Here is a 55,368-nt window from a genome sequence, read left to right as displayed (position 1 = left end):
CCACTTTCTGCGCTTGGGTCGACCGCGTCATAAGACATAAACATATTACCGTTTACGACGCATATCAAGCACTGGTCCGCAGCGCCAACCTTCAATCACACGCTCAAACTGGAAGTTACCTTTTGCGTTCGGGGCGTGATGAGCCCGCTTATGTCGAACTCGGTGTCGGGCATGTGCCGGCGCTCGGGCCGGCGGTAGTAGACGATGCGATCGGCGTCGGCGTGGCCCAGGATGCCGAAATCGGGCGTGCGGAAGGTCTGCATGCGCCAGTTCGACGTCTTGGTGACCTCGCGCGCCGCCTGGATCTCGTCATTCAGCAGCACCAGCACGCCGCGCCCGCGGCTGTCGGGGCTGGCCGCGGTGCGCACGCCGTTCACCAGGTTGATCGCGGCGTCGGTCGACAGGCCCGAGGCCGGCCGCTGCGCGCCGATGACGACCACCGGCACCGGCACCTTCAGCACCAGGTTCAGGACCCAGGCGGTCTCCTCCAAAGTCGCCGTGCCGTGGCCGATGACGATGCCGGACAGGTCCGGGTGCTCGGCCGCCACGCGATGGCACAGCGCCGCCAGCTCGCGCCATTCGGCGAAGTAGATCTCGGGGCTCGGCACGTTGCGGAAATCGACCGGGATGATCTCGGCAATCTCCTCGACGACGGGGAAACGCGCGACGATCTCGCTGGCATGCATGCGCTTGTCGTGGACCCCGTAATCCTGCAGCTCGAGCGGATGGATGCCGAGGGACGAAATGGTGCCGCCGGTTCCGATGAAGGCAACCTTGGGCCGGACTGTGCTGCTCACGCGACTCTCTCCCCTGCTTTTCGAACACAGACTGGAATTGCCTCGGCAACGCAAGATCGATGCCGTTGTATCTTGCCGCGCCGCCTCGGACGGCGCAGCTGCCAGAGTCTATTGTCGCTCCGACGAGATCCTCGGCAACGACAGCATGCGAAGCAGGTTCTGCGCATCCCGCGTAAGCGGCACGGGATCCTGCAGATCGTGCGGGTGCAGCTCGTCCTCCAGGACGGATCGCGCGGCTCGGGCTGGCCTTCGACGATGAGCAGACGCGCGAGGGCGTTCACGGCTTCGAGGCGCCACAGCTCGTCGGCGCCATGACCGCCGCCGCGCAGGATGTTCATGAAGATCTTCCTGGCTGCGAGCGTATCGCCGCTCGATGCCAGCAGATCGCCCTTGATCTTGAGAAGATGGGGTCTGCACCAAAGTGCTCGCCAGCCCGATGATCATCTCGTGCATGGCCAGATCTGACGTGCGCTCCTCCGCCATGACGGCCCGCGCGCCGGCGACGGTGAACCGCCGGCGAACCGGGCCAGCCGTTGCAGCAATCGCGGCTCGGAGTCGGCCAGCAACCGGTAGCGATGCGATCGCCTGGGTCAGCTGACGAGGCGCTTCGGGTCGAACGCCGGCAGGCGGGCCGGCGCAAACGGCGCCACGTCGACCTGCTGCGCCGCGCCGTCGAGGATCAGCTCGCTCATCGCCTCGCCGGTTGCCGGCGCATTGAGCATGCCCCACACGCTGTGGCCGGTCGCGACGTAGGCGCCTGGAAGGCCCGGCACGCCGCCGATCAGCGGCCGGCCATCCTCCGTGACCGGCCGGAAGCAGGCCTGCCGCGCCAGGATCGGCGCTGACGCGAGGGCCGGCGAAAGGCTCCGGCCTATCGCCTCGAGGCGGCCGTGTGCGCCATCGTCCGGCGCCACCGCGCCAGGATCGATCGGCAGCGGAGCGGTGCTCGAGATCGCGCAGATCCAGGCCGTGCCGTCGGCGCGTGCAAACAGCTCGGGCGTCAGGACCTCGCCATTCGAGTCCCGGTACTCGAGGAACAGCGCCTCGGCGGGGATGGCGGAACCGGTGTCGAAGATGAGGCTGTGGCCCTTGTAACCGTACACAGCGGGCAGCGGCAGCCAGCGCGTGGCCAGGATCGACCACGGTCCCATCGCGATGACGACGGCGTCGCCTTCGACGATTTCGCCGCTATCGAGGGTGACGCCGGCAACGGCGCCCGCGGGGCTGCGCACCAGCGAGGCCACCGTGCCGGCGCGCAGCGCGGCGCCCTGCGCCTCGGCGGCGCGCATCATGCCTGTGGTGTAGGCGTGCGGCTCGACCAGCGCCGTGGTCTGCGGCGAGCCGAGCCTGCCCGTGAGCGTCACGCCGGCCGACAGCCAGGGCCGCCCGCCCGTCCCGCGCGCGGCGTCGTCCGCGCGGGCGTAGCCGCCGTAGGTCGTGAGGCGGCGATAACCCCAAGGGTTGCCGAGCTCCTCGGCGAGCGCGGCGTGCAGCGCGAAGCTGCGGCGCGCCAGCCGATCGAGTGCCGTGCCGCGGCACCAGTCGAGAGCCAGGAAGCCGCCCGACTTGCCGGACGCAGACCCGGCGACCTCGTGACGCTCGATGACGATCGGTTGCGCGCCGCGCCGGCTCAGGAAGAAGGCGATCGCCGTGCCGATGGCGCCGCCGCCGCAGATGATGACTCGTCGCGCAGGGCTCATGCCCGTCACTGTGTCAGGCCCGGCGCCGCCATGCCAGCCAGCCCGGGGTCAGCGTCCGTGTTGCGCGGGCGCCGTCGCAAAGCCTAGCATCGGGCAGGAGAGACGCGATGTTCAGCTGGCTTGTTCGCCTGATCCTGGTCGTGGCGAGTGTGATTGCCCAATGGTTCGTCGCGACCGATTCACCGCACTTCGGCATCGTGCAGGGCGTCGTCGGCATCCTGCTGATCGCTCTGGTCGTGTTCGTGCTGGCATTTTGGCCGGCGCGGTGGTCGCACCGGCTCAATCGTGTCGGCCGCAAGCCGTCGGGCTGACGGCGGCAAGGATGCGTCATTCCCGGCATTGAGTGGAAGGCGGCCATCCCGCATGCTCCTGCTGGAAGAGTTCGGAAGGAGACTGGCATGCGGCGGCGTTCGTTTGCGCTTGGACTTTCAAGTCTGGCCCTGGTGTCGATGCCGGGGGCGCTGCAGGCTCAGGGGGTCGAATGGGAAGACATCGTCAGCAGCGAGGGCCAGTTCCGCCTGCAGATGCCCAAAGGATTCAAAGTCACCTCGGGCATGCAGACGGCCGGGATGACGACGCAATATCGAATTGCGTTTCCAAGCGGATTTGGCCTCGAGTTCGCCGTGATCGACCTCAAGAACGAGAGTCCGCTCGATCCGTCGCTCCAGGAAGACCATCTGCTGCGCGCCATCGATGCCGCGAAAGAGCGCTGGCCGGGATCGACCTATCTCCAGCGCGAGGACGTATGGCTGGGCACGGCGCGCGGCCTGGCAGCCATCCTGTCCGTGCAGAAGAACACCGGAGTCCTGATCATCCGGGCCTATGCCACGGTGCCGCGGCTCTATGTGCAGATCGTGCTGGCACGCAACGATGAACAGGACAACCCGGTGATCGATCGCTTCCTGAATTCGCTGCGCATCGAGGGCTGAGTGCCCGGCAACCCAACTCGAAGGCCCGAGGAAATGACATGCAGAGCTTGAAGGATTGCCACGTCGTGGTCACCGGCGGCACCGGCGCGCTGGGCGTCGCCGTGGTGAACGCGCTGGTCGAGGCGGGCGCCCATTGCCACGTGCCGGCGATCGAGCAGTCCGTGCCGGCCGACCGCTTTCCGGCCGGCAAGGTCTCGGTCAGCGCCAACATCGATCTCTCGGACGAGGCGTCCGTCTCGGCTTTCTATGACAAGCTGCCGCCGATCAAGGCCGCGGTGAATATCGCCGGCGGCTTCGCCTGGGCGCCGATCGCCGACAGTCCGGCCAAGGTCCTGCAGCAGCAGATCTCGATGAACCTGATCTCCTGTGCATCGAGCTGCCGCGCGGCAGTGGCGAATTTCCGCAAGGCCGGGCAGGGCGGGCATCTCGTCAACATCTCGGCCCGGCCCGCGCTCAATCCGCGCCAGGGCGCCAACATGACCGCCTACACCGCGTCCAAGGCGGCCGTCGCCGCCTTCACCGTGGCGCTCGCCGAGGAACTCAAGGGCGAGAACATCTCGGTCATCGCGCTCGCGCCCTCGACCATCGACACGCCGACCAACCGCAGGGACATGCCCAAGGCCGATCACAGCCTGTGGGTGAAGCCCGCGGCCATCGCCGAGCTGATCGTGGCGCAAATCGGGCTCGCCGACCCGATCAACTCCGGCGCGCTGATCCCGGTCTACGGCCGGGCATAGGCCTCGTCGCTGGGGGCGCGCCACTCCAGTGGCGCGTCATTCCCGGGCGCGACGAAGACCGCGCCGCTGGAGTCGCGCGCCCAGCATGAGACCCGACCCCTTCGTTCTGCCGTGAATTGGGCAGGCAAAGAATGTTTCGCCGCCCTGTCAAACCAGCCGGGGTGCTCCGTCAGGAGGGCATGCGGCGGCCGCGTGGTGCGGCGGCCGTGCCTGTTACGGAGACATCCATGGTCAAGCGGTATCGTAAGGCGGTTTCCGCCCTTTTCGCGTTCGGTCTGGCCGGGGCGCTGGTCGGTCCGTGGACCGGCCCGTGGGTCGGAACAGCGGCGGCGTCCGACCGGGTCTGCTATTTCGGCGAATGCCGCGGCGAGAGCCAGACCGGGTCCAAGCCGCGTATGGTTTCCCAGCGCGGCAGCTGGAGCGCCATGATCCTCGGCAAGGCGGCGATGATCGTCGACGAGTTCGCCAATGGCGCCCGGTTCGCCATCCTGGCCTATCCCGAAGGCAAGATTGCCTTGCTGCTCAGCCACCCCGAGTGGCGCCTGAAGGCCGGGCAACGGGCCGCGATGTCGGTCCGCATCGATGGCGAGACCTTCAAAGGCACGGCGGTGGCCAACGACAAGGGCGTGCTGGAAGTCGAGGACGCCAGCAAGGACCTGCTGAAGGCGCTGTATCGCGGCCGCAAGGGCCGGATCGAGGTCGGCGACTACAGCTTCGACATGACCAACCTTGCCGATGCCGCAGCGGTCATCGACGACGCGGCCGCCCATCTGAAGGCCTCGCGGTAAGCCGGAATGCTCGAAACGGGGCGCGCCGAAAGGCGCGCTCCGCTTTTTCCGGGGCGCGCCTGTCAATCCGGCGGCCGCGCCGCGTCATCCCTGTATCGAATACCCGTGTGATGGAGAGACCACCATGAAGATGTTGAATCGCCGGTCGCTGCTCGGTGCCGGCCTTGTCGCCGCCACCCTGCCGGTCGCCCTCGCCGCCGGCGCCTCGGCCCATCCGGCCGGATCGATCAGCGCCTGCCCGCTCTGCCAGCCAAATCGGCCAGTCCTCGGCGTGAATGGCGGAGCTGCCAACGGCAACTACGTCAAGATCGCGACCAGCTCGGGCGATGCCGAGACCGACCGCTTCCTGGGCAGCGCGCTCAGCCGCCTGTCGGGCACCTTCAAGGTCAGCCCCGGTTTCGCCTTCTTCGACGACAGCAAGGGCGAGAACGCGGTCGCCATCCGCGAGACGCTGCTCGGCAACGGTCCGGGTACGGTGCTGATGGGCATGAAGCTGTTCGGCAAGCTGATGGCGCGCACCAGCGACGGCGGCATCACCGTGATCGCCGTGTGCGCCCACGAGTTCGGCCACATCTACCAGATGTATGCCGGCTACGAGGAGCCCCTCAACCGGCTCGACTCGCGGACCAACCGGCCGCACGAGCTGCATGCCGACTTCCTGGCCGGCTACTACCTCGCGCTGCGCAAGGCGGAGCATCGCCAGCTCGACCTCCGGGAGGTCGGCGGCATCCTCCACGCGCTGGGGGACACCGCCTTCAACTCGCGCCAGCACCACGGCACGCCCGACGAGCGCGTCGGCGCCCTGGCCGCCGGCTTCAAGTTCGGCTCGCAGGGCGGCGCCGACATCGCCGCCGCCGCCAAGGCCGGCTTCGAGCTGATCAGGCGCAATTCGTAAGACTTTCCACATCCGCCCAGATCGGGCGGTGGTCGGAGGAGGAGAACGGGCCGCTGCCGCAGTCGTGCACGCGGCCGCTCCTCACCGTGATCCAGTCGAGCTTGGCGCGGAACACCGCCGGGACCCGGAAGGTCCAGGCGGCGACGGGGAAGGGATCGGCGAAGCCGGTCGGGGGCAGCAGTGCGCGCTTCCACCACGCCGCCTCGCTTGTGCCCTTGGGCCGGCCGAGCGCGGTGGCGTCGGTGTCCGGCGTCACCAGCCGCGCCACGGTCGAGTCGAAGGTATTGAAGTCACCCGCCACCACCACGGCAGCATCGCTGCTGCCGCGCCGCGCATCGATCGCCTCGACGGTCGACCGGAACTGCCGGAAGCGTCCGCGCGTGCCGCCGAGCTTGTCCTCGAAATGCACCGACGCGACGACGAACCGGGCGCCGGCGACGTCGAATTCGGCGGCGAGCGCGAAGCGGCGGCCGATGCGCCGCTCGCGCTTGACTCGGGCGCGCACGCGCGGCGGCAGCTTTCTGTCCTCGGCACCGTGCTCCCAGTCGAGCTCTGCCGGCGGCTCGATGCGAAAGCATGCCCGCGGCTCGAGCCGGCAGAGCAGCGCATTTCCCGTGGCGCCGCCGCCCGCCAGGCGTCGCGGGCGGCCGGGGGCCGGCACTTCCAGGAACTCGATGCCGTAAAGCCCCAGCATGCCGCTGCGCTCGACCAGAACCTGCAGCACGTCGCGCCCGCCGCTGCGCCGATTGCCCCAATCGACCTCCTGCAGGCAGGCGATGTCCGGCTGCAGGTCATGGATCGTGTCGGCGATCCGTTCCGGCGCGAGGCCGCGTCCGATGTTCCAGGACAGGATGCGCACAGGACGGCCAGGCGCGATGCCGGCGAGCGGCCGGCGCGGCCGCTTGGCATAGATACGGCCGAGTTGCAGGGCCCGCTGAAACGCCGTCAGTGCATGATCAGCCGTCATGGTCGGCTCGATCAGGCGGCCTGCGGCTGTGCGCGATGCTCTGCTGGTACGCGCACCAGGCCGGCTTTCGCACGCTCTCGAATCCACGTCGGGCAATGATCGTGCGTCTTCTCGCCGGCGCGGGCCAGCAGCTCCCGCCAAGCGGCCTCGGCCGCGTCGTCCGCCCCCAGATCCTGGAGCGCCTGGGCGCGATTGAGCAGGACCCAGAAGTTTCGCGGGTCCGCCGCCCGCGCCGGCTCGAGCCCGTCAGCGAGAGCCTCGCGGAACTTGCCCGTCGCGCGCAGCGCTGCGCCCTTGGCCCCCAGCGCATGGACATGCGCCGGCGCGATTGCGAGGGCTGCGTCCGCTGCCTGCAACGCGGCAGCATGGTCTTTCCACGTCCAATGAAGCAGCGCCAGCAGCGCCTGGGTATCGGCCTGCAGCGCCTCCGCCTGCCGGCTTCCCAGCATGTCGGTCGCGCGCCGGAACAGCCGCGTCACGCCGGCGCCGCGCGCCACGGTGGCCAGTACGTCCTCTTCCAGCTCGAGCCACAGGCAATAGGCGTCGAGCGCCTCGCGAGTCTCGCCGAGCTCGTCGAACAGCTCGCCGCGCGGCCAGTAGATCGAGGGATCGCCCGCGGCGTAGCGGCCGGCCAGCCGTGAATCGGCGCGCGCGCGCTCGCGCAACCGGTCGTCCCGCGTCGCCGTCCATTGCCGGGCGAGCGACAGGGCGCGCTGCTCGTAGCCGCGGGCATAATGCGGCTCGAGCGCGATGGCGGTGTTGAAGGCCAGCTCGGCCGCGGCATGGTTGCCGGCCTCCTGCAGCGTCCGGCCGAGCACCCAGTGCGGCCAGAAGTTGCGCGACTCGAGCGCGATCGCCATGCGCAGCAGGCGTTCGGCCGTGGTCAGCGGCGCTTTGGCGTCAAGCTGCGGGAAGTTGCCCTGCAACAGCGAGATGGCCGCGGCAAAGCTGCCGTCGTTGCGCCGCTTGGCGACGAAGTAGTTGAACAGGGCGATGTAAAAATAGTCGGCGGCGTTGATCGGCTCTGCGAACCTCGCCGGCGCGGTGAAGGCCAGCACCGTCGCCACGTCGATGCGCGCGCCCGGCAGGAGGGATGAAAACATCTCGACGATGCGTTCCACCAGCAGGCTGGTGCGCGAGCGTTCGCTGTCCGGACCGCCGATCGCCTCCTCGACGCGGCGCACTGCGCGCAGCGCTGCGCGACAGCGCTCGAAGGCCAGCACGAGCTCCTTGTTTTCCGCCGGCTGGGTGATCTGCAGCGAGTCGGCGATGCGCTGCAGATGCGAGGTGATGAGCGAGCGCGGCGCCAGCCTGAACAGCAGGCGCACTAGCCAGGCCGGCACCGGGCGCCGCCCCCCGCCTGTGCGCAAGGAGCGCAGGTTGCGGATCACCGGCACGAGCTGCAGGCCGCTGTTGAGCAGCAGCAGACGGTAGATCTCGCGCCTGAGCTCGTCGGCCTGTTCGGCGCTGAGATCCTGCACCGGCAGCCTGCCCCACCCCTGGCTGTCGCCGAGCACGTCGAGCGCGGCGAGCGCGCCCTCGCAGGCGAGCCGCGCCTGCTCGAAATCCTCCTGCCCGGCTTTCGGAAACACCGTCCGGGCGTGGCTGTCGTAGGCCGCCAGCGTGCGAAGGCGCGTCTGCTGCGCCGCGTTCTGGGCAAGGCGGTCGCGCAGGTCGGCATCCATCTGGTCGGCCAGGTAGTCGACGACGCGATCGAGCTCGATCGCGGCCTCGCCGTAGGCACTGTCGCCGATCAGGCTGGCGATCTTCTGCTCGTCACGCGCCAGCCGCGCCTTCACGCTCTCGACCAGGCTGCGGTGATGGGCCAGCGACTCCTTGATGTAGTCGCGGGCGCGCGCGGAAAGTGCGACGCGGCTGTCGGCCATCAACTGCTCGGCGTCGACCAGGTGAGTCGCGCTCAGGATGAGGAAGTCGTCGTCCTTCTCCTGCTCGCGCCACCGCAGCGCGTCGTGCTCGAGATCGTCCTTGAGCAGGAGCTTGGCGCTGTGCGTCTCGAACAGGCTGCGGGCGCGCCGCCAGTGGTTGAGAAGCGCTTCGTGTGCCACCCGCGCCGTGCGGCGTTGCGTCTGCGGGCTGGCGTCGAGCACGATCAGGCGCGCCTGGTCGAGCGCCTGGATCACCCGCTCGCGTGCCGGCGTGAGAAATCCCTCGTCGAGCAGCAGCTCGGCGCCGACGACGATTTCGGTCTCGCGGCCGCGCCGCGCCAGATTGAAGATCACGTCGTCGACCGCCCGCTCGGTCTCGGGATCGGCGCCCAGCGCGCCGATCGTGCGGTCGGCCCAGGTGCCGATGGCGTTCTCCAGCCCGCCGGCGCTTTCGTACTGCTGGTAGCTGATCGTGCCGGGCCGCCGCTCCTTGTCGTCGTACAAGAGCTTCAGGGTGAATTGCAGCAGCGGCAGGCAATCCTGCTGGCGCTTGGCCGCATCGGTCAGGACGTCGACTAGCGGCAGGTTGTCCTTGTCGTGGCCGACGAAGCTCAGGCCGGCGAGCTCAGCCGGCCGGCGGATGATCTCGGCGAGCGCGCCGGGCCGCGGCCGTTCGAGACGATAGAGCCGTTCGTTGCGCGCTAGGTCGGACAGCACCGGGCTGTCCTCGAGCAGGGCCATGAGATCGGAGCGCAAGGTCGCGACCACCCAGACCAGCCGTGAGCGCGCCAGCCGCGACAGCGTCTCGGCGAACGCCTCGCGCTCGCCGGCCGCCTGGCCGGTCTGCTGCTCGCGCGTCCACAGCAGCAGCTCCTCGAGCTGGTCGACCAGCAGCGCCACCCGCAGGCGCCCGCCCGCTTCGGCGCTCGCCAGGGCAGCGGCAATCGCCACCGTCGCCTCGGCGGGATTGGCCAGCAGGCGGGCTGCCAGCTCGGCCGGCTGCGCCGCGAGCTCGGGCACCGCCGACGCCAGCGCCTCGGCGAGCGCGGCGATCGGCGTGCGCATGCCCCGGCTCGGCACGACCACGGCGCTGCGCCAGCGGTCGTTGGCGCTCGCCATCTGCTCGAGGTCGCCGAGCAGGCCGGCGCGCGCCAGCGAGGATTTGCCGACGCCGCTGCTGCCGTGAATCAGCAGGAAGCTGCAGCCGTAGAGATCCTGTCGCCGCAGCACCTGCAGCGCTTCCTCGCGCGCCTTGCCACGGCCCCAGAAGATCTTGCGATGGCGGACGTCGAAGACTTCGAGGCCACGGAACGGCGAACCTTCCCAGGCGTCGTCGGGATCGGCGCCGCTGGGCTTGATGTTGAGGTCGAGGGTGCGCAGCAGGTCCTCGACCTGCCTTACGGCCAGGACCTCGGCGCCGAGCCGGCGCAACTGCTCCTGCTCGGCGCGGGCATCGGCTGCGTTGGCCTCCGGCATGGCGACGACAACGCGCTTGCCGCTGGCGACGACGGCGTTCAGCCGTTCGTCGCGGAGCAGCAGGCGGAGCTTGTCCTCGACATAGCCCACCTCGCCCGCCGCCATCTCGAAATCGACGGTGCCGGTGGCGAACAGCCAGGTGTCGGCGTCGTCGGACTCGCGGCCAGCGAGCCGCTCGGCGCGGTGCAGCGCGTGCGCTGCCAGCACCGCGAGCTGCCAGCTGTCGCCGGTGTCGATCTCCTGCGAGAGATCGATGCGGAACGGGCCGGTGTCGCCCGACGGAAGGATGCGGGTGACGCGCTTGCGCACGAACTCGTCGTAGCTGGCCGAGATCGCCGGCAGCGGCGCGAGGCCGCGCCAGGTGAAGACCCGCGACTTGCGCAAGCCGAGCGGCGCGATCCGTTCGATGGCGATCGCCCCTGACGTGGTGGCGATCGACACGCGAACCTGCGTGGTCACGGGCGGCTACCTCTGGAAGTCGCCGGACGTCGTGAGGTCGCGCAGCAGGTCGACGAGGTCGGCGTCCCCGGCCAGGGCGAGATCCTTGATCAGCACGATCTCGCCGTCGTCGGGTGGCGGCAGGTCGAGCCGCTCGATGCGCGAGTCGCGCGCCCGCTCGACGAACAGGACCCGGCTGACGATGGACGGATCGTCGAAGCTGAAGACGACATAGACCTGCTCGTCGATGCCGACCGGATTGATGCGCAAGGTGCCGCCGGCGAACGGCCGCTCGAAATCCGGCCCCTGCTCGGTCGCCGCCGCGATCAGCGCCGGCATCTCGGCGAAGCGCGGGCCGCTCGCCTGGCCGGCGGCGGCCGGCAGCGTCACCGCGTTGCGCCGCTTGAGGTCGCGGAACAGCGCGCGCAGGGCGGGATCGATGAAGAGCTGGCGCTGCTGGTCGTGCGTCAGCCGCTTGCCCTGCTCGACGAAGGCGATCACGTCCTGCTCGCTCAAGAGCGCGGGCGTCGCCGCGTCCTCGGCGTCGATTTCCTGGCGCACCCGGGCAAGCCGCCGCTGCAGCTCCGCCACGCGCGCGTCGAGCTCGGCGGCAGGCAGACCTGCCGGGTCGCTCATCTCGTCCAGCACCTCCAGGAGGAGGTCGCCGAAGCGCCGTTGTTCGCCTGCCATATCAGACTCCCTGACCAAGAACCCTATCATGCTTCGCTGCCGGGGGCGCGCCATCCAAGGCGGAGTAATCTCTGCCGACAGTGGCGCGCCATCTGGATGTTCGACAAAGAGCGCGCGACTGGAGTCGCGCGGCCCCAGCGATGAATGCTTCCCCTCAAAGCCTCGCCAATCGCGGCTCGACCAGCTTCGGCGTAGGCCGCGGCAGCCAGCGCGCCAGCGCCAGTGGCGCCGGCGCGCGGTCGAGCACCGTGCCCAGCTCCTGCATCAGTTCGATGGCGGGGCCGGACAGGGCGATGTCGGCAAGCGCGTCGACCCGTCCGTCGGGACGCGAGACGAAGCGCGCCCTGATGCAGACGACCAGGCGCAGGTCGATCCTTTCCTTCCAGCACGAGCGCTGCTCCTGAACCTCCAGCCAGCGCCCGTACGGCGCCGGCAGGTTGGAGACCATCGGCGAATCGACCGCCTCGAAGCAGGCCATGTGCGACGGTGCCGTCGAGGCCAGCGGCCGCAGGCCGCAGCCGGCGAGTCCGGCGCCGAGATGGTGCAGCAGATCGTCGGCCGGCATGTCGCCGAACGAGCCGCTCCAGGCGGGGATCTGCCATTGCGCCCGCGGCGCCGTGGCGGCGGCGGTGAAGGCGCGGATGAAATCCACCGCCTGCCGCCAGGCGACGACGTCGGCATAGAGGCCAAGCGCCGGCACGGCGGGGTGGACGACCTTTCGCCGGTTCGACCGGACGTCGTTGTCGACGGATGGTCCGTTGCGTTGCGCTCGAGCGTAGTGCGGCAAGGCGCCGCCCGCGATCAGCCCGGCGAAAGAAAGGCGAACGATGTCACGCAGGCGCATGGTCGCCTCCCCGCGCCAGGCTGGCGCGGACGCGCTCGCCGGCGCGGCCGAACAGGGCCAGTGCCGCCGGCACCTCGGCACGGCGGGCGAGGCCATGGCAGCAGGCAGGATCGACGGCATGCGAGAGGTATGCAGTCCCGCCGAGCAGCAGCGTTGCCGCCAGGTGTTCACCAAGTCTCATGGTTCGGTGCTCCGTTGTGTTCCTGGGAGCTTGACGTTCGGGGGCGGACAAATTGACAGGGCGGTCGGCGCGCGACTGGCGCGCCCGGCGCAGGCCGTAGAGCAGCGCGGCGAGGACCGGCAGCGGCGCGGCGCAGGCGAAGCCCAGCACCGCGAGCGACAGGCTCGCGTCGGCCGATGCCGGCGCGAGCTCGATGTCGGTCGCCCGGGCCGAGTCGAGCTGCGACATGAGGACGAGGAAGGCGAGAAGCAGGAGCCCGGGCAGGCGCTTGTCGGCCCAATGGCCGAGCCCATTCCATGAACGATGCATCGTGATGCCCCTTGGCATGAGGTGAGGAGACGGGGCGCTGGGCCCCTGTCGTCCTGACGATGCAGGGCGGGAAAATTGACAGGCGACCGGCCGTCATGCTCCGATTCGGCGCAACGCGAGCGGTCGAGGAGGATTAGGGATGAGTCGGTCCGACCGGACCCTGGACGCGGCGCTCGCGAAGCTGGCCGAAAAGGGCGCGTTCGAGCGGGTGGTGTCCCTGTACAGCCGGCGTTACCGGCTCCCGCCGGCCGAAGTCGCCGATGCCGTGCAGACCGCCTTCGAGAAGACGCTCAGGACCTATGCCGGCAAGACGGTCAACACGCCGGAAGCCTTGCTGCACCAAGTGATCCGCAACGAGCTGATCACCGTCCTGCGCCGCAGCAACGTCCTGAAGATGGTCGAGCTCGACGCGGATTTTGTGGCGATGGAGAGTGGCAGCGTCAGCCGCCGCACGACCGACGACAGAAACGACGGCGACAGTCTCCAGCGGGACGAGCCCGACCATACCGACGATGCCGAGAGCGGCGGCGGGTCGGCTGGCGGCCGGCGCTATGCCGGCGGCAGCCGTCCGATGGACAACCACATCGAGAACGCGATGGTCGACAACCTCGATGCGCGCGAGCTGGTGCGTGCGCTGCTGAAGGAATTCGACGACAAGTACCGGCACGTCGTCGTGCTGCTGCTGGCCGAATGGGAGCCCAATGAGCTGCGCGAGAGGTTCGGCCAGAACGCCTACCGCATGCGGGCGTGGGCGCGCGTGAAGGTGTGCCGCGTCCTCGCCAGGTTCGCCGCCGCCGGCAACGACCAGGCCGAGCGGCTGCATGCCCGCGGCGGCTGCCTTCGCATCCTGCAATCGATCCAGGGCGCGGGTTCCGCCGCGCCGGCCTAGCTCGAATCATCCTCTTCCGGACCGCGCGCGTCTCGCCCCCTCTTTCGTCTGCGCGAGCGCGACGCGTGCGGTCCGGAAGAGGATGAAGACCGGCACGTCCACGAAGGGCGGTCTTTAGGTTGGTCGACGTACGGCTGCCGCGGCGAGCCCTGTCAAAATCGGGTCGTTGGTTCGTCCCCAGGGCAGGTCTCTAACGAAAGGAGCCTGTCATGGACGCATCGAGTTGCGTCGCTGCCTCTTCTGCTTCGACGATGCGCAAGCTCGCAGCCCAGCGGATCGCCGTGCTGATCGACGACGATAACGTCTCGATCACCGCGACCAACAATTTCGGCCGCCGGGTCGACTATGCAAAGCTGCTCGACGTCATCAACGACCGCGAGCTGGTGCGCGCCATCCTCTATCGGCCGGAATCCTCCGCCGCGCAATACCAGTTTCCGCCCAAGCTGCAGCACTTCCTCGAACGGCGGCTCGGTGTCGAGGTCAAGACGCCGCCCAAGAATGTCGATTGCTGGCTGACGGTCGATGCCATCGCGCTGGCGGGAAAAGTCGACGTCATCGCCCTGGTCGGCGGCGACGGCGACTACGAGCCGCTGCTGCATTACCTCAAGGCGCGCGGCTGCAAGGTCGAGGTGTGGAGCTGGCCGGTCTGCACGGCCCGCCGCCTGCGCGAGGCGGCCGACCGCTTCATCCCGCTGAACACCGACGTGCTGCTGACGGTCCCGACGTCTCCTGCGGCCACGCCAGCGGTGCCGATGCCGGCCGCCGAGCCGGCGGATGCGGGTGCCTGATCTGATCCCTGTTGTCCTCGGTCCGATGCTTGCGGTGCAAGCAGGAGTACGTCCACCGGCAGGAACAGGGAAAAACCCCAATCCTGCCCTTCCGGCAAAAATCTTCCGTCCCGCCTGTCAATCTCCGGGACCCCGACCGTCCGAGGGGTATGCGGCGCCGCACGGTGCGGCTGCCGCCCTCTGACGGAGAAATCCATGGTCAAGCTGTCTCGCGTCGCGATTTCCGCCCTGGTCGCCTTCGGTCTGGCCGGAGCGCTGGCCGGAATGACCGCCCCAGCCTCGGCCGCGCCGGGCCAGGTCTGCTACTTCGGTGAATGCCGCACGTCGACGCGTCCGAGCGCCCAGGCGACCCCGGCCCCGGCTCCGACTCCGGCCTCGACCCAGTCCAAGCTGATCGCCAAGCGCGGCAGCTGGAGCGCGGTGCTGGTCGGCGAGGGGGCGATGATCATCGACGAATTCGCCAATGGCTCGAAGTTCGCCATCGTGACCTACCCGGAAGGCAAGTTCGGCCTGATGCTGATGCACCCCGACTGGCGGCTGAAGGCCGGTCAACGGGCCGAGATGTCGGTGAAGATCGATGGCGAGACCTACAAGGGCACCGCGGTCGCCAACGACAAGGGTATCCTGGAGGTCGACGGCTGCAGCAAGGACATGCTGAAGGCGCTCTACCGCGGCCGCCAGGGCCGGATCGAGGTGGGCGACTACAGCTTCACCATGACCAACCTGGCCGACGCGAAATCGGTGATCGACGCAGTGCTGGAGCACCTGAAGATGGCCTCGCGATAGGCAATCGCGCGAAGGAGCGCCCGGAGTTCCGGGCGCGCCCTCGCCATTCAACGCCGTCGCCGCCAGCGCTCGACAGCGATCGGCAGCAGCGCCAGCACGGCAAGGCCGAGCAGCGGCAACAGGAAGCGCGGCTCGTACAGCAGGTTCGAATCGGGAATCTGGCCGCGCCGCGCCAGATCCATCAGCAGGTCGCCGAGGCTCGCGTAGATGAGCGCGCTCGGCACGATCCCGATCAAGGTGCCGAGCATCAATGTCCCGAGCCGCAGGCGCGCCAAGGCGGCGGCGACGTTGACGACCGTGAAGGGGATCAGCGGCACGAGGCGCAGGAACACGAGGTAGCTCAGCGCATTGCTGCGAAAGCCTTGGGCGATCCGCGCGGCGCGCGGCCCGGCGCGCTCGGCAAGTCCGTCCAGCCCGGCACGTGCGACGAGAAAGACGCCGGAGGCGCCGAGCGTCGTGCCGACCAGTGCGCAGGCAAGACCAAGCCAGCGGCCGAACAGCAGGCCGCCCATGATCGCGCAGAACCACGCCGGAAAGACCAGCAGCATGAGGAGTGCCGCGTTGACCGCGATGAACATGAGCGGCGCTGCCAGGCCCCAATCATCCGCGGTCTGGCGCAGCCACCGCGCATTCTCGGCCAGCGTGCCGAGCGAGACGTAGCGCATGCCGCCGAACGCCAGGAAGGCCACTGCCGCCATGACCGCGAGCAGCAGCGGCAAGCGGGCCGCGGCGCGCGTCAGCGCGTGGCGCATCGGAGAAAGGCGTGGTCGGGCATTCTCCGCGGAAGACTACAGAGTTGGCGGCACCTGGCCTATCGTCCGGTCCGTACAGGAGGAGACAATGGCCGGACTTCTTGAAGGACACATCGCCGCGGTGACCGGCGGCGGATCGGGCATCGGGCAAGGCATCTGCCAAGCCTACGCGAGGGAAGGGGCGCGCGTCGTCGTGCTCGACGTCAACCTCGGTGGCGCGGACGAGACAGTGGGACTGATCAAGGAGGCCGGCGGCAAGGCATCGGCCGTGCGCCTCGACGTGACCGACCGCCAGGCATGCCGCGATGTCGCCGCGACCATCGCCAGGGACGGCAACATCTCCATCCTGGTCAACAATGCCGGCATCAACCGGCGCAATCCGATCACCGGCGATGCCGCCGCAGTGGCCAAGGACTGGCAGGACATCCTGTCGATCAATCTCGACGGCGTGTTCAACGTCACCCACGCTTTCCTCGACCAGCTGCGTGCGACCAGGGGGCGGATCGTCAATATCGGCTCGATCCAGTCCTTCGTGCATGTGAGCTGGCCGAACTCGGCTGCCTACACGACCTCCAAGCATGGCGTGCTGGGCTTTACGCGGGCGCTGGCCGCCGAACTGGGCAAGGACGGCGTGCGCGTCAACGCCATCGGGCCGGGATTGATCGAGACCAGGATCAATGCCGAGGCGCGGGCCAAGAATCCCGACATGGTCGCCAACGTCATGCGCCATACGCCGCTCAATCGCGCCGGCAAGCCCGAGGACATCGCCGGGCCCGCCGTCTTCCTCGCCTCCGACATGTCCTCTTATGTCACCGGCTGCATCATCATGGCCGACGGCGGCTTCCGCACGGTGTGAGCCCTCGGATTCTCTGTCGTCCTCGGAGGAGACATGGCGGTCGACTGGGCTGACTACGAGGCGTTCGCCTGGTCGAACGCCAAGCAAGACCCCATGGACGGGCAGGAGCGGGCCAAGCTTGCGGCCCGGGCCGCCGACCTTCTCGAGCTCGATGCGGCGGATCGCGAGGCCGTCTGGGGTCATGCCTCGCCGCCGGGGCGCTACGCCGCTACCGTGATCCGCGTGGCACCGCAGGTCAGCCATCGCTTCAGGCCGGCAGCCGATCGCGCGCGTATCGACGAGGTCGGTCTCAAGCTGTTCAAGCTGACGCCGGATGCGGCCCGGGCGGCACGCCGGGCTTGCCGGTTCCATAACCGCGAGCTCGGCCGGCTGCCGGGGCTGCCCAACCCGCGCGTGCAGCGCTCGATCTCGGCCGGCCTGCAGCCGGACGGCTGCGGCCCTTCGCGCGGGTACGTCGTGCAGGAGTGGGTGCGCGGCGCCAGCCTGGAGGATTGTCTGCGGGTCACGTGGACGCACAGTCCCGTCGATGGCGCGCTGGTGCGCGGGCTGCTCGCGCAGCTGTTCGGCGACATCGTCGTTCCGCTGTGGCAGGCGGGAACAGTGTGGTGGGACTTCCGGGACGCCAATTTCTGCTACGATGCGCAGGACGGCCTCTTGCGCGTGATCGACGTCGATTCGCTTGGCGCCTATGCCGACGAGATCCTGCGCACGCCGCAACGCTGGCAGGCGCGCGACAAGGGACGCGCAACGGCGCTGGCGCGCCTGCGGCGGATGTCGGTCCGCCTGCTGGGCGCACGGCAGGTCGTCGCGGCGAGCAAGATCGAGCGCGGGCTGCAGGCGGCGTGGCGAGAGTTCGAGCCGGCGTTGCGGCGGCTTGGACATGCCGAAGGCGCAGGCGACGCGGCGCGCGTCGCGCTCGGTCGCTTCATCGACACTCTCGAACGCATGGGTCTTCTGGGTAACCCATGATCGATATGGGCCGTGGCAGCGTGCCGCCTCACCGGGTGAGCATCTCCGACCTGAGCGCCATCCACAACCGGCCGAGCGTGTTCTCGCCTTTCCAGGCGCCGTCGATCCGGGCGGCACCCCAGAACAGGCCGGAGCCGCGCGGACGCTTGCTGCAGTCTTCCACGATCAACGCGTCGCCGGTCTCGAGCAGCTGCCGCCGCAGCGGCGGATGGAAGCGGAGCTTGAGCGCCAGCACCAGGCGCATGTTGTCGATGTCCTGTGGACCGAGCGGGGCGACGACTCGCGCCGCGGCATGCCGCTTGGCCCGCATCTTGGCCGCCATGGGCGACTTCTCGGCACGAATCTGCTCGCGGATCGCCGGATCCTCGAAGCGCAGTGCCTGGAACAGGGCCTCGGTGGTGCGATATGTCAGGTCTTCGTGAGCCACCGGATAGGACGCCATGTTGCCGAGCCAGCCGTACGGCAGGTCGACCTTGGTGAAGGAGATGGTCTTCGCAGGTTGCACGCTCGTCATCGCCAGCTCTCCTTTGCCGTTGCGATCTGCCGTAGCGCAGGATCATGCCGGGACGAGGGCGGGACGGTGACCCTCGTCGCGCCAGGCCCGGCGCGGGCGCGACGCGCGGCCGGGGCATAAGGCGACGCATTCCGGCCCGGCACCACGAGCGGCCGTGGAGGAGCGGGATGGCAGGGCGCCCAGCTTCGAGCAAATCTTCGACCAGCCTGTCAAAATCCCGGCACTGGGCCGTCAGGGGGATATGCGGCGCCGCGCGGTGCGGCCGCCGTCCCTGATGGAGAAGTCCATGTTCAAGCGCTCTCGCATGGCGGTTTCCGCCTTTCTGGCCCTGGGTCTTGCCGGCGCGCTGGCCGGTTCGCTGGCGGCCCCCGCTTCGGCGGCGCCGGGTCAGGTCTGCTACTTCGGCGAATGCCGCGCCTCGACCGGCCAGAACGTTCAGCCGGCCCCGGCACCAGCCTCGACCAAGTCCCGCGTCGTCGCCCGGAGCGGCAGCTGGAGCGTCACCCTGGTCGGCGACGGCGCGATGATCGTCGACGAATTCGCCAACGGCTCGAAGTTCGCCATCCTGACCTACCCGGAAGGCAAGCTGGGCCTGCTGTTGACCCATCCCGACTGGCGCCTGAAGCAGGGCCAGCGCGCCGAGATGTCGATCCGCATCGACGGCGAGGTCTTCAAGGGGACGGCGGTGGCCGACGAGCACGGCATGCTGGAGGTCGACGGCGCCAGCAAGGATCTCCTGAAGGCGCTCTACAACGGCCGCCAGGGCCGCATCGAGGTGGGCGGCTACAGCTTCGACATGACCAATCTGGCCGATGCGGCGGCGGTGATCGACAAGGCGGTGGCCCATCTGCAGGCCGCCTCGCGGTAAGACGATCCATCGAAGCCGGACGCGCCCGCAGGCCGGGCGCGTCCACAGGCGTCCGGCTCACTTGCCGGGCGTCGAGTTGCTGCTGCGCAGGGAGAGGATGTAGGCGATGATGTCCTCGCGCTGCTCGGATGACAGCCGGAACATCGGCATGCCGGCATGCGGTGTCGTCAGGGCGACGGTCAGCGCGGCCGTCGTCATGCCCGGTGTCGCGGCGAGCTGCGGAAAGGTCGGCGCGCGCGGGTTGGGCGACAGGAGCTGTTGCGGCTGGATCGCATGGCACTCGAAGCACACTTGGCGCGCCAGGGAGAGGCCGTGGCGTGGGTCGCCGGCGTCCTGTGCGTGAAGCGGCGCGACCATGGCGGCCGTCAGCAGGAAAGTCGCCAGGCTGGCTGGAGTCTTCATCGTTTGTCCTCGCCCCGACGATCAGCAGCCGGCCGGCTGGTCTTTGTCGGCCCAGTCCCGCCAATGAGAGGGATCGATGTCGACCCGCTTGCCGGTGTCACTGATCCAGCCTGACCGCGACCGCCGGCAGCGGAAGGCGAGGGCATGCACCTCTCCCTCGATCACGCTCAGCTGCAGATCGCGACCCCACGGCGCACTCTGAATCGGTTGCCAGTTGCACATGCCAGCTCTTGTAGCGGCCGTCGTCCCGCTCTGGGTTGACGCAGATCAAGGGCGCGGGATGTGCCGGGCGGCGAAGGCGGCATTCGGTCCCGGCGGCGTCTGGGTGTCGGCGGCGCCGACGGTGATGTAGGCGGGGATCGCCATGCGGCGGAGACCGGTCTCGTTCATGCCGAAGGCCTTGATGATGCCCGGCGCCATTGCGAAGGCGGCCTTGACCCGCAGGTCGCGCACCTGGAGCGCCGGCGCCGGGTCGACCGGCAGGTCGCGCCGCAGGTGCTCGGGCACCATGCGATTGTTGCGCCAGCCTTCCTGGAAAGCGCGGTAGCCCGCGATACTAGAGTGGATCATCGGATGCGCCGATGCCGCCTTGCAACCCTCGCTGGCGCCGCGCTTTCGTCGGACGCGCGAGCGCGTCCGAAAACGCTGCTGAAGCGGCGCAAGCGGATCAGTGATCATTGCCGGGACGCGCCACTTCAGGCGGAGCAACCGCGGGAACGGGCGCTCCCGGCCATGAGTCTCAGAACACCTTGTTCTTGTCCGGCCGGTGCCTGTTGCGCAGCTTGAAGCCCGAGCGCTCGGCCTTGCGCGGGTTGCGCACCCAGACCTCGCGGTTGGGATGCAGGCCGCCGCCGCGGGTCGCCGGGACCGCCGTGGCGCGCGCGCGATGGAGCAGGCGGGTGTCGGCGGCACCACAATTGGGATGGATGCCGCCATTGTCGGCCACCGCCTTGTCCCATGCCGCCTTGCGCCCGGCGGCGACCGCCGGATCTTTGAGCGCCGTGCAGGTGAGCTCGTCGGTGTTGAGGTCGGCCACGATCTCGTCGCCCTCCTCGATCAGAGCGATCGGCCCGCCGAGCGCGGCCTCGGGCCCGACATGGCCGATCACCAGGCCGACCGAGCCGCCCGAGAAGCGTGCATCCGTCATCAGCCCGACGACGATGCCGCGCTCCCGGCACAGCGCGGTGATGCGCGAGGTCGGGTCGAGCATCTCGGGCATGCCCGGCGCGCCGCTCGGGCCTTCGTAGCGCACGATGATCATGTCGTGGTTCTGGAAACGCTCGGGCGTCTTGTCGAGCGCCTGCAGCAGGCTCTGCTCGCCCTCGAACAGGCGCGCCTTGCCCCGGAACACGTTGTTCTCAAGGCCGCCCTCGACGCCGGCGAGCTTCAGGATCGCCGAGAAGTCGGGGGACAGGTTGCCGCCCAGCACGCGCAGGCCGCCGGTCGGCTTGTAGGGTTTCTCGACCGGATAGACCACCTTGCCGTCGGCCGGCCTGGCGCCCAGCCGCTGGACCTGGGCCGCGAGCGTCTCGCCGGTGCAGGTCAGCACGTCGCCGTTCAGCAGCCCGGCATCGAGCAGCTCGCGCACGATCACCGGCACGCCGCCGATATTGTCGATGTCGACCATCGAGTACTTGCCGTAGGGCCGGGCGTCGGTCAGCACGGGGACGACATGCTGCGAGAGGTAGTTGAACTCCTCCGGCGTCATGATCTCCTTCCAGAAATCGCCGTAGCCCGCGGCGCGCGCGATCTCCGGCGCGTGCAGGGTCACGTTGGTCGAGCCGCCGATCGCCATGGCGACGATCACCGCGTTGCGGATCGAATCGCGCACCACGATGTCGCGCGGCTTCAGGTCCTTGTCGATCAGGTTGGCGAGCAGGCCGACCAGCTCGCTGGCGAACTCGTTGACGCGGCGCGGATCGTCGGACGGCGGCGCCACCATGTGCAGGGGCTCCATGCCGACCACGCCGATGAAGGTCTGCATGGTGTTGTAGGTGAACATGCCGCCGCAGCTGCCGATGCCGGGGCAGGCGTGGCAGGCGATGTGATGGCGGTACTCGGCGTCGGGGTGGCCGGCAACCTGGTAGGCGCTGACCAGGTCGATCGCCTCGCCGGTCCTGGGGTCCTGACCCGGATGGATCGGGCCGTCCGACATGATGATCGCGGGCCGATTGTGCTCCAGCAGCGCGGCCAAGGTGCCGACCGGCGGCTTGTCGCAGGCGACGACGGCGATCGTGCCCGCCAGTCCGCTGCCGTTGAGATGCTCGCACAGCGAGTCGTTGGTGATCTCGCGGCCGATCAGCGAATAGCGCATCTCGCGCGTGCCGTTGCGGATGCCGTCGGAGATGGCGATTGTGTATTCGGGCTGCACCAGCCGCATCTGGAGCTGGTTCGAGCCCTTGCCGATGCGGTTGCGGAGCTCGGCATGGATCGCATCGACCTTGGCCATGACGCCGAGATAGCACTGGCTGTCGCCCTTGGTGCCGACGACGCCGACCGACGGCTCGTGGATCAGGTCCGGGTCCGTGCCCAGCGCGCGCGCCACCCCGAGGGTCTGGGAGGAGCGGCCGGGATGCCGGTCGATGAGCACGTTGGTCGGTTTCATTGCGCTTGCCTTCAGGGTGGTTGGGTGCGGTCTCGATTTGGCCGGAAAATGCCCACCCGCCGAGGGATTGGCAACCTCGGGAACAGCCGCAGCGGAATCGACGCGGTCAACGCACCGGCGAGCGTCCGCACCCAGCCCGGCCGCCCCGACGACGATCGGCTGGGCAGCGTTACTGTTCTTGGATACAATCTCGGGAACGTCTGATCAGTCTCGACGTTGAGTCAGCAGCCAGCCGCGGCTTCGGCTACCGCCTGTGGGCCTGATGGGGGATGATCATGCTTCTTTTGAACCGTCGAACCGTCCTGTTGGCCGTTCCGGCCGCAACCTTGGCCCATGTGTCGGCGGCCCTTGCGGTCGACGCCCTGCCGGATGCGCGCTTCGTGGGCTTCTGCCAAGCGGTGAACGAGTTTGACATTGCGTCCGGCCAGCTGGCGCTCGCCCGCTCCGCCAACGAAAATACCCGAGGCTACGCGACCCGGTCGATTGCCGAGGCGACGGACGCCGGGCAAAGGCTCGTCAAGTCGCGGCAGGAAGCCGGCGTCTCGTACGCACCCGACGGCGCCATGGGCTCCAAGACCGCCAACCTGCTGCAGCAGCTCAACGCCCTGCAAGGCCCGGCTTTTGATACGGCCTATGCCAACGCGCAGCTGTCGGTGCAGACCGATTCCGAAGCGCAGCTCGGTGCCTACTCGCAGAACGGCAAGAGCGGGCCGTTACGGCGCTACGCGCAGGAGTCGCTTCCCAAGTCGCAGCGTCAGCTCGAGAACGCCAAGCGCCTTGCCGGCGGCCGCTGACGGCCGCGAAGGAAACTCATCGCCGGCAGCGCGCCACTCCAGGTTTGTGAGTTTATTGCCAGCGACAAGCTACGGCGCGTGCCCGACAGAAAAGGTCCCTCGCTGCGCTCGGGCCCTTTCTTCCCCCCGAAGCCCTCGAGAATGGCTTTTCGCCTGCGCAACCACCTGCAAAGGCCTCGTCCGGGCGGCGCTCCATGGCCAAGAACGACCGGTCCTTGATAGGCTGTGCCATGAGTTCCGAGTCGTATGACGTTGCCGTGGTCGGCGGCGGCAGCGCTGGCGTTGCCGCCGCGGTGGCCGCGGCGCGCGTTGGCGCGCGCACGGTGCTGCTGGAAAAGGCCGGATGCCTGGGCGGTGCCTCGACGCTGCGCAATGTCCTGACCTATTGCGGCCTCTACACGTTGGCTGACGCGCCGCGCCAGGCGGTGGCCGGCGTCGCCGAAGAAGTGCTGCAGGGGTTGCGCAGGCTGGGCGCGGTCACCGGGCCGCAACGTCATCGCGGCGTCTTTGTCGTGTTCGATCCGGAGGCGGTGAAGCGCGTGCTCGACCGGTTGTGCGCCGAGGCCGGCGTCGACGTGCTTCTGCATGCGTTCGTGAGCGATGCGACGCGGTTGGAGGAGCGGATCTCCGGTGTCGCCTGGCGCGACCATGGCGGCGAGCACCGGATCCGTGCCGGCGCGTTCGTCGATGCGAGCGGCGAGGGCGATCTCGCGGCGCTTGTTGGCGCGGCGACCCGCTACGGCAACGACGGCGCCGTCAACCTCGGGACTCTCGCCACGCGTTTCGGCGGCATTCCGCGCGACGCCGTCGTATCGGCTGATCAGGTGAGCGCAGCCATACGGGCGGCCCGCGCCGCCGGACGCGGCCCGTTCAGCAAGGAGCGCAGCGTGATGACCCGATTGCCGATTTCCGGCGACGTCGTCTGTTACCTGGCCTCGGAGGACTATGATCCACGCGACGCGCGAAGCCACAGCATGGCCGAGAGGCGCGGGCGCGAGCAGGCTTGGGCCTATCTCGAGGTCATTCGTGGCCTGCCCGGATGCGAGAAGGCATATCTCGCCGCGACGGGACCTGAGTTCGGCACGCGCGAAACCCGCCACATCGAGGCCGTCTATCAACTCACGTGGCAGGATGTGGTCGAAGGGCGGCTAATGGCCGACAGCATCGGCCTCGGCGCCTGGGGCGTTGAATGGCACGATCGCAAGACGTTCGAGAGCAGCTTCGTCTATCCGCCGGGCAAGGCGGCCTACGAGATCCCTTTGCGCTGCCTGATGAGCCAGGACACCGCCAATCTTTTCGCCGCGGGTCGCGTTGCCGACGCGGACCGCATGGCCGGCGCCAGCCTGCGGGTGATGGGCACGGCGTTCGCCACCGGCCAGGCCGCCGGCATCGCGGCGGCGAGCGTCGCGGACCGCGGAAGCGTCGACGTCGAGGGCGTGCGTCGCACGCTGCGTGCGCAGGGCGCGCTGATCGAGGCGAGCCAGCTCGCCGCGACAGCGTAGGGGCGGCGGTCCAGGAAGAGCATGAAACTCATCGCTGGAAGCGCGCCTCGCTACGGCAGATACGGCATCGCCGGCGGGCCGAGCTGCTCGCGCAGGATCGGCTGGGCATCCTCGACGAAGTCGCACAGGAGCGCACGCGTCTCGCGCGGGTCGATGATGTCCTGGCCGGTTGCCTCGGCGGTGCGGAAGGGCGAGGCGAGGGCTTGCAGGCGGGCCTCGATCTCGCGCAGCTTGGCCGCGGGGTCGGGGGCGGTATCGATCTCGCGGCGGTAGGCGGCTGCGGCGCCGCCGGCGATGTGCATCGATCCCCAGCTTGCCGACGGCCAGCAGTAGCGGCGGAACATGCCGTGCGGCCGGTGCTGGCACTGGCCGGCGACGCCGAACAGCCGGCCGACGACGATGGTGCACCACGGCATGCGGCTCAGGTTCACCATCGTCATCAGGCGGGCGCCGGCGCGCTCGATGCCCTGCTTCTCCGAGTCGAGGCCGACCAGGAAGCCGGGCTCGTCGGCGAACGAGATCAGCGGCAGATGGAAGGTGTCGCAGAGCTGCATCAGCCGCATCACCTTGGAGCCGCCGGCGACGTCGGTCGCACCGCCGCCGCGCATCGGATCGTTGGCCATGATGCCGACGGGGAAACCATCGAGGCGTGCCAGCCCGGTCACGCGCGCGCGGCCATAGAACGGTGCGATCTCGAAGAACGAACCCTTGTCGACGACGAGGTCGATCAGCTTGCGCACGGCGTAGGGCTTGCGCCGGTCGCGCGGCACCAGCGACAGCAGCGCCTCCTCGGCGCGCGCCGGCGGATCGGCTGCCTCGCTGCGCGGCGCCATCTCGTGCACGCTTCTCGGCATGTAGGACAGCCAGCGCCGGATCTGGGCGAAGGCATCGGCCTCGCTGTCGGCGAGATTGTCGACGCAGCCGCTCACCCGCACGTGGATCTGGTCGCCGCCCAGCTCCTCCTTGGTGATGTCGTAGCCCAGCGCCGCCTTCACCACCGGCGGACCGCCCGGGAAGATCTGGCTGATGCCCTGCACCATGATCGAGAAGTGCGACAGCGGTGCCTCGACGGCCGGCAATCCCGCCACCGAGCCCAGCACCGCCGAGACCGCCGGCACGGTCTGCAGCAGGCGCACGTCGTGCTGACCCCAGCTGTTGCCGTCGGGCAGATAGGTGCGCCCGATGGTCTCGAAGCCGCGCACGCTGCCCCCCGCCGCATCCAGCAGCCGCACATAGGGCAGCCGCCAGGCGATGGCGCGCTCGACCGCGGTCGGCTCCTGGCCGATCGCACCCCGAAACTCGGAAGAGGCCGAGCCGCCACGCACCGTGAAATCGCCGGCATTGACCACGACCTTGCGCCCGTCGACGCGCACCATGCCTTCGACCGAGCCCTTGGGCGTGAAGGCGGCAAGGCGGTTGCCGTCGTAAGTGGCGCTGCCGACCAGCCCTCGGAACTCCCGGAACGAGCCGGGATCAGCCAGCGCCTCGATGCGCTCGCGCACCGTCAGCTTGCCGCGCTGGCGCTGGCGGGCGATGCCCTCGGGGCCGCCCAGGGCCAGCGCCATCTCCCGGCGACGGCGCAGCTCTTCGACTTCTTCCTTCCAGCTCATGGCTCGATCCTCGTGTGCAGCGTGTGCCCTTGGAGATGAAAGATCCCTCGCTGCGCTTCGGGATGACAAGGTGCGTTTTTCGCCAGCAAGGCCGTCATCCCGAGATCGCCCCACGGCCGCAGGTGCGGCAGGGTCGAACAGCCACGCAATGATTTGCCCTCAGCGTGCCCCGTCATGCGGAGTGGAGGGTTCATGACCTGTGCGGACCGCGGGCTGCGCCCCTGGATCCGCCGATCCTGCGCCCGCGATGGAACGGCTGCGCTGCGGGCAAAGCACGGCGCAACGGCGTATGATTTCCTCGACCTGCCCTGAACAATCGAGTGATACGAGAATGACAGCGAGCGCCCAGCACATCATCGTCATTGGAGCCGGCATCGGCGGCCTGGCAGCGGCCCTGGCGCTGCAGCAACGCGGCTTCAGGGTGTCGGTCTACGAGCGCGGCGCGGAGATCCGCGAGTTCGGTGCTGGCGTGGTCATCGCGCCCAACGCCCGCCGCGCCCTGCGCGATCTCGGGGTCGACGAGGCCTTGGAGCGGCTCTCCGCGTCGGCGCCGCTCATTCACACCTGCATCTACAACACCGGCGAGATCATCCGGACCGACCGCAACGAGGCCATTTCCGCACGCCAAGGGATGGGCGTGCTCCAGGTCCATCGCGGCGACCTGCATGGCCTGCTGCTGCAGGCGGTCCAGGCCAACGATGCGGGTGCGGTGCATGCGGAGCACACCTTCGTGTCGGTCGACCAGGACATGGCGGGGGTTACGGTTTGCTTCTCCAATGGCGCGAGCCGGCGCGCCGACGCGGTGATCGGCGCCGACGGCAACAGCTCGGCCGTCCGCACCTTCCTGTTTCCCGGGGAGACCCCGAAATTCACCGGTCAGGTCGCCTTCCGTGCCCTCGTTCCCGATGAGTTGTGTCCGCCGGTCGTCCGCGAGCGCGGGTCGGCGATGTATCAGGGACCGCGGCGCTACCTGCTGCACTATCCGCTGCGCGGAGGCCGGATCATGAACCTGATCGGCTGCGGGCAGGCGCTGTCGTGGGAGGAGGAGGGTTGGGCAATCCCGGCGACCAACGATGAGTTCCTGCACCACTATTCAGACTATGCGCCCGAGCTCCTGGAATTGATCCGCAACGTACCGCCGGGCGAGCTTTTCAAGTGGGGTCTGCGCGATCGCGAGCCGCTTGCGACCTGGACGCAGGGCCGGGTCGCCATGCTGGGGGACGCCGCGCATCCCATGCTGCCGTTCCTCGGCCAGGGCGCCTGCATGGCGCTCGAGGACGCGCTTGTGCTGGGGCGCGCTTTCGCTGCCGCGCGGACGGTCGACGAGGCGCTGGCGCGCTACGAGGCGGCGCGCCGCACCCGCGGCACAAACGTGCAGCTGTGGACGCGCGAGGAGGGCATCACCTTGCAGGATCCATCGCGCAAACGACGCACGGCGCTCGATCGCGGCCTGTTTGACTACGATCCGGCGACCGTGCCGGTGTGAGCGCCTGCAGCGGGAAATAAGGGCTTCAGACTTCGATACTGGCCGTGTCGCCAATTTCGGCGCCGCCATGGTGCTGGCGCTGGTCCTGCTCGCGCTGACCGGCAGCCTGATCATCGTGCAATGGCGGCTGCTGCGCGGCCGCGCCTACACCACGGTGTCGGGTCGCGGCTTCAAGGCTGCCTGGTGGTGCGCCTGCTGGCGCGGCGCGCGTTGCGGTCGCGGGCAGGGTCGGTGGACTGCATAGGTCCAATTGGTCGTTCGCCAGCGACTGGAAGCTCAGAAGGGGAGATGACGGACTGCCCTGAATTCGATCGCCGGGGGCCCGACGATGGGCTATGTAGCGCGCTCGCGCCCTCTTGGTTAGTTGGGCTTTTGAGTCGGTGGCATCGTCGACGGCGACATGACGGCCTGCTGCGCCAACCCTTGCAGAAAGCCGTTGAGCTGCCCGGTGAGCGTCGGCAGGGCGGAGATTGGCAGAACCAGCCGGCAAGCCGTATGCTTCTGGGCGGTCTGCGGACCACCGGGGACCGGCGGGTCAAGCCGCTTTACGACAAACTCGATCCGAACAACCGGCCCGTCTGCCCAAATCTTCTCGATGAAGTCGACGAAGGTTTCCGTGATCTCGGGATGATCCACATATGTCAAAGATGCCACCAACGGTCGGCCTATCGGCTGAGAAGTCATAGTAGATGTCCTTGGTCATAGTGACTGCCTGCATATCGGTCTGGCGCGGGCCATTCTCCCGGCGTTGCGTCACTACCAAACGCCAAGAAACAAGACATTGCATTTTCGGCACCACAACAATGCCGACATGAGGAGCCGCCGTTCCAGTGGCAGCCTGGCGGCCGTTTGTAGCGTTTGGTTTCGCAGCCCAATCGGGAAACACTTCGTTACAAAAACGACCTAAGCGAGAGGGCGCGCAGAAATGCTCAAGTCGAGGCGGGCACAAAGGCCGTTCGGCTGATTGCTGAGCAGAGTAAGCTGGCCGTCGTGGCTTCTCGCAACATCGTCCGCGATTGCCAGTCCGAGACCGAATCCACCGCCATCCATCCGGGCGGGGTCCATCCTGTAGAACGGCCGGATCACAGCTTGTCTCTCGTGCGCCGGGATGCCCGGCCCGTCGTCGACGACCTCGATTCGCGCCATGTTCGAGGCGGGCTTACTGACGTGGACGCTGATCCTCGTGCCATACTTCGTGGCGTTCTGAACGAGGTTCGATACCGCGCGCGAAACCGCCAGAGGACGGACCCAGCCGGCAACCCGTTCTGCAGCCGCGAACTCCACACTGAACCCGGCATCCGTGAACTCATCGCAGATGGTGCCGACCAGCGATGCGAGATCAGTCCGCTCGAAATTCTCGGGCACGCTGCTCTGGCGAAGGCTTGTAACGGCATCAGCGATGGAGTTCTCCATCACGTCCATGTCGCGCCGCATGCGGCTGCGGAGCTCGGCGTCATCGATGTCCTCCGTCCGCAGACGCAGTCTCGTGAGCGGCGTCCGCAGGTCGTGACTGATTGCCATCATCATCCGGGTTCGATCGCCGACCAGCCTTAGTATGCGCTCTCTCATCCTGTTGAAGGCGCCGGTTGCTCTGCGGATCTCGGCAGGCCCTTCCTCGGGAAGCGGCGCGTCTGCGCCATCCAGGCCGAATCTCTCCACCGCGGCAGCAAACCTCGTGAGGGGCGCGACGATGCGAAGACCAGCCCACAACGAGAGTGCGATGCTCAAGGCGACGAATATCAGCAGCGGAGGAAGCATCGGGAAAACCAAGGGTGGGGGTGCCGGCTGGGCCAGGCGTACGACGAACTCCTGACCATCCCCCATTTGCGCCCCAAGTCTCAATCGCCCGGAAGAGTCTTCGACCGCGACCGCAATCCGAATGCGCCCGCCCAACGCCGCGGTCAGAGCTTCGGAAATCTTGGGCAGCGCGCGGCCGTGGGTGCCTTCCGAGGTCGGCACCAGACGACCGAAGTCTATTTGAATCACCTGGTCTCTCAGGTTTTCCACCACCAACGCTCTCGATGCCGGCGCCAGGGCATCCAGCGTTCGAAGCAGCGGTGCCACGCGATTGGCGGTCATCTGCACCCTGAGATCGGTGCCGGTGCCCGATTGCAGTATCAGAAACAACAGCGCAACCAATCCGGAGGATGTGACGCCGGTAAGGAAAACCAGGATCGTTATCTGCGTCCGGATGCGTGTTCCCAATCCGGCTTTGGCCAGCTGCATTGCGCGCCTAATCCGCGGTTACGTCCGGGGTGAAGATATAGCCGCCGCTTCGCACGGTCTTTATGAGCTCGGGGTCGCGCGGACTGCTTTCGATCTTACGGCGAATGCGGCTGACCAGGATGTCGACGCTGCGATCGAGCGGCGTGCCGCTGCGTCCTTGCGATAGGTCGAGCAGTTGATCCCTGGTCAAGGTGCGTTGCGAGTGCCTGCAGAAAGCGAGCAGGAGGTCGAATTCGGCGCTCGTCAGAACGACGCGACTGCCTTCCGGATTGTGCAAGTTCCGGGTCACCGCATTGATGTGCCAGCCGCCGAACCGCATCGACGTCGGCTGTCCGGCCGTTTGGCTCGACGTATTGGAGCGGCGCAGCACGGCCCTGATCCGGGCGAGAAGCTCGTTCGGCTCGAACGGCTTCGGCACGTAGTCATCCGCCCCCATCTCCAGGCCAACCACTCGGGCTACGGGATCGCCGCTCGCCGTCAGCATGATGATGGGCAGCGAGGAGACCGCCCGCACCCGCCGGCAAATGCTCAGTCCGTCTTCATCGGGAAGCATCAGGTCGAGGACGATCATGTCGATCTTCGATGCCCGCATCAGCCGATCCATGCCCTTGGCGTCGCCGGCGGTCGAAACCCTGAGGCCGCGCCTCTCGAGAAAGCGTGCAACCATCGTGCGGATCTCACGATCGTCCTCGACGATCAACACATGGGGGGAACGAGCCATGGTCGCAGTCTATGCCGCCGGCCGCGATGGCAGCACAAGAAAGCAGGAATCTCCTGAAGGCGCACCGACCCGATTGTATTGCAACTGGACGCCGGGGGATGTCGTCAACGGGGATTGCAATCGGGCGCGAGGAGGAACGCGATTTTTCCACTATCTACCGCGGACGATGCGCCAAGGTGTGCCGACGCGCCACCTTCGTCCGTCGAAGTGTTGTTGCCGCTGATTTCCAACCAGCCAATAGATAAATCCGGAAACAAAACAGGCGGCACGTCCACTTTGTTTTCGCCGCAGGGAAGGGGATCATGGCCCGCGAGCCCCGAGCGAATGGATATCACGTCAACGATGATTCGGATTCAGCTGGACGATTCGTGTCGGTGCTCGCTCGGATTGGAGAGCCGGGTTGTGCCCTCGCGCAGGATGGACGGCGGCTTGTCGAACTCGTCCCGTCCTGACGTCGCGGCATGTGCTGGAGGTGCCGCAAGGTGTTCATGAGGAACCTGCCGGTGCTGTCCACCATTCCCCGCTCCGGGACTTGGTTCCTTCGCTATTCGATCGCATTCCTCTGCCATCTCGATCGGGGTGGTCGTATCGAAGACCGTCTGACGGGACGCGTCGTCGGCTCCGTTTTGGGACCAGCGTTCGATTTCGAGCGTTTCCGCGGCGGCCCGCTGTTCCGTGTCCGTGGCACTCTTCCCGCGGATAACCTGTTCATCGGCCACACCGTGTGTCCCGGGTTCGCCGCGCTGGGGCGCAACCTCGCCTGGTGGTCCCAGGGCCAGTTCCACGTTCCCGGCTATGACTATTTCCATGAGGGCATGAACTATCGCTGCACCCCGGTCGACCTCGCGCCGCGCCGCGACACGCCAGTGCACGTCGCTGCGATGGAGCGCGCCGCCGGCCGCGGCCGCGGCGGCCGCATCGCGTTGGTCTACCGCAATCCGATCGACCAGGCAGCGTCGTACTACCGCTACAGCAAGGAGCACCGCGACCCGGTCTACAGCATGGTCGAAGGCCGCCCGCTCTTTGGATTGCCGTTTCGCGACTACCTGTTCAGGTTCGGCCTGCCTTCATATGCGCGCCAGTTCATCTCCTTTCAGGAAATGGCGGCGCGTCATCCTGCGCATAGTCCAAGCCGAGCCGCGCAACGGAGAGATTACGCGGCCAGCGTGTCCTTGCAGATCGCGCCGCCCTTCATGATGAGCTTCAGGTTCTTCTGCGGATCGAGCAGCAGGCGGAGGTCGGCCAGCGGATCGCCCTCGATCACCAGCAGGTCTGCGTGGCTTCCCGCGGCGATGGTGCCCAACTGGCCCTTTTCCATCAGCAGGTCGGCATTGATCACCGTCGCCGAGCGCAGGATCTCGGCGGGTGAATCGAGCTCCAGGCGCAGCTCCAGCTCGCGCAGCTGGGATTTCTGCGCCTCGGGTCCCCACAAATCGGTGCCCAGCCCGATCGGCACGCCGTGCTTGCGCGCCCAGCGATAGACCTGCTTGCCGCGCGTGATCGTGTTCTCGAGATTGTGCACGATGGCATCCGGCAGGCGGGTCTCGGCCGCGCTCTCCACTCTCTGCACCAGGGAGATGAAGGTCGGCACGTAGAAGGCGCCGTGCGCGGCCATCATGGCGACCGTCTCCTCGTTCACGAAGTTGGCGTGCTCGATCGAGCGCACGCCGGCCTCGAGGCAGCGCCGCACGCCCTCGTCGGTGTAGACGTGCGCCATCACGTAGGTGCCGCGCGCCTCGGCCTCCTCGACCACCGCCCGCAGCTCCTCGTTGGAGTATTCGTAGCGCGTGGCATGGCCCTCGGCCGGGAACACCACGCCGCCTGAGGCGAACAGCTTGATCTGGGTCGCGCCCTTGCGTAGCTCCTCGCGCGCCGCCCGGCGCACGGCGTCGACGCCATCGGCGATCGTCGACATGCTGGAGAACGGCCCGACATGGCCGCACGGATCGATCTCCTCGTCGGGTTTGCGGAAGTCGGCGCCGCCGCCGGTCTGGGTCAGCGCCTTGCCGGAGTAATAGAGGCGCGGCCCGATGATGTGTCCTGCGGCCAGCAGGTGGGCGGTGGCGTGGTCCGCTCCGCCAGCTTCGCGGATGGTCGTGTAGCCGTCCATCAGGCAGTTGCGCAGGTAGTGCGCCGAGGCGATGGCGATCTCGGCCTGCGGATAGGCGATGTTCTTCGGGGTGAGCGACAGCCCGGTGATGTGCGCATGCGCATCGATCAGCCCCGGCATCAGCGTTCGTCCGCCGAGATCGACGACCCGTGCATCAGTCGCCGCGATCGCGCCATGCGAGACCGCGGTGATCCGGCCATCCTCGACCAGAACGTCGTAGCCCGGTTGCAGGTCGGCAAGGCCGTCGAGCAGGACGCGGCCATTGGTGAACAGGACTCGGATCATGCGGTTCATTTCCGGTGCTCGGTGTGCTGCACAAAAGGCGGTACGATGCTAGGAGCATAGGGCCGGGATCGGCCGGCAAGCCAGCGCGCTTCGACGAGGATCGGCGCACAATCTTCGAGCCCATCGGTCACGATAAATCCGCATGTCCGACAGCGCCCTGCCAGACCTTCAGAAGGCCTTCGCGCTCCATCGCAAGGGCGACTTCGCCGGAGCGGAGCGGCTTTACCTCTCGGTCCTGAAGGCGACGCCCGACCAGTTCGATGCCCTGCACCTGCTCGGCGTCCTGCAGGCCCAGACAGGGCGCCTGGAGCGTGCCGCCGAGCTGCTGGTCGCAGCGGTCCGTGCGCGGCCGAACGAGGCCGCCGCCCAGTTCAATCTTGGCAGCGCTCTGCGCCGGCTCGGGCGCGCGGCCGAGGCGCTCGCCTGCTTCGACACGGCGATCGCGCTCGATGCCCGCTACGCCGATGCCCACTTCGGACGGGCCAACGCGCTCGCCGAGCTCGGCCGGCCGGCCGATGCCCTGGCCGGCTACGATCGCGTGCTCGTCCTCGCACCCGGGCACGCCGACGCGCTGACCCGCCGGGCAACGGCACTGCAGGCGCTCGGCCGCCCGCAAGAGGCATTGGCGGGCGTGGACCGCGTCCTGGCGCTGAAGGGCAACCGCGCCGACCTGCTCCGCCTGCGCGGCATGCTGCTCGCCTCCCTGCAACGCCCGCACGAGGCATTGCAAAGCTACGACGGCGCGGTGGCGCTCGCGCCGCGCGACGCCGAGTCGCTCAGCAACCGCGGCAACCTGCTGCGCGATCTCGGCCGCCTCGACGAGGCCCTGGCGAGCCACGACCAGGCCATTGCGGTGCGTCCGGATCGCCCCGAGCTCCTGAGCAATCGCGGCGCGACCTTGGCGGCGCTCCGGCGCTTCGAGGAGGCGCTCGCAGATTACGACCGCGCCCTGTCGATCCGGCCCGGCTTCGCCGCGGCGCACAGCAATCGTGGCGCCGCCCTGCGCGAGCTGCAGCGCCTCGACGAGGCGCTGGCGAGCTACGACCGCGCGATCGCGCTGGCGCCCAGCCTCGCCGCCGCGCACGACAATCGCGGCGTCGTCCTGCGGCATCTCGATCGGCTCGACGACTCGCTCGCCAGCCACGACTCGGCGGTTGCGCTCGAGCCGGACATCGCCGAGGCCTGGAGCAATCGCGGCGTGACGCTGCAGGAGCTGGAACGGTTCGACGAGGCGCTGGCGAGCTACGATCGCGCGCTCGCGCTCGGCGGCGATGTCCTCGACGGCGACGATCGCGAGGCGGCCTGGAACAAGGCGCAGCTCCTGCTGTTGCGCGGCGACCTCGCGCGCGGCTGGCCGCTGTACGAGTCGCGCCGGCGCAAGCCGGAGTTTCCGTCGGTCGGCGACCGGGCCGTGCCGCTGTGGCGCCCCGGCATGCCGCTGGGGGGCAAATCGATCCTCGTTCACTGGGAGCAGGGGCTGGGCGACACGATCCAATTCTGCCGCTACCTCCCCTTGCTGCGCGCGCAGGCGGGTCGGGTGCTGTTCGCGCCGCAGCGGCCGCTGATGGGCCTGTTGCAGAGCCTCGGGGCGGACATCGAGATCGTCGATCCCGACGATCCGCCTCGGGCCTGCGACGTGCGCCTTCCATTGCTCAGTTTGCCGCTGGCCTTGGAAACGACGACGATCCCGGCACGCGTGCCTTATCTTCACGTCGCGCCGGAGCGGATCGACCGCTGGCGCCAGCGGCTCGCCGGTGACGGCCTGCGCGTTGGCGTGTGCTGGCAGGGTAACAGGAGCGCGATCGATCGCGGGCGCTCCTTCCCGCTGTCCGAGCTGGAGGGGCTGTCGCAGGTGCCCGGCGTGCGCCTGATCAGCGTGCAGAAAGGCGAGGGCGCGACCCAGCTCGCGGATCTGCCGAGCGGCCTGCGGATCGAGACGCTGGGCGAGGATTTCGACGCCGGCCCCGACGCTTTCCTCGACAGCGCCGCCGTCCTGACGCTGTGCGATCTGGTCGTCACCTCCGATACCGCGATGGCGCACCTGGCGGGCGCGCTCGGCATCGAGACCTGGGTGGCCCTAAAGGCGGTGCCCGACTGGCGCTGGCAGCTCGAGCGGCGCGACAGCCCCTGGTATCCGACGCTTCGCCTGTTCCGGCAAAGGTCGCGCGGCGTCTGGGGCTCGGTGTTCGGCGAGATGGCGGCCGAGCTCGGCCGCCTCGTCAGCCCGGCGCGCCCGCACCTCGCCACGCCCAGGGTCCCCATCTCGTGGGGCGAGGTGATCGACAAGATCACCATCCTGGAGATCAAGGTCGAGCGCCTGAAGGAGGCGCGCTCGCGGTCGAACGCGGCGCACGAGCTCGAGCTGCTCGCGACGATCGCCGCGCCGCGGCTCGCCCAGTCGTTCGATCTCGCCGCTCACAAGACGGCGTTGCGCGCGGTCAACCAGGCTCTGTGGGATGTCGAGGACGCGCTGCGGCGCCTGGAAGCGGCCGGGCGATTCGACGACCAGTTCGTCGCGCTCGCCCGCTCGGTCTACCGCCAGAATGATCGGCGGGCGGCGATCAAGCGCCGGATCAACGAGCTCCTGGCATCCGAGATCGTCGAAGAGAAGAGCTACGAGCCGTATTGACGCCTGCGTCCAATTGACCAGCGTCGGGTTCCGGGACTCCACAGAGATATTGTGGTAATTCGTGACAAAAGTGACAGAGGCGTCAATTTTTGAGCTGAAATGCAGCCGTGCGACGCCGAGGAGGAGGATTCGTGACCACGCAAAGGCTCTATCAGCTGCCGGTCGACATCACGCAGTGGCATTTCGACGGCGCCACCGAGGTGCTGTTCAACTGGGAATACGATGACGGCTCGGCCGACCTCTTGAACCTCTACGAGAAGGGCAAGCAGCAGCAGTGGGACGCCTCGAGCCGCCTCGATTGGAAGCAGGAGCTGTTCGAGGGCAACCCGATGGGCATGGCCGACGAGACCATCCCGATCTACGGCTCGCCGGTGTGGGCGAAGCTCACCGAAAAGGAGAAGAACTGGCTGCGCTTCAACCTGCAGTGCCACACGATCTGCCAGTTCATGCACGGCGAGCAGGGCGCGCTGATCGCCACCGCCAAGATCGTCAGCACCGTCCCGGACATGAACGCCAAGTTCTACGCCGCCACCCAGGTGATGGACGAGGCGCGCCACGTCGAGGCCTACAAGCGGCTGATCCACGAGAAGTTCAAGGCCGCCTATCCGATCACCAAATCGCTGCAGAACCTGCTCGAGCAGACGCTCGGCGACCGGCGCTGGGACATGACCTATCTCGGCATGCAGGTGATGATCGAAGGGCTGGCGCTGGCCGCCTTCCAGCGCATCCGCGACAGCGCCAGGAACAACCTCGCCGCGTCGATCAATGCCTACGTCATGCAGGACGAGGCGCGCCACGTCACGTTCGGCCGCATGGCGCTGCGCGAATACTATCCGCAGCTGTCGGACCACGAGCGCGCCGAGCGCGAGGAGTTCGCCGTCGAGGCGCTCTATTACATGCGCGACCGCTTCAACCAGGCGGAGGTCTGGGAACGCTCCGGGCTGCCCGTCGACGAGCTCGTCAAGTACGCCTACGAATCGGGTGCCATGCAGGCCTTCCGCACGCGCCTGTTCACCCGCATCGTTCCGATCCTGAAGGAAATCGGCCTGTTCGGGCCCAAGGTGCAGAAGGCGCTGGGCGACATGGGCGTCATGGAATATGCCAAGATCGACGTCGAGAAGCTGATCGGCAACGACATGAAGGTGGCCGACGATTTCGACGCCAGGAACTTCGTCGAGAAGGCCATCGCGCCGGTAGCGGCCTAGACCCGGGCATGGTGCGGCGGCGACAGACGAGAGTCCGTCCTCGCCATGACGCTCTCCCGCTCTATGCGGAGCCAGCCGCGGCCCTCGACAGCATGTCGTCGAGCAGGGCGCGCGAGCGGCTGCGATCGAAGAAGCGCTGCATCATCTGCTTGTTGCGCGTCGCCGAGGTCAGATAGAAGCGCTCGTACAGGAAGCCCCGGCCGGCGAGCGACGAGCCGACGAAATCCCAGGCCAGGCGGAACACGGCCGCCCGCTCGTCGGCCGGCACGCCGTCGGCGCCGCCCAGCATCTCGTCGATCAGCGGACGCAGCCCGGCATCGTCGAGCTGCGCGCGGCTGGGCGTGGTGAGCAGGTTGTGGCTGCCGATCAGGGTGATGATCTCCGCCACCCGCGGCATCCACACCGGGAGCATCGCTCGCATCGGCTCGAGCGTCGCGCCGTTGGGGAACCAGATGCCGTCGGCGCGCTCGGCGGCCTGCTCGAGCGACAGCTCCAGGGCGTTCGCAGTCATGCGCACGTAGCAGGCCAGCTCGCCCAGCATCTCGGTCGTCGTCGGCGAATGGTCGCCGATCAGCTCGGCCATGCGCGTGGCCAGCCCATAGGCGAACTCGAGCTTGGTGAGGGCGCGGATGGTCGACTGCGTGACCATGCTGATGGCGTAGCCGGTCTCCCGCATCGAGTTGTAGATCTCGACATCGCCGTCGATGAAGATCCGATCGCGCGGCACCAGCACGTCGTCGAAGATGCAGAACGCATCCTGCTCGTCGAAGCGCGACGACAGGGGCTTGTCGAACGGGTCGGCCCCGGGCGACGACGCCGAATCGCGACACAGGAACTTCAGGCCGGGCGTGTCGAGGGGAATGGCGAAAGCCAGCGCATATTCGGTCGCGCCCGGCGGGATGGGCTGTCCCGGATACACCGTCTGCTCGTCGGCGTACGGTGCCAGGGTGGCGAGCACGCGCGCACCGCGGACGATGATGCCGTCGGCCGTCTCGCCGACCTTCCGGATCGTGACCTTGTTGCCGAGGATGCGGCTGTCGGTCCGCTTGTCGGTGGTCGGCTGGATGATGGTGTGGGTGAGCGAGATGTCGGCCTCGGCCAGATGGCGCTGGAACCGCACCAGGTTCTCGGCGCCCTGCGCATTGCGTCCGTCGGCGCCGGCCCACACGCGGGGCGCCGAGGCGAAGGCGGCGAACTTCATGTTCATGTAGTCGGGCGTGCGGCCCATGATGCCCATGGAGCCTTCCGACAGCCGCACCAGGCCGGCGTGACGCTGGCGCAGCTCGCTTCCGGAGCGCGGCATCATGTGGCTGACGTTGGTCGGCTGGCCGCTCGCGGGATCGCTGTAGAGGCAGTCGGCGGCATGGGCGTGCTGGCGGTCGAACATCGCCGCCAGGCTCGAGGCGCCGCCGCGGAGCTTGGGATGGCTGGTGACGTCCTCGATCCGCTCGCCGTCGACCCAGATCTCCCGCCTGGTCCTGCGCAGCCCCTCGAGAAACTGCGCTCCCGTGCGTGCGCCCATGCCGGTCCCTCCGCGTCGCTTGATTTGTGTAGTGATCGTTACATAATGGTATGATCACTACAGGAAGATCGGCAAGACCAAAGTGACGAAAGGGGCGACCGGGCAACGGAAACCGGCCGGCTGGCGCGCCGCCCGCGCGGCGGCGGACCCCGCGGTGCGCCGGCCGAGGCGGCGCGGCGCCGAATCGCGGCGGCGGATCCTCGAGGCGACCTTCGAGCTGGCGCACGAGCTCGGCTATCAGGGCACGTCGATCTCGAAGGTGGTCGAGCGCTCGGGCTTGCCGGCAAGCTCCGTCTACTGGCACTTCGCCGACAAGGACGCGCTGTTCGCCGCGATGATCCGCCACAGCTTCGCGCAGTGGGCGGCCAGCCTGCCGCGATGGTCGGCGCCGGGCGGCACCGTCTCGCGCCGCGACGAGCTGGCCCGGCGCATCCGCTCGGCGATCGCCAGCATCGCCACCAGCCCCGAATTCTGGCGTCTCGGGCTGGTGCTGTCCCTGCAGCGCCAGCCGGCTGAGCTGCAGGCGCGCCGGCTGTTCAAGCAGATCCGCCGGCGCGTGATCGCCAACATGGCCGAGTTCTGGCGGCAGGTGCTGCCCGGCCGGCCCGGGCGCCGCACCGTCGGCCTGCCCGAGAGGCTGGCCCGCATCACCATGGCGACCGCGGACGGCCTGTTCGTAGCCGCCCAGATCGACAGCCGGCACGACCACGAGCGCCTGGCCGACCTGCTTGCCGACATGCTGGAGTCGGTGGCCGTCCGGTTCTCCTGACTCCCATTGAGCCGGTGCGCCGGGTTGGCTAGAAGCGGCGAGGCCCCTGCCACCTCGTTTCAACCGGTACCGTTCCTTGGCTCAAAGTCCTGTTCCCCAGCGTGCCGCGTTCGGCCGCGTCTCGGTCTTCTTCGGCGACAAGAACGGCAAGTATCCCGACGGCAACCAGGTGATGGTCGAGGGCGCCGACACCCGCGTCGCCTTCGATACGCCGATCGTCGCCAACCATATCGGGCCGGCGTTCGACGCGACCGAGCTCGTGATCCTGGGACACGTGCACGAGGATCACATGGCGGGCCTGCACCGCCTGCCGAAGGCGGCCGTGCACGTGCACCGGCGCGACGTCGCGGCGGCGCAAAGCTGGGCAGGGCTGGCCGCCTCCTACGGCAGCAGCGAGGCGCGCCTGCCGGAGATGCTCCTCAAGTTTCAGCGAGACTTCTTCTACGCGCCGCGTCCCGACGCGGTTGCCTATCGCGACGACATGGTCTGGGAGCTGGGCGGCACGCGCGTCAGAGCCATCCACATGCCGGGCCATACGGCGGGTCATTGCGTGCTGCTGGTCGAGCCCGAAGGGGTTGCCTTCATCGGCGACATCGATCTCAGCGGCTTCGGCCCGTATTATGGCGACGCCACCTCGGACCTCGGCGAGTTCCGCCGCACGCTGCAGCGCCTGCCCGGGATCCCGGCGCGGGTGTGGGTCACCTCGCACCATCGCGGCGTCTATACCGACCGCGCGCGCTTCCTGCACGATCTCGCGGCATTCGCCGGCAAGATCGACGAGCGCGAGCGGCGCCTGCTGGATTGGCTCGCGGCCGCGACGCAGACACTGGAGCAGCTGGTGGCGCGCCGGCTGCTCTATCCGCCGCACGTCCAGGAGCTTTGGATCGACGACGCCGAGCGGCGCACGATCGCCCAGCATCTCGATGAGCTGATCGCCGATGGCCGCGTGCAGGTCGACGCCGAGGGCTTCTACCGCTTGCGGTAGACGACGATCCTGAGAAGAAAACGCGAAGCAGCGTTCGGCTTCGATCGTCGGATAGCAAGTCGCGGGCGCCTCGAAAGAACCACTATTTCACGGCGCCTCGCAACCCTCCGATCGCGGCGCGTTGAGGGGGCGGGGAACGTTCGCCCCATCCAACGGGAGTTATCGATGACGAGGTTTGTTGCGATCGCGGCGCTCGCCGCCGTCGGCTTTGCCGCGCCGGCATGGGCGGCCAGCGATGCCGAGTGCCAGGATATGTGGAAGAAAGCCGATGCCAACGCCGACGGCGTTCTCTCCGATGCGGAATCCGCCCGCTACGTGGCGCTGATGCGCATCGGCAACAAGGTCTATGCGACGGAAGGCAAGATCACGCAGGCCGAGTTCATGGATGCCTGCAAGGCCGATGTCTATGCACCGCGCAAGGCCGAGGCAGGGGCGCCGCTCAAGGGCGCCAACAGCTTCACCGAGGGGCAGGCCAAGGATCGCGCCGTTGCGCAGGGCCTCGCCAACGTGTCGAGCCTGAGGAAGGACGACGATGGCATCTGGCGCGGCACAGCCCAGCAGGAAGGCAAGTCGGTCCAGGTCGCCGTCGACTACAAGGGCAACGTCGTCACGACGGCGCAGCAATAGGGCGCAGCAGCAGAGAAGGAGGCACGCATGAAGACCGTCAGCCGAGTTTACGACAGCTATGCCCAGGCCAACGCAGCCGTCAACGCCCTCGAGAGGGCCGGCATCCCCGCCAGGGACATCAGCCTCGTCGCCAACAAGTATGTCAGCGCCAAGTACGCCGACGTCGACGACGTCTCCGATGCGGCCAAGGGCGCCGGCGTGGGCGGCGCGGTCGGCGGCGCGGCCGGCCTGCTGGCCGGATTGGGCCTGATTGCCATTCCGGGGCTTGGACCGGTCGTGGCCGCGGGTTGGCTGGCCGCCACCGCCGTCGGTGCGGCGGCGGGAGCGGCAACCGGCGGGGTCGCCGGCGCGCTGATCGATGCCGGGGAGGATCGCCTCCACGCCGACGTTTATTCTGAGGCGGTACGGCGAGGCGGCACCCTGGTGACGGCGCGTGTGCCCGACGCCGAGGTCAGCCGGGCCGAGGCCATCCTGGCAGGCTACAAGCCGGTCGATCCCGTCCTGCGCGACGCCGAGTATCGCAAGGAAGGATGGAGGAGCTTCGACCCCAAGGCGCCGCCCTATCGGCCGTCCCAGGCCGAGGTCGATCGCATGCGCGCGAACTGGCCGAGCTGACCGAGGCAAGCGCCGGGGAAGTTCAAGCCCCACCGCCCCCGGCGTCCGCGGTCGCCATGAAGATGCCCGTCCCGGGCTATTCCGCCGCCCGCGGCAACGCCGTCGCCTCGTCGACGCCGGCGAATCTTCGCAGCGCCTCGGCCATCTTGTCCCGCCCGCTGACCGCGGTCGCGATCACGTCGACCATGGTGAAGGACGAGTGGAAATGGCCGCGCGCCTGGAGCTGCTCGACCGGCACGCCGGCCGCCGTCATCGCCTCGGCGTAGGCAATGCCCTCGTCGCGCAGCGGGTCGAGCTCCGCGGTCACGACCAAAGCCGGCGGCAGGCCTTCGAGCCTGCCCCGGAGGGGCGACGCGCGCGGATCGCTGCGCTCGGCTGGCGCGCAATAGAGATCCCAGAACCAGTGCATCAGCCCGCGCGTCAGGAAATAGCCCGATGCGTTCTCGCTGTAGGACGGCCTGTCGACCGTCGCGCCGTCGGTGACCGGGCAGACCAGCAGCTGGCCCGCGATCGCTGGCCCGCCGCGGTCGCGCGCCAGCTGGCAGGTCACGGCCGCGATGTTGCCGCCGGCGCTCCAGCCGGCGACCAGCAGCGGGCCCGGCCGGCCGCCCAGCTCGGATGCATGCTCGGCTACCCAGCGGAGCGCGGCGTAGCCGTCCTCGGCGGCTGCGGGGAAGCGATGCTCCGGCGCGTGGCGGTAATCGGCGCTCAGCACGGCCATGCCGCTGCGCCGGCAGAGATCGCGGCAGAACGGATCGTCCGACGCCGCATCGCCCAGCACCCAGCCGCCACCATGGAAGTAGACCACGATCGGATGCGGTCCCGATGTCGGCGGCCGGTAGAGCCGCCACGCCAGCGCGCCGCCGTCGGCACCCGGCAGCGTGCCGTCCAGAACCTCGCCGACCGGCCGGCCGGCCGGCCGCGTCGCGTTGAACTGGGCGACGAAGGCACGCGCGCCCGCCGCGCCCATCGATTCGATCGGCGGCAGCTCGAGATCGGCCAGCATGCTCAGCACCAGGCGCACGTCGGGCTGCAGGCGCACGATCTCGCCGTCGTTGCACTGTACCGTGCTGCTCGGCCCGCTCAGCCGGAAACCGAGCATGCCGCGCGTCACCACGTCGTCGCAGATCGTACGGTAGGGACCGACGCCGCCGGTATAGGGCATCACGCCCTGCGCCTTGCCCGGCACGTTGGCGCCCGTGTACCAGGTGTTGGCCAGGCGATGCAGCGACAGCGCCGTGCAGTCGGCGAGATGGCGCTGCCAGCCGGCTTGCGCCGTCTCGGTCGCCTCGATGGTGGTGAAGCCCGCCGTGCGCATGTCGATCAGGCGGTCGACCACCCAGTCGACATGCTGCTCGATCGACACCGACATGTTCGACAGCACCGACGGGCTGCCCGGCCCGGTGATCAGGAACAGGTTGGGGAAGCCTGCCACGGTGAGGCCGAGATAGGTCTGCGGTCCCTGCGCCCACACGGCGTCGATCGACCGGCCGTCGCGGCCGGTGATCGGATGCACCGCCAGGATGGCGCCGGTCATGGCGTCGAAGCCGGTCGCGAACACGATCGCGTCGACGTCGATGGCACGCCGCGTCGTCTTGATGCCGGATGGCGTGATCGCCTCGATCGGTTCCTGCCGCAGGTTGACCAGGCCGACGTTCGGCCGGTTGTAGGTCGCGTAGTAGTTGGTCTCCAGGCACGGCCGCTTGGAGCCGAACGGATGGTCGCGCGGCGTCAGCGCCTCCGCCGTCGCCGGATCCTTCACGACCGAATGGATGTAGCCGCGCAGTAAATCGGCGGCGAGCGCGTTGCCCTCGAGGTCGCCGCCCTGGTCGGCCCACAGCTGCGACAGCATGACCACGAGATCGCCGGCCGCCAGCGCCTCCTCGAAGCGCCGCCGCCGCTCGTCCTCGCCGAGCTGCCAGCTGAACTCGGTGGCGCGCGGCAGCGGCACGCCCGACAGCGACTGCCGCGCCTGCTGCCGGTAGGCCGCGAGATCCTGCACCAGGGGCGCCACGCGATGCGCCGGCTGCGGCCCGTTGTGCGCCGGGAAGGCGAAGTTCGGCGTGCGCTGGAACACCGTGAGATGCGCCGCCTGCTCGGCGATCAGCGGGATCGCCTGGATGCCCGACGAGCCGGTGCCGATCACCGCGACGCGCTTGCCGGCGAAGTCGACGCCGTCGTGCGGCCAGCGCCCGGTGACGTAGACCTCGCCCGTGAAGTCGCCGACGCCGTCGATCTCGGGCGGCTTGGGCTCGGAGAGGCAGCCGCTCGCCATGATGTAGCAGCGGCATGACACCGACGGACCCGCGCCGGTCGCGAGCAACCAGCGCCCGGTCGCCTCGTTCCAGCGCGCCGCGGTGACCCGCGTGCCGAAGCGGATGTCGCGCCTGAGATCGTAGCGATCGGCGACGAAGCCGAGATAGCGCAGGATCTCGGGCTGGGTGGCGTATTTCTCCGACCACTGCCACGCCGCCTCGAGCGCCGGATCGAAGGTGAAGCTGTAGTCGGTCGTCTGGATGTCGCAGCGCGCGCCGGGATAGCGGTTCCAGTACCAGGTGCCGCCGACATCGTCGCCCGCCTCCAGCCCCTGCGCCGTGAAGCCGGCCTGGCGCAGGCGGTGCAGCAGGTAGAGGCCGGCGAAGCCTGCGCCGACCACGGCGATGTCGACATGCTGCACGCCGTGGATGCCGGCGGTGGCGGCCGCGTCCGAAGGCTTGGTCTGCGGCATGGGGTTCCTCACCTATCTCTCCCGCGTGTATTCGGTGACTCCCACGGCGATGAGGTTGGGCTTCGCGTCGGAATAGAACGTCTCGAACTTGTCGGCGCCCGACATCACGCCGTCGAGCATGCCGTTCTGGCGCTGCACGATGCGGAAGCGCTTGCCGTCCGAGCTGAACGCTCCGATCAGGGGCTCGGTCATGACCGACGACGAGATGTGGCCCCAGAATCGATTGCCCTCCTGGCCCTCGACCGTGATCGTGAACTTCATCTCGCTCAACCGAACGTCGCCGCCGACCGCCCTCGCCGCCGGGTTGTCCTTGTGATGGGGCGCCGGGCCGAGGACGATGCTCCTGCTCGTGCCGGTCCAGGCACCCTTCATATTCGGGAAGGTCTGTGCCCAGGCGGCGCTGGCGCCTCCGCACAGGACGGTCAGAGCGAGCGCAATCGGGATCAAGCCATGTCGACGGGTCATGAGCAGCCTCTTGAGCCGGAGAGATCCGCAATGCCGAAGGAACGCCTGGCGCCAAGGAGTCAAGCTTGGCCTGCCGACGCTCGCGATGCAACAGCCCGCGCCGAGCTCGTTGGCCGGCGCCGCCACCGCTGGCTCACGCGTTCGGCCACGGAAAGAGATCGCCTCGAGGAAGCGACAGGCCAGATCGGCGCGCGACCGGGCGGGCGCGCGAGAGGAGCGACACTCTGTCAGGTCACTGCTGTTTACCGCGCGCCCGCGCTGTGCGACGCTTACGCTCCCATCAACATCGAAAGGAGGTGATCCCGTGAATCTGACCAATGCGACACTGGCGACCTATGCAGCCGCCGCCAACGGGATCGTTCCTGCCTTGGCCCAGGTCTGCTCGTAATACGGGTCGACAGCAGTCGGCACAAAGCCGCCTACGGGCGGCTTTGTTGTGTCTGGGCCTCGTTGTGTCCGGGATAGCGCCGCCTGCGGGCGGCTTTGTCGTGTCTGGATCAGGGAATTGGCCGGTAAAGCCGCCGGCCCGCGCCGAACGCGATGTCCTTGCGCCTGTTTGAGCCCTATGGATGGATGATGTTTGCCTCTTTCTTCCCGAGCCCGAAGCTCTTCTTCCCGGCGGCCCTGGTCTGGACCGCGCTCAGCATGGCCCTGTGGTACGGCGTGGCCCGCGATCTCGGCCCCCAGCTCAGCCTGGGCGGGCTGGCCGGGTTTGCCTATCCGCCGGCCGGCGCCGATGGAGCGGCCGTCGCGGTCGAGACCGCGCGCAACATCTGGCTATTCCAGTACATGATCGCCGTCGAGGCGATCTTCGTCGGCCTGGTCGGCTGGCTGATGCCGCATCGCTGGTCCCGTTGGTCGGTCGCCGTCTCGGCGCTCATCATCTTCCTGCTGTGGTTCTCGGTTCAGCTCGACGTGATGATCAACAACTGGTTCGGCACCTTCTACAACATGGTCCAGCAGGCCCTGGCCAAGCCGGGCGCCGTCACGCTGGACCAGTTCTTCGGGCAGCTCGCGACCTTCGGCGGCATCGCCGGGGTCTACATCTTCACCGCCGTCGTCACGGCCTTCATCACCAGCCACTACGTGTTCCGCTGGCGCACGGCGATGAACGACTACTACGTCGAGCACTGGCATCGTCTGCGCCACATCGAAGGCGCCTCGCAGCGCATCCAGGAGGATACGCAGAAATTCGCCCAGACCGTGGAAGGCCTCGGCGCGAACCTCGTCGAGGCGCTGATGACCCTGATCGCGTTCCTGCCGATCCTGTGGGGGCTCAGCGTCCACGTGAAGGAGCTGCCGCTGGTCGGCGAGGTGCCGCAGGCGCTGGTGTTCGTCGCCGTCATCTGGGCCGTGCTCGGCACCGCCGGCCTCGCCCTCGCCGGCATCCGGCTGCCCGGGCTCGAGTTCCGCAACCAGCGCGTCGAGGCGGCCTACCGCAAGGAGCTGGTGCTGGGCGAGGATGTCGCCGAGCGCGCCCAGGCGCCGACGCTGCACGCGCTGTTCCGCGACGTGCGGGCCAACTACTTCCGCCTGTACTGGAACTTTCTCTACTTCAACATCGTCCGCTACGGCTACCTGCAGGCCAGCGTGCTGGTGCCCTACATCGCGCTGGCGCCGTCGATCGTGGCCGGCGGCCTGACGCTCGGCGTCATGCAGCAGGTCATCCGCGCCTTCGGCCGGGTCGAGAGCTCGTTCCAGTACCTGGTCCGGTCGTGGACGACGATCGTGTCGCTGATCTCGGTCTACAAGCGCCTGCGCGCCTTCGAGGCGACGCTCGGCGACCGGCCGCTCGACGTCATCGAGGCGGAGGCGCGGCCGCTGCACCGGTAGGACGGCAGCGGCCCGGCGGCGTCGCGCCGAACGGCGTGGCGTTCACTCCCCGCGGCTGGCCAGCGCCGCAGCGATCGCGCGCGCGGCGAGGGCACCGCCGCGGTCGGTGAAGTGCATCAGCGTATAGTAGGCGTCGATGTCGCGCCCGGCGTTCTCCTTCTCGAACGCCGCCAGCGTGTCGAGCGTCGGCAGGCCCACCCTGGCCGCGCAGCCGAGCACCCGAGTCAACGCCGCGTGCTGGCCGGCGGCGGCCTTGGCATCGAGGAACACTCCCTGCTCGGGCAACGCCGCCACCAGGGCTTTGGCGCCCTCGCGCGTCACCAGGGCTGCGAACCGCTCCATCAGGCGACAGGACACGACGAACGGGTCGGCCCCCGTGCCGACCTCGCGGCCATGCCAGGATTGCTGCACGCCCAGGCGGCTCATGATCCGGTCGAGCAGGTGGGAGTAGCCGAGGACCTGGCGGGCCGTCCCCATCAGAGACCAGCGGGCGGCGCCCTGCACCGGCACGTTGTGCCGCGCGAGGCCCTCGCCGTCGGAGAGAAAGTAGGGCTTGCGCCTGGCGTCCCGCACCGACAGCGCGGTGCGCGGGATGTCGTCGGCGATGAAGGCCAGGACCACCGTCGACGGCCTGATCTCGGGGATCATGCGCTCCGCCCGCAGCACCATCTGGTCGAGGCCGTAGCCGCGCACGCCGGCATTGAGCACGGGGCGGCCGGTGAGGCGCTCGAGATGGGCCGGCCAGGTCTCGTCGTTGCCGACCGCGAACCCCTCGGTCATGGAATCGCCGAACGCGATGATCAAGGGACCGGTCGAGGCGCCGATCGAGGGGTCGGTCGAGGAGCCGGCCGACGGGCCGGCCGCCGGCGGCCGATCGCGGTTCTGCTCGCGCGTGCCCGCCGCGGTGAAGGTGAGGGGCTTGCCGAGCATGGTGCCCGAGGAGCCGGGGATCGGCGCCCAGCCCAGCGTGGGATCGTAGGCGAATTGCGCCTCCCCCGGCGCGGTCATCGGCGCGGCGACCGCGTAGTTCGGCCAGCGCCACAGCGATGCGCCGGGGTCCGCGAGACGCGAGACGAGCTCGGCCACGAGCAGGCAGACGACGACCGTGGCCCCCGACAGCGCCAGCCCGCCCCGCAGCGCGGGCCGCCGGCCGGAGGAGCGCATGGTCATGGTGCGGCGAGCCTGGTCACGGCGCCGGCCACCGACAGGGCGCCGTTCAATCCCGGGCGGTTGCCGGGCAGGGTGATCGATCCGATCGTGTAGCTCGTTCCCGCGCCGATCGTCACGTTCCCGGCGACGAGCTCGCCCATCGAAGGAATTGTCGCCATTTCAAACGCGACATCTCCATCCGGGCTGCCCGCGACCACGCCGCCGACCCAGCTCGCCGGGTCGCTCCAATCGGCGCGCCCGCCTGAAGGCGTCCTGACAATCTTGACCGTGTACGTCGTCATGGATCTCTACCGGGAGGAAACCCTATCGCGCAATCTCCGGTTCATATAGCAACATGTTAACTGGCTTGTTGCCCGCGGTCGTCAATCCGATGCGTCGAACGGCCTGAGGCGGACAGGACCTCCCGACCCGACAAGCCGAGCGGCCCGGCGAGCGCGCATCGCCGCTACCGCCATCGTGATCGGCGGTCCGGCGGCTCCGCCTTGTTGCGACCACGACGATGATGCATGCTGCCAAATGGCTAATGGCTGTCGGGCTGGGGAGGCCGGCGGCAGGGGTGGGCTCGGTGGGCGCAAACAACCGTTGGGGTGTTGTGCGTGCGCGCCTCGACTCTTCGAGGATCGAGGGTTGGGCGGCAACGATCCGTCGCGCGGTGGTGTCGCTGGCTGCCGTCGCGGCTGCAGTCCAGATGAACGCGCGGGATGCCGATGCCCAGTCGGGGCAGACGGGTCAAGCACCGGCACTGTCGGGCAGATATGCCGCTTATGACGCGGCGCTGCGACAGACCTTGCTGACACCGTCGGATGCGAAGGCCCTGGCTGCCTTCGCGACGATCGCCGTGGAGATCGGCGACCTCGAAGGGGCGATCTCCGCGCTCGAGCGACTGCTCTTGATCAGCGGCGATCTGCCCGACGTCAAGCTCGAGCTGGGCGTCCTCTACTTCCGCCTGGGATCATTCGAGACCGCTCGCGTGTACCTGCGAAGCGCGATCGCCTCGCCCAACGCCACGGCGTTGGTCAAGGAGCGGGCGAACCGGTACCTGAAGGCCAGGACATGACGCCGCCAGATCGGCCTCGGCGTGCGCGACGTCTGCGCATGGCGAGCCTGGGCCTCTGGTCGGCTTCGCTTGCCCTGGCCTTCACGGTCGCGGTGCCCCGGGTCTCGGCGGACGTCGGCAAGGCATCGGTGGTCCAGGGAGAGCCGAAGGGCAAGCCTCCCAACGAAACCGAGCGCGTTCTGAGGATCGGCAACGACCTGCAGGCCAACGAACGCGTCACCACCGGGGCATGGGATCGGGCGCATGTGGTGTTTCTGGACAACACCTCGTTGACCATCGGTCCCAGCAGCGTGGTGGTGCTCGACAAGTTCGTGTTCGATCCGAATCGCGGCCTCGGCGAGCTGAGCCTGGCGACCGTCAAGGGAAGCATGCGCGTCGTCGGCGGCCTGGTCAGCAAGACCTCGACGATCACCGTCACGTCGCCGACGGCGACCATGGGCATCCGAGGCGGCATCGCTGTCTTCATCGTGAGCCCTTCCGGGGCGACCACGGCGGGCCTTCTCTTCGGGGTATCGCTCACGGTCACCAGTCAGGGCGTCACGCAGCGGGCGGGCCCCAACTTCCAGATCTCGGTCGAGCCAGGCCAGCCGCCCTCGCCGCCGGTTCCGATCCCTCCGGGCGGCCCGATCGCCCTGTTGGCTCTCGAGTTGGGCGGCGCGCCGCCGACCGGCACGCCAGGCGATGCGCAGGCCGCGACGCTGAGAGCGGCCATCAGCCAGGCCTTGGCCGAATCGGGGTTGGCCCAACTGAATTCCGGCATCGGTCCCGATGTCGCCCTCGCCAGTCTTGCGGCGGCGCAGCAGGCGCAATGGTCGTTCGGCATCGGCGTGCGGCCGGCTTCGGCAGGTCCGTCGGGAAGTGCATCTCCCCTCGCGTCGTCGGGACCGCTGCAGGGCGCCGATCCCCTGCCCGACGGCGGTCCGCTTCACGGGATGGGACCGCTGCAGGCTTCGGGCCCCTTGCAGGGCATGGGGCCTCTCGTGTTTGCGATGCCGTTGCAGGACGTCGGACCCGTGCCGATACCCGAGGGTTCCGCCGTCCTTCCGGATCCGACGGGCCCGCTCGCCAACCTGGCTCCCCCCGGATACCAGCCGCCTTCTCTCACCCCGGCGGAGATCAACGGGCTCGCCAGTGGCGACGTCGCGACCGTGAATCGGATCGTGGCGCAATTCCTCGCGAGCGGGAATGCGAGCCCGGCGACGGTTCAGCAGGTCGTGGACACCCTGTCATCCTCGCCGCCTGCACCGCTCCCCTCGGCCATCAGCCAACCGACGGGCATCACGGGCACGGCGGGCGTTCTGGTGCCGTCCGGACAATTGCCGCCGACAGTGTTCCAGCCGACGGATTTCGTGAGCCAGCAATAGGGGTGCAGCGAGAAGTCGGGGCAGGAGGCGGACCCCGCGGCCGGCCGGGAAGGCGGGCGATCAGCGCCAGCTCGCCCCCTATTTGTCTCCAGGACGCCTCGCAGGTCGAGCTGTAGCTGTCGCTCCGCGTCTCGAGCGTCGAGAGGGCGTCCCGTCCGGCCTTGAGTCGTCTCGCAATCGCCGTCTGGGTCCTGCGATGGCTTTGGTCGGCTCATGGGCCCGGAAGTTCTCCGGGCAGCTTTCCTTGACCATTTGCGCGATTGCCTTTGCCGCTGGCGTCGACTGTGTCAACGCTGGTCACCTGCGCTTCGGCATCGGCCGCGAGCCGATTGCCTTGGGTATAGCGGATCGTCAGAACTACAATCCTGGACGAGCGAACGCTGAAGGCCATCGACCGCGTACAATGTCGGCGGAAGGAACCCAGCTCCATGGTGCACCAGCAGGCAGGCGACCCGACCTTCCACGATGCCTTCATCAGCTACTCCCGCAAGGACCGGCCGTTCGCCGTGCTGCTGCAGCGCGCGCTGAACGGCTACACCCCGCCGAGCGGGCTGCCCGTTGCCCGGCGCCGCCTGAACGTGTTCCGCGACGAGGAGGATTTTACCGGCACGGAATACTTCCAGGCCGTCCGCCATCATCTGGCGGGCTCGCGCAAGCTGATCGTCCTCTGCTCGCCCAATGCGCGGGCCAGCAAGTTTGTCGATGACGAGATCAGGAGCTTCGCCAGGACCCATGCCGCCGGCGATCTGATTCCCGTCCTGATCGCCGGGCGTCCGGAGACGTCGGGGTCTCCCGACGATTCCCAGTTCGCCTTCCCGGCTGCGCTCTGCGAGATCCTCGAATTGCCGCTGGCCGCCGACTATCGCGACTTCGACCCCAAGGCCTCGAAGCTCGACTCGCCGCCCTGCCGGACGGCCTGGTTCAAGCTCCTCGCCGACCTCTGCAACTGCAGCCGCGCCGAGATCGAGATGCGCGAGCACCGCCGCAAGGTCCGCCAGCGGCTGCAATGGGGTGCCGGCGTCACGGCAATCTCGGTCGCCCTGGCGGTCGCGGCCTTCGTGGCCAACAACGCCTCCCGCCTCGCCGAGTCGAACGACCTCGCGAGCCAGGCCCTGGGCATCGCCAGCAGCGATCCCGATCGCGGCACCGCGCTGGCGCTGGACGCGATCGGCAAGCGCCGGACGCCGCTCGCCGTGAGTGCACTGCGCGCCGCGCAGGCGAGCCTGCCCGAGCTTCAGGCCTCGGTCGCCCCGGAGGGCGGCCCCAACGATCCCATGGTCTTCTCGCCCGACGGGCAACGCCTCGTCGTCGCCGATGGAGAGGCGGGCGCGCGCGTCCTCGACGCGCGGACGGGAAAGCCGCTCCTCCAGCTTGCCACGGAGGGCAAGCCGACCGGCGGCATCCAATTCTCGTCGGACGGCCGGCTCGTCGCGCTGGCCGACTTCGAGGAGGGGACCTCGGTCCATGACATCGCCACCGGCAAGCGCCTGGCGACGGTGAAGGGCACCCTGAGCTGGCTCGCGTCGTCGGCCGATGGCGCGCCAAGGGCTCTCGTCGTGCGCGAGGGAAGGGCAAGGCTGGTCGCGCTGCAGCCCGACGGATCCGAACGCGTCCTCCAGGGCATCGCGCTGCCTGATCTCTCCGAGGCGTCGTGGGCCGTGAGCCCCGATGGCCGGCGGCTGGCCGTCGCGACGGAAGGCGGCGGAAAGGGTCGTCTCGCCCTCATCGACCTGGCGTCGGGCAAGGTGCAGACGCAGACGGGCGCCTTCTCGACTGCCGGCGTGGCCTGGAGCCCCAAGGGAACCTGGCTGGTGTCGAAATGGCTCATGGGGTTCGCCGTGCTCGACACGCGCGAGAGGACCAGGCCGTTCCTGCACGATACCGGTGACGAGATCTCCGTCGAGGATGTGGCCTTCAGCACCGACGAGACGCTGCTGGCGACGACCGACCGGGGCGGCCTGACGACGCTGTGGGACGTCAAGCAGGGAAAGGTCGCGGGAAAGTTCCAGGGTCCCGGCGCCCGTGCCTACACGCCGGATTTCTCGGCCGACGGCGCGCTCCTGAGCGTCGTCTTCAGCAACGGCCAGGCCAGCCTGTTCGGGCTGGATGCCCGAAACAAGGAGCTGATCCAGGATCCGCTCGTCACCCTCGAGGGCACCTGGGGCGAGCTCGTCGCCGCCCGCTTCTCGCCCTCGGGCCGGGAGCTGATCGCCCGCTATGCCGGCGGCAAGCTGGTGGCCTGGAGCATCGAGCGCTGGCTTCCCCGGCACCGCCTGCCGCTCCGGTACGAGGCAAGATTCCAGGCAGGACAGGCGCAGGGACTGGCCGACCTCGAGCTGGCGCCGGACGGGTCGGTGATCGCGACGAAGCAGGGCGGGCGCTGGCGCGGCTGGAACACCGCCTCCGGTGCCGAAGTGTCGGACAGGCCGAAGGACATGGCGCCGCTCGCCCAGGCGGCGCGCCTGGAGTCGGACGGGCGATCGCTGCGCCTCGCCGGACAGCAGGTCCTGCTGCAGACGCCCAGGACGGGGAGCGTGCTGCGACTGGCGCACAGCGACGCCGTCACGTCCGCGTCCTTCAATCCGACGGGCGCCTGCGTGGTGTCGACGAGCGGCGTCGTGATGGCGAGCGGCGGCACTCCGCCGGGCGGCAACCGGGTGCGCCTGTGGGACTCCGAGACCGGCGCCTTGCTGCGCGATTGGGGATTGGCCGCGCCTCCTGACGCGGCGTTCTTCGCCGGGCCCGAGCGGGTCGTCGTGCTCTATTCGGGCCAGGCGCTCATCTATCCCGTGCCTCTGTGCGGGTCGGAGGACGGGTTGCTGCGGCGCGCGGCGGCGACGCGACCGTCTGCGGATTGAGACGTCGCCCCTTGCGGCGCCATGGCCCTGAGGGTCATCCGGCAGGGGGACACAAGCGATACTATCGCTCTTCAGACTTCTCATTGAGCGATAGTATCGCTCTCTTGGCTGGCGCTTGCGGGACATACGCCAGAGGCGTACCTCTATCAAGGTGAGATACGTCTTCGATCCGGCCAAGGACGCGGTCAACCGGGCGAAGCACGGCGTCTCCCTGGCATTGGCCGAGGTCCTGTTCGCTGGACCGCACGTACGTGTGATCGATGATCGGTTCGACTACGGCGAAGTTCGCGAGATCGCCTTTGGCTTTATCGAGGGTCGACTCTTCGTCTGTGTCTACGCCGACAGGAAAAGTGAGCGACGGGTGATCTCGCTGCGCAAGGCGAACAGGAGGGAAGTGAGGCGTTATGGTCAAGAGAAGACTGAGTAAGGCGGCGCGCGACGCGTTGGCAACGACGGATTGGAAGAAGATCGACGCGATGACGGACAGGAACATCGCCCGTCAGATCGCCTCCAACCCCGACGCCGCGCCCGACATGGCGCCGGAGATCGATGTGTGCGCCATCCGCCGCGCCACCGGCATGACGCAAGCCGAGTTCGCCGCAACCTATGACTTCAGCATTCGCACCGTGCAGGAATGGGAGAGGGGAGCCAAGAAGCCGAGCGGTCCCGCGCGGACCTTGCTGCGCGCCATCAAGGCCGACCCCGAGGGCTTGCGAAAGGCCCTTGCCGCCGAGTAGGGCCGAGAATGCTTTCCGGAAGCGGTGTCCAAGCGGATAGGGGTTTGCCGCCATGAGCAGCGTTCGGAAACTTCGCCGGGACTTCGCATCCGCCGATCTGGCGGCTGTCGAAGGCATGTTGAGCCGGTTGACCGACGAAGATGCGGTCACGCGCATGAGCCTGGAAGACAGAAAGAAGGAGATCGAGGCCGAGCTGGCCGAGCTGCCCGTTGACGAGGAGCACCACGCCCAGGCGGCGGTGTTCTTCGGCGGGCGTCCCGTGGTGGGCTCGCTCGGGATCGAGAGCGAGTTTGCCGGTCGCGCGGTATCGATGATCCAGGATCTGGTGGCGAAGCAGTTCGCGCGCGAGAGCGAAACCGGCCTCGGCCAGCGAGGCCCCTTGCCGAACAAGGGGGTGACCCGCCTGCATGTGACGGACGTGCTGCGCGGATCGTTCGGTTTTCTGCTGGAAGAGCTGCAATCCCAGAGCCAGCTCCTGGATACCTCGCTGAAGACCGCGCTCGACCAGGTCATGGAGTTGTCGAGCGCGTTCGCCGAGATGGACGAGGAGAGGTTCGAGGCGGCCGTCGACAACGTCGATGAACGCGTGCTCAAGGATGTCCGGGACTTCTTTTCCTACCTCAGCCAGGAAGGGGCGACTCTCCGCCTGATCGCGGGAAATGCCGACAAGCCGTTCGATGACCACGCCGTGGCGCGTGCGGCGCGCCGCGCCGTCACGACCACGGTCAGCGACAAGGATGAAGAGATCGTCGGCCGGTTGACCGGCGTGCTGCCGGAAGGCCACCTGTTCGAGTTCCGGTGTGACGGGCCGCGCGCTGTCATTCGTGGCAAGGTCAGCCGTTCGCTATCGGCCGCCGATGCTGCCCGGTTGGCAGCGGACTGGGTCGACAAGAGTGCGGTGGGCAACTTCCTGGTTCGCCAGGTCGTCAAGGAGGGAAGGGTCCAGCGGGAGGCTTTCACGTTGAGGTCGATCCAACCCCGCGGGCAGCCGACGCAAGGGTCGGGATGACGCAGCTCACGGCTTCAGCTTCCTGAGCGCCGCCATGTCGGCGGCGAAGGCCGACTCGAAATCCTCGCCCGGCTTGCCGATCGACAGATCCTGCATCTCGTTCTTGGCGAGGTAGGCCTGGAACTCGGGATCATGGCGCGCCTGCAGAAGCGCCTTCTGCAGCGTCGCGTAGTTGCCGGGATGGCCGAGCTTGAACGAGGCCGGCACGACGTAGATGCCGTAGCGGGCGAGGAAGTTGGGCGAGGGCGGCACGATGCCGAACGGCGCCAGCGCCGCCGTGAGCGTCGGCGCTTCGGGCCAGCGCGGGCTCCTGTCCTGCGCGGCGACGAACAGCGCCCGCACGCGATCGCGCAAGCTCACGCGCCCGAAATCGTCGCCCAGGTTGGCCGTGACCTCGCCCGACAGCATGGCGTTGGCCGCCGGCGCGCCGCCCTTGTAGGGCACCAGCAGCACGTCGACGCCGAGCCTCGCCACCAGCCATTGCGCGAACAGCTCCTGCGCGCTGCCCTGCGCATAGGAGATCGCGAGCTTGCCCGGCTCCTTCCTCGCAGCTGCGACGAAGTCGGCGAAGCTCCTGATGTCGGAACCGTTGGCGACCAGCAGCACGCGCGGGTCCTTGACGTCGACCATCACGACCTGGAAGTCGGCCGCCTTGTAGGGTGCGTTGCCGGTGTCGATCGTCATCAGCAGGTCGGGATGGTTGATCGCCAGGATGGCGTGGCCGTCGCCGCCTTCGTTCAGCAGCGCCGTCGCCGCGATCTGTCCGCCCGCGCCGGCCAGGTTGCGCACCACCACCGGCTGGCCGAGCTGCCGGGAGAGCGGCCCCGCCAGCACCCGTGCCATAATGTCCGTCCCGCCGCCCGGCCCGTAGCCCACCAGGATCTGCACCGGCTGACCCGGATACCCCTGCGCCACCGCGCCGGTGGCCAGCAGCAGAGCGGCGAGGAAGGTGGCGAGTCTTTTCATCGCTCCTCCCTGCGCGAAGCGCGGGGAGG

53 protein-coding genes are annotated in these 55,368 nt (G+C 68.5%); 28 read left to right on the top strand and 25 right to left on the bottom strand.

The window, feature by feature from the left end:
• Positions 1–95: 95 nt before the first annotated feature.
• Complete coding sequence (locus ACILR9_RS33010) at positions 96–797, bottom strand: asparaginase domain-containing protein (RefSeq protein ID WP_395714238.1); 702 nt, start codon at positions 795–797, stop codon at positions 96–98.
• A gap of 590 nt (positions 798–1,387) precedes the next feature.
• Positions 1,388–2,497, bottom strand: a complete 1,110-nt coding sequence (locus ACILR9_RS33005) for an NAD(P)/FAD-dependent oxidoreductase (RefSeq protein ID WP_395714237.1) — start codon at positions 2,495–2,497, stop codon at positions 1,388–1,390.
• Positions 2,498–2,604: 107 nt separating this feature from the next.
• Between ACILR9_RS33005 and ACILR9_RS33000 the strand changes: the two genes are divergently transcribed.
• From ACILR9_RS33000 to ACILR9_RS32980, 5 genes are all read left to right on the top strand, one after another.
• Positions 2,605–2,808 carry a hypothetical protein gene (locus ACILR9_RS33000; RefSeq protein ID WP_395714236.1) on the top strand — a complete coding sequence of 68 codons (204 nt, stop codon included), beginning with the start codon at positions 2,605–2,607 and terminating at the stop codon, positions 2,806–2,808.
• A gap of 87 nt (positions 2,809–2,895) precedes the next feature.
• Positions 2,896–3,426 carry a hypothetical protein gene (locus ACILR9_RS32995; protein ID WP_395714235.1) on the top strand — a complete coding sequence of 177 codons (531 nt, stop codon included), beginning with the start codon at positions 2,896–2,898 and terminating at the stop codon, positions 3,424–3,426.
• Positions 3,427–3,464: 38 nt separating this feature from the next.
• On the top strand, positions 3,465–4,163 hold the full coding sequence (locus ACILR9_RS32990; protein ID WP_395714234.1) for an SDR family NAD(P)-dependent oxidoreductase: 699 nt from the start codon (positions 3,465–3,467) through the stop codon (positions 4,161–4,163).
• Positions 4,164–4,390: 227 nt separating this feature from the next.
• Positions 4,391–4,951: a hypothetical protein gene (locus ACILR9_RS32985; protein WP_395714233.1), complete on the top strand. Its 561-nt coding sequence runs from the start codon at positions 4,391–4,393 to the stop codon at positions 4,949–4,951.
• A 124-nt stretch (positions 4,952–5,075) separates the two neighbouring features.
• On the top strand, positions 5,076–5,846 hold the full coding sequence (locus ACILR9_RS32980) for a hypothetical protein (RefSeq protein ID WP_395714232.1): 771 nt from the start codon (positions 5,076–5,078) through the stop codon (positions 5,844–5,846).
• Here ACILR9_RS32980 and ACILR9_RS32975 read toward each other — a convergent pair.
• From ACILR9_RS32975 to ACILR9_RS32955, 5 genes are all read right to left on the bottom strand, one after another.
• Entirely contained in the window at positions 5,830–6,813 is a 984-nt protein-coding gene (locus tag ACILR9_RS32975) for an endonuclease/exonuclease/phosphatase family protein (protein WP_395714231.1), read from the bottom strand. The two genes, ACILR9_RS32980 and ACILR9_RS32975, sit on opposite strands and share 17 nt — an antisense overlap.
• 11 nt (positions 6,814–6,824) lie before the next feature.
• Positions 6,825–10,634 (bottom strand): hypothetical protein, encoded by a 3,810-nt coding sequence (locus ACILR9_RS32970; protein WP_395714230.1) that lies wholly within the window; start codon positions 10,632–10,634, stop codon positions 6,825–6,827.
• A gap of 6 nt (positions 10,635–10,640) precedes the next feature.
• On the bottom strand, positions 10,641–11,303 hold the full coding sequence (locus tag ACILR9_RS32965) for a hypothetical protein (protein WP_395714229.1): 663 nt from the start codon (positions 11,301–11,303) through the stop codon (positions 10,641–10,643).
• A 154-nt stretch (positions 11,304–11,457) separates the two neighbouring features.
• Entirely contained in the window at positions 11,458–12,147 is a 690-nt protein-coding gene (locus tag ACILR9_RS32960; RefSeq protein WP_395714228.1) for a hypothetical protein, read from the bottom strand.
• Positions 12,134–12,637, bottom strand: coding sequence for a hypothetical protein (locus ACILR9_RS32955; RefSeq protein WP_395714227.1), 504 nt, complete (start codon positions 12,635–12,637; stop codon positions 12,134–12,136). Before ACILR9_RS32955 ends, ACILR9_RS32960 begins: the two co-directional genes overlap by 14 nt.
• A gap of 139 nt (positions 12,638–12,776) precedes the next feature.
• Here ACILR9_RS32955 and ACILR9_RS32950 point away from each other — a divergent pair, with 139 nt between their 5' ends.
• The 3 genes from ACILR9_RS32950 (at position 12,777) to ACILR9_RS32940 (ending at position 15,100) form a co-directional block, all read left to right on the top strand.
• On the top strand, positions 12,777–13,526 hold the full coding sequence (locus tag ACILR9_RS32950; protein ID WP_395714226.1) for a hypothetical protein: 750 nt from the start codon (positions 12,777–12,779) through the stop codon (positions 13,524–13,526).
• A 209-nt stretch (positions 13,527–13,735) separates the two neighbouring features.
• Positions 13,736–14,314 carry an NYN domain-containing protein gene (locus ACILR9_RS32945; RefSeq protein WP_395714225.1) on the top strand — a complete coding sequence of 193 codons (579 nt, stop codon included), beginning with the start codon at positions 13,736–13,738 and terminating at the stop codon, positions 14,312–14,314.
• Positions 14,315–14,509: 195 nt separating this feature from the next.
• Entirely contained in the window at positions 14,510–15,100 is a 591-nt protein-coding gene (locus ACILR9_RS32940; protein WP_395714224.1) for a hypothetical protein, read from the top strand.
• 47 nt (positions 15,101–15,147) lie between these two features.
• Here the strand turns inward: ACILR9_RS32940 and ACILR9_RS32935 are convergent, their stop codons facing one another.
• Entirely contained in the window at positions 15,148–15,852 is a 705-nt protein-coding gene (locus ACILR9_RS32935) for a TVP38/TMEM64 family protein (protein WP_395714223.1), read from the bottom strand.
• Positions 15,853–15,940: 88 nt separating this feature from the next.
• Here ACILR9_RS32935 and ACILR9_RS32930 point away from each other — a divergent pair, with 88 nt between their 5' ends.
• The gene (locus ACILR9_RS32930) at positions 15,941–16,708 is read left to right on the top strand and encodes an SDR family NAD(P)-dependent oxidoreductase (RefSeq protein WP_395714222.1); all 768 of its coding nucleotides are present in this window, start codon (positions 15,941–15,943) and stop codon (positions 16,706–16,708) included.
• 33 nt (positions 16,709–16,741) lie between these two features.
• Positions 16,742–17,677 carry a hypothetical protein gene (locus ACILR9_RS32925; protein WP_395714221.1) on the top strand — a complete coding sequence of 312 codons (936 nt, stop codon included), beginning with the start codon at positions 16,742–16,744 and terminating at the stop codon, positions 17,675–17,677.
• 28 nt (positions 17,678–17,705) lie between these two features.
• On the opposite strand, the gene ACILR9_RS32920 is transcribed toward ACILR9_RS32925, so the two are convergent.
• Positions 17,706–18,191 (bottom strand): NADAR family protein, encoded by a 486-nt coding sequence (locus ACILR9_RS32920; protein ID WP_395714220.1) that lies wholly within the window; start codon positions 18,189–18,191, stop codon positions 17,706–17,708.
• Positions 18,192–18,477: 286 nt separating this feature from the next.
• Here ACILR9_RS32920 and ACILR9_RS32915 point away from each other — a divergent pair, with 286 nt between their 5' ends.
• Positions 18,478–19,059, top strand: a complete 582-nt coding sequence (locus tag ACILR9_RS32915) for a hypothetical protein (protein ID WP_395714219.1) — start codon at positions 18,478–18,480, stop codon at positions 19,057–19,059.
• A 57-nt stretch (positions 19,060–19,116) separates the two neighbouring features.
• Here ACILR9_RS32915 and ACILR9_RS32910 read toward each other — a convergent pair whose 3' ends face one another.
• The 4 genes from ACILR9_RS32910 to ACILR9_RS32895 all read right to left on the bottom strand — a co-directional run bounded on the left by ACILR9_RS32910 (position 19,117) and on the right by ACILR9_RS32895 (position 22,066).
• Positions 19,117–19,461 carry a c-type cytochrome gene (locus ACILR9_RS32910; RefSeq protein WP_395714218.1) on the bottom strand — a complete coding sequence of 115 codons (345 nt, stop codon included), beginning with the start codon at positions 19,459–19,461 and terminating at the stop codon, positions 19,117–19,119.
• Between the two features lie 21 nt (positions 19,462–19,482).
• The gene (locus ACILR9_RS32905) at positions 19,483–19,683 is read right to left on the bottom strand and encodes a hypothetical protein (RefSeq protein ID WP_395714217.1); all 201 of its coding nucleotides are present in this window, start codon (positions 19,681–19,683) and stop codon (positions 19,483–19,485) included.
• A 45-nt stretch (positions 19,684–19,728) separates the two neighbouring features.
• The gene (locus ACILR9_RS32900; RefSeq protein ID WP_395714216.1) at positions 19,729–20,031 is read right to left on the bottom strand and encodes a hypothetical protein; all 303 of its coding nucleotides are present in this window, start codon (positions 20,029–20,031) and stop codon (positions 19,729–19,731) included.
• Positions 20,032–20,200: 169 nt separating this feature from the next.
• Positions 20,201–22,066 carry a dihydroxy-acid dehydratase gene (locus ACILR9_RS32895; RefSeq protein ID WP_395714215.1) on the bottom strand — a complete coding sequence of 622 codons (1,866 nt, stop codon included), beginning with the start codon at positions 22,064–22,066 and terminating at the stop codon, positions 20,201–20,203.
• 305 nt (positions 22,067–22,371) lie between these two features.
• Here ACILR9_RS32895 and ACILR9_RS32890 point away from each other — a divergent pair, with 305 nt between their 5' ends.
• Positions 22,372–22,860 (top strand): DUF4142 domain-containing protein, encoded by a 489-nt coding sequence (locus tag ACILR9_RS32890; RefSeq protein WP_395714214.1) that lies wholly within the window; start codon positions 22,372–22,374, stop codon positions 22,858–22,860.
• Between the two features lie 194 nt (positions 22,861–23,054).
• The gene (locus ACILR9_RS32885) at positions 23,055–24,362 is read left to right on the top strand and encodes an FAD-dependent oxidoreductase (RefSeq protein WP_395714213.1); all 1,308 of its coding nucleotides are present in this window, start codon (positions 23,055–23,057) and stop codon (positions 24,360–24,362) included.
• Positions 24,363–24,412: 50 nt separating this feature from the next.
• On the opposite strand, the gene ACILR9_RS32880 is transcribed toward ACILR9_RS32885, so the two are convergent.
• Positions 24,413–25,972, bottom strand: coding sequence for an acyl-CoA carboxylase subunit beta (locus ACILR9_RS32880; RefSeq protein WP_395714212.1), 1,560 nt, complete (start codon positions 25,970–25,972; stop codon positions 24,413–24,415).
• A gap of 331 nt (positions 25,973–26,303) precedes the next feature.
• On the opposite strand from ACILR9_RS32880, the gene ACILR9_RS32875 reads away from it, so the two are divergent.
• Entirely contained in the window at positions 26,304–27,458 is a 1,155-nt protein-coding gene (locus ACILR9_RS32875; RefSeq protein WP_395714211.1) for an FAD-dependent monooxygenase, read from the top strand.
• Positions 27,459–27,525: 67 nt separating this feature from the next.
• Entirely contained in the window at positions 27,526–27,702 is a 177-nt protein-coding gene (locus tag ACILR9_RS32870) for a hypothetical protein (protein ID WP_395714210.1), read from the top strand.
• A gap of 116 nt (positions 27,703–27,818) precedes the next feature.
• On the opposite strand, the gene ACILR9_RS32865 is transcribed toward ACILR9_RS32870, so the two are convergent.
• The 5 genes from ACILR9_RS32865 to ACILR9_RS32845 form a co-directional block, all read right to left on the bottom strand.
• Positions 27,819–28,094 carry a hypothetical protein gene (locus tag ACILR9_RS32865; RefSeq protein WP_395714209.1) on the bottom strand — a complete coding sequence of 92 codons (276 nt, stop codon included), beginning with the start codon at positions 28,092–28,094 and terminating at the stop codon, positions 27,819–27,821.
• Positions 28,095–28,361: 267 nt separating this feature from the next.
• A complete protein-coding gene (locus ACILR9_RS32860) occupies positions 28,362–29,684 on the bottom strand; it encodes an ATP-binding protein (RefSeq protein ID WP_395714208.1) in 1,323 nt (440 codons plus the stop codon).
• Positions 29,685–29,691: 7 nt separating this feature from the next.
• Complete coding sequence (locus tag ACILR9_RS32855; protein ID WP_395714207.1) at positions 29,692–30,405, bottom strand: response regulator; 714 nt, start codon at positions 30,403–30,405, stop codon at positions 29,692–29,694.
• Between the two features lie 353 nt (positions 30,406–30,758).
• Positions 30,759–31,124: a hypothetical protein gene (locus tag ACILR9_RS32850; RefSeq protein ID WP_395714206.1), complete on the bottom strand. Its 366-nt coding sequence runs from the start codon at positions 31,122–31,124 to the stop codon at positions 30,759–30,761.
• A 434-nt stretch (positions 31,125–31,558) separates the two neighbouring features.
• Positions 31,559–32,800: an amidohydrolase family protein gene (locus ACILR9_RS32845; protein ID WP_395714205.1), complete on the bottom strand. Its 1,242-nt coding sequence runs from the start codon at positions 32,798–32,800 to the stop codon at positions 31,559–31,561.
• 142 nt (positions 32,801–32,942) lie between these two features.
• Here ACILR9_RS32845 and ACILR9_RS32840 point away from each other — a divergent pair, with 142 nt between their 5' ends.
• Positions 32,943–35,429: a DUF6165 family protein gene (locus tag ACILR9_RS32840; RefSeq protein WP_395714204.1), complete on the top strand. Its 2,487-nt coding sequence runs from the start codon at positions 32,943–32,945 to the stop codon at positions 35,427–35,429.
• Positions 35,430–35,560: 131 nt separating this feature from the next.
• The gene (locus ACILR9_RS32835; protein ID WP_395714203.1) at positions 35,561–36,634 is read left to right on the top strand and encodes a ferritin-like domain-containing protein; all 1,074 of its coding nucleotides are present in this window, start codon (positions 35,561–35,563) and stop codon (positions 36,632–36,634) included.
• A gap of 61 nt (positions 36,635–36,695) precedes the next feature.
• Here ACILR9_RS32835 and ACILR9_RS32830 read toward each other — a convergent pair whose 3' ends face one another.
• Positions 36,696–38,156: a 4-hydroxyphenylacetate 3-hydroxylase family protein gene (locus ACILR9_RS32830; RefSeq protein ID WP_395714202.1), complete on the bottom strand. Its 1,461-nt coding sequence runs from the start codon at positions 38,154–38,156 to the stop codon at positions 36,696–36,698.
• Between the two features lie 82 nt (positions 38,157–38,238).
• On the opposite strand from ACILR9_RS32830, the gene ACILR9_RS32825 reads away from it, so the two are divergent.
• The 4 genes from ACILR9_RS32825 to ACILR9_RS32810 all read left to right on the top strand — a co-directional run bounded on the left by ACILR9_RS32825 (position 38,239) and on the right by ACILR9_RS32810 (position 41,152).
• On the top strand, positions 38,239–38,925 hold the full coding sequence (locus tag ACILR9_RS32825; RefSeq protein WP_395714201.1) for a TetR/AcrR family transcriptional regulator: 687 nt from the start codon (positions 38,239–38,241) through the stop codon (positions 38,923–38,925).
• A 76-nt stretch (positions 38,926–39,001) separates the two neighbouring features.
• Complete coding sequence (locus tag ACILR9_RS32820; protein ID WP_395714200.1) at positions 39,002–39,910, top strand: MBL fold metallo-hydrolase; 909 nt, start codon at positions 39,002–39,004, stop codon at positions 39,908–39,910.
• Between the two features lie 165 nt (positions 39,911–40,075).
• Complete coding sequence (locus ACILR9_RS32815) at positions 40,076–40,537, top strand: hypothetical protein (RefSeq protein ID WP_395714199.1); 462 nt, start codon at positions 40,076–40,078, stop codon at positions 40,535–40,537.
• 27 nt (positions 40,538–40,564) lie between these two features.
• Positions 40,565–41,152: a hypothetical protein gene (locus ACILR9_RS32810; protein ID WP_395714198.1), complete on the top strand. Its 588-nt coding sequence runs from the start codon at positions 40,565–40,567 to the stop codon at positions 41,150–41,152.
• A 76-nt stretch (positions 41,153–41,228) separates the two neighbouring features.
• Here the strand turns inward: ACILR9_RS32810 and ACILR9_RS32805 are convergent, their stop codons facing one another.
• Both ACILR9_RS32805 and ACILR9_RS32800 read right to left on the bottom strand, forming a co-directional pair.
• Positions 41,229–43,880, bottom strand: coding sequence for an alpha/beta hydrolase fold domain-containing protein (locus tag ACILR9_RS32805; RefSeq protein ID WP_395714197.1), 2,652 nt, complete (start codon positions 43,878–43,880; stop codon positions 41,229–41,231).
• A gap of 12 nt (positions 43,881–43,892) precedes the next feature.
• Positions 43,893–44,345: a hypothetical protein gene (locus tag ACILR9_RS32800; protein ID WP_395714196.1), complete on the bottom strand. Its 453-nt coding sequence runs from the start codon at positions 44,343–44,345 to the stop codon at positions 43,893–43,895.
• Between the two features lie 576 nt (positions 44,346–44,921).
• Between ACILR9_RS32800 and sbmA the strand changes: the two genes are divergently transcribed.
• Complete coding sequence (sbmA, locus tag ACILR9_RS32795) at positions 44,922–46,178, top strand: peptide antibiotic transporter SbmA (protein WP_395714239.1); 1,257 nt, start codon at positions 44,922–44,924, stop codon at positions 46,176–46,178.
• Positions 46,179–46,220: 42 nt separating this feature from the next.
• Here the strand turns inward: sbmA and ACILR9_RS32790 are convergent, their stop codons facing one another.
• Complete coding sequence (locus ACILR9_RS32790) at positions 46,221–47,348, bottom strand: SGNH/GDSL hydrolase family protein (protein ID WP_395714195.1); 1,128 nt, start codon at positions 47,346–47,348, stop codon at positions 46,221–46,223.
• Positions 47,345–47,629, bottom strand: a complete 285-nt coding sequence (locus ACILR9_RS32785) for a hypothetical protein (protein ID WP_395714194.1) — start codon at positions 47,627–47,629, stop codon at positions 47,345–47,347. Before ACILR9_RS32785 ends, ACILR9_RS32790 begins: the two co-directional genes overlap by 4 nt.
• 275 nt (positions 47,630–47,904) lie before the next feature.
• On the opposite strand from ACILR9_RS32785, the gene ACILR9_RS32780 reads away from it, so the two are divergent.
• From ACILR9_RS32780 to ACILR9_RS32755, 6 genes are all read left to right on the top strand, one after another.
• A complete protein-coding gene (locus ACILR9_RS32780) occupies positions 47,905–48,405 on the top strand; it encodes a tetratricopeptide repeat protein (RefSeq protein ID WP_395714193.1) in 501 nt (166 codons plus the stop codon).
• A gap of 38 nt (positions 48,406–48,443) precedes the next feature.
• Positions 48,444–49,769, top strand: coding sequence for a FecR domain-containing protein (locus ACILR9_RS32775; protein ID WP_395714192.1), 1,326 nt, complete (start codon positions 48,444–48,446; stop codon positions 49,767–49,769).
• Positions 49,770–50,197: 428 nt separating this feature from the next.
• Positions 50,198–52,627 (top strand): toll/interleukin-1 receptor domain-containing protein, encoded by a 2,430-nt coding sequence (locus tag ACILR9_RS32770; protein ID WP_395714191.1) that lies wholly within the window; start codon positions 50,198–50,200, stop codon positions 52,625–52,627.
• Between the two features lie 151 nt (positions 52,628–52,778).
• Positions 52,779–53,054, top strand: coding sequence for a BrnT family toxin (locus ACILR9_RS32765; RefSeq protein WP_395714190.1), 276 nt, complete (start codon positions 52,779–52,781; stop codon positions 53,052–53,054).
• Positions 53,055–53,103: 49 nt separating this feature from the next.
• Entirely contained in the window at positions 53,104–53,364 is a 261-nt protein-coding gene (locus ACILR9_RS32760) for a helix-turn-helix domain-containing protein (RefSeq protein ID WP_395714189.1), read from the top strand.
• Between the two features lie 52 nt (positions 53,365–53,416).
• On the top strand, positions 53,417–54,373 hold the full coding sequence (locus ACILR9_RS32755; RefSeq protein ID WP_395714188.1) for a hypothetical protein: 957 nt from the start codon (positions 53,417–53,419) through the stop codon (positions 54,371–54,373).
• 6 nt (positions 54,374–54,379) lie between these two features.
• Here ACILR9_RS32755 and ACILR9_RS32750 read toward each other — a convergent pair whose 3' ends face one another.
• Entirely contained in the window at positions 54,380–55,339 is a 960-nt protein-coding gene (locus ACILR9_RS32750; RefSeq protein WP_395714187.1) for a Bug family tripartite tricarboxylate transporter substrate binding protein, read from the bottom strand.
• Positions 55,340–55,368: the final 29 nt, after the last annotated feature.

It is taken from the genome of Reyranella sp. (genome assembly GCF_044224635.1).
GTDB lineage: Bacteria > Pseudomonadota > Alphaproteobacteria > Reyranellales > Reyranellaceae > Reyranella.
Note: the sequence above shows the minus strand (reverse complement) of the source record. Positions and strands in the feature narration are given on the sequence as shown.

What these genes read in the sequence shown, in the direction of transcription:
- ACILR9_RS33005 (WP_395714237.1), bottom strand. Translation starts at nt 2,497, where the DNA reads ATGAGCCCTGCGCGACGAGTCATCATCTGCGGCGGCGGCGCCATCGGC.
- ACILR9_RS33000 (WP_395714236.1), top strand. Translation starts at nt 2,605, where the DNA reads ATGTTCAGCTGGCTTGTTCGCCTGATCCTGGTCGTGGCGAGTGTGATT.
- ACILR9_RS32995 (WP_395714235.1), top strand. Translation starts at nt 2,896, where the DNA reads ATGCGGCGGCGTTCGTTTGCGCTTGGACTTTCAAGTCTGGCCCTGGTG.
- ACILR9_RS32990 (WP_395714234.1), top strand. Translation starts at nt 3,465, where the DNA reads ATGCAGAGCTTGAAGGATTGCCACGTCGTGGTCACCGGCGGCACCGGC.
- ACILR9_RS32985 (WP_395714233.1), top strand. Translation starts at nt 4,391, where the DNA reads ATGGTCAAGCGGTATCGTAAGGCGGTTTCCGCCCTTTTCGCGTTCGGT.
- ACILR9_RS32980 (WP_395714232.1), top strand. Translation starts at nt 5,076, where the DNA reads ATGAAGATGTTGAATCGCCGGTCGCTGCTCGGTGCCGGCCTTGTCGCC.
- ACILR9_RS32975 (WP_395714231.1), bottom strand. Translation starts at nt 6,813, where the DNA reads ATGACGGCTGATCATGCACTGACGGCGTTTCAGCGGGCCCTGCAACTC.
- ACILR9_RS32965 (WP_395714229.1), bottom strand. Translation starts at nt 11,303, where the DNA reads ATGGCAGGCGAACAACGGCGCTTCGGCGACCTCCTCCTGGAGGTGCTG.
- ACILR9_RS32960 (WP_395714228.1), bottom strand. Translation starts at nt 12,147, where the DNA reads ATGCGCCTGCGTGACATCGTTCGCCTTTCTTTCGCCGGGCTGATCGCG.
- ACILR9_RS32955 (WP_395714227.1), bottom strand. Translation starts at nt 12,637, where the DNA reads ATGCATCGTTCATGGAATGGGCTCGGCCATTGGGCCGACAAGCGCCTG.
- ACILR9_RS32950 (WP_395714226.1), top strand. Translation starts at nt 12,777, where the DNA reads ATGAGTCGGTCCGACCGGACCCTGGACGCGGCGCTCGCGAAGCTGGCC.
- ACILR9_RS32945 (WP_395714225.1), top strand. Translation starts at nt 13,736, where the DNA reads ATGGACGCATCGAGTTGCGTCGCTGCCTCTTCTGCTTCGACGATGCGC.
- ACILR9_RS32940 (WP_395714224.1), top strand. Translation starts at nt 14,510, where the DNA reads ATGGTCAAGCTGTCTCGCGTCGCGATTTCCGCCCTGGTCGCCTTCGGT.
- ACILR9_RS32935 (WP_395714223.1), bottom strand. Translation starts at nt 15,852, where the DNA reads ATGCGCCACGCGCTGACGCGCGCCGCGGCCCGCTTGCCGCTGCTGCTC.
- ACILR9_RS32930 (WP_395714222.1), top strand. Translation starts at nt 15,941, where the DNA reads ATGGCCGGACTTCTTGAAGGACACATCGCCGCGGTGACCGGCGGCGGA.
- ACILR9_RS32925 (WP_395714221.1), top strand. Translation starts at nt 16,742, where the DNA reads ATGGCGGTCGACTGGGCTGACTACGAGGCGTTCGCCTGGTCGAACGCC.
- ACILR9_RS32920 (WP_395714220.1), bottom strand. Translation starts at nt 18,191, where the DNA reads ATGACGAGCGTGCAACCTGCGAAGACCATCTCCTTCACCAAGGTCGAC.
- ACILR9_RS32915 (WP_395714219.1), top strand. Translation starts at nt 18,478, where the DNA reads ATGTTCAAGCGCTCTCGCATGGCGGTTTCCGCCTTTCTGGCCCTGGGT.
- ACILR9_RS32910 (WP_395714218.1), bottom strand. Translation starts at nt 19,461, where the DNA reads ATGAAGACTCCAGCCAGCCTGGCGACTTTCCTGCTGACGGCCGCCATG.
- ACILR9_RS32905 (WP_395714217.1), bottom strand. Translation starts at nt 19,683, where the DNA reads ATGTGCAACTGGCAACCGATTCAGAGTGCGCCGTGGGGTCGCGATCTG.
- ACILR9_RS32900 (WP_395714216.1), bottom strand. Translation starts at nt 20,031, where the DNA reads ATGATCCACTCTAGTATCGCGGGCTACCGCGCTTTCCAGGAAGGCTGG.
- ACILR9_RS32895 (WP_395714215.1), bottom strand. Translation starts at nt 22,066, where the DNA reads ATGAAACCGACCAACGTGCTCATCGACCGGCATCCCGGCCGCTCCTCC.
- ACILR9_RS32885 (WP_395714213.1), top strand. Translation starts at nt 23,055, where the DNA reads ATGGCCAAGAACGACCGGTCCTTGATAGGCTGTGCCATGAGTTCCGAG.
- ACILR9_RS32880 (WP_395714212.1), bottom strand. Translation starts at nt 25,972, where the DNA reads ATGAGCTGGAAGGAAGAAGTCGAAGAGCTGCGCCGTCGCCGGGAGATG.
- ACILR9_RS32875 (WP_395714211.1), top strand. Translation starts at nt 26,304, where the DNA reads ATGACAGCGAGCGCCCAGCACATCATCGTCATTGGAGCCGGCATCGGC.
- ACILR9_RS32870 (WP_395714210.1), top strand. Translation starts at nt 27,526, where the DNA reads ATGGTGCTGGCGCTGGTCCTGCTCGCGCTGACCGGCAGCCTGATCATC.
- ACILR9_RS32860 (WP_395714208.1), bottom strand. Translation starts at nt 29,684, where the DNA reads ATGCAGCTGGCCAAAGCCGGATTGGGAACACGCATCCGGACGCAGATA.
- ACILR9_RS32855 (WP_395714207.1), bottom strand. Translation starts at nt 30,405, where the DNA reads ATGGCTCGTTCCCCCCATGTGTTGATCGTCGAGGACGATCGTGAGATC.
- ACILR9_RS32845 (WP_395714205.1), bottom strand. Translation starts at nt 32,800, where the DNA reads ATGATCCGAGTCCTGTTCACCAATGGCCGCGTCCTGCTCGACGGCCTT.
- ACILR9_RS32840 (WP_395714204.1), top strand. Translation starts at nt 32,943, where the DNA reads ATGTCCGACAGCGCCCTGCCAGACCTTCAGAAGGCCTTCGCGCTCCAT.
- ACILR9_RS32830 (WP_395714202.1), bottom strand. Translation starts at nt 38,156, where the DNA reads ATGGGCGCACGCACGGGAGCGCAGTTTCTCGAGGGGCTGCGCAGGACC.
- ACILR9_RS32815 (WP_395714199.1), top strand. Translation starts at nt 40,076, where the DNA reads ATGACGAGGTTTGTTGCGATCGCGGCGCTCGCCGCCGTCGGCTTTGCC.
- ACILR9_RS32810 (WP_395714198.1), top strand. Translation starts at nt 40,565, where the DNA reads ATGAAGACCGTCAGCCGAGTTTACGACAGCTATGCCCAGGCCAACGCA.
- ACILR9_RS32805 (WP_395714197.1), bottom strand. Translation starts at nt 43,880, where the DNA reads ATGCCGCAGACCAAGCCTTCGGACGCGGCCGCCACCGCCGGCATCCAC.
- ACILR9_RS32800 (WP_395714196.1), bottom strand. Translation starts at nt 44,345, where the DNA reads ATGACCCGTCGACATGGCTTGATCCCGATTGCGCTCGCTCTGACCGTC.
- sbmA (WP_395714239.1), top strand. Translation starts at nt 44,922, where the DNA reads ATGTTTGCCTCTTTCTTCCCGAGCCCGAAGCTCTTCTTCCCGGCGGCC.
- ACILR9_RS32790 (WP_395714195.1), bottom strand. Translation starts at nt 47,348, where the DNA reads ATGACCATGCGCTCCTCCGGCCGGCGGCCCGCGCTGCGGGGCGGGCTG.
- ACILR9_RS32785 (WP_395714194.1), bottom strand. Translation starts at nt 47,629, where the DNA reads ATGACGACGTACACGGTCAAGATTGTCAGGACGCCTTCAGGCGGGCGC.
- ACILR9_RS32775 (WP_395714192.1), top strand. Translation starts at nt 48,444, where the DNA reads ATGGCGAGCCTGGGCCTCTGGTCGGCTTCGCTTGCCCTGGCCTTCACG.
- ACILR9_RS32770 (WP_395714191.1), top strand. Translation starts at nt 50,198, where the DNA reads ATGGTGCACCAGCAGGCAGGCGACCCGACCTTCCACGATGCCTTCATC.
- ACILR9_RS32760 (WP_395714189.1), top strand. Translation starts at nt 53,104, where the DNA reads ATGACGGACAGGAACATCGCCCGTCAGATCGCCTCCAACCCCGACGCC.
- ACILR9_RS32755 (WP_395714188.1), top strand. Translation starts at nt 53,417, where the DNA reads ATGAGCAGCGTTCGGAAACTTCGCCGGGACTTCGCATCCGCCGATCTG.
- ACILR9_RS32750 (WP_395714187.1), bottom strand. Translation starts at nt 55,339, where the DNA reads ATGAAAAGACTCGCCACCTTCCTCGCCGCTCTGCTGCTGGCCACCGGC.